The organism is Symbiopectobacterium sp. (assembly GCF_047692315.1).
Lineage (GTDB): Bacteria > Pseudomonadota > Gammaproteobacteria > Enterobacterales > Enterobacteriaceae > Symbiopectobacterium.
On record NZ_JBLLJS010000019.1, the window covers coordinates 1 to 57,671 of the forward strand.

General features: G+C 54.4%; 44 protein-coding genes and 11 pseudogenes (1 of these 55 running past the window's edge). 26 read left to right on the plus strand and 29 right to left on the minus strand.

Features of this window, described 5'->3' with window-relative positions:
- Positions 1-132 precede the first annotated feature (132 nt).
- A pseudogene (locus tag ACMZI0_RS08855) lies at positions 133-354 on the minus strand (fructuronate reductase); the annotation flags it as partial.
- Between the two features lie 396 nt (positions 355-750).
- On the opposite strand from ACMZI0_RS08855, the gene uxuA reads away from it, so the two are divergent.
- Positions 751-1,932: a mannonate dehydratase gene (uxuA, locus tag ACMZI0_RS08860; RefSeq protein WP_415672672.1), complete on the plus strand. Its 1,182-nt coding sequence runs from the start codon at positions 751-753 to the stop codon at positions 1,930-1,932.
- Positions 1,933-1,969: 37 nt separating this feature from the next.
- Here the strand turns inward: uxuA and ACMZI0_RS08865 are convergent.
- The 7 genes and pseudogenes from ACMZI0_RS08865 to ACMZI0_RS08895 all read right to left on the minus strand — a co-directional run bounded on the left by ACMZI0_RS08865 (position 1,970) and on the right by ACMZI0_RS08895 (position 13,176).
- Positions 1,970-3,127: pseudogene (locus tag ACMZI0_RS08865) on the minus strand (HlyD family efflux transporter periplasmic adaptor subunit).
- An 11-nt stretch (positions 3,128-3,138) separates the two neighbouring features.
- The gene (locus tag ACMZI0_RS08870; protein ID WP_415672673.1) at positions 3,139-5,277 is read right to left on the minus strand and encodes a type I secretion system permease/ATPase; all 2,139 of its coding nucleotides are present in this window, start codon (positions 5,275-5,277) and stop codon (positions 3,139-3,141) included.
- A gap of 62 nt (positions 5,278-5,339) precedes the next feature.
- Positions 5,340-6,659, minus strand: a pseudogene (locus ACMZI0_RS08875) (TolC family outer membrane protein).
- A gap of 212 nt (positions 6,660-6,871) precedes the next feature.
- Positions 6,872-8,830: an Ig-like domain-containing protein gene (locus tag ACMZI0_RS08880; RefSeq protein WP_415672674.1), complete on the minus strand. Its 1,959-nt coding sequence runs from the start codon at positions 8,828-8,830 to the stop codon at positions 6,872-6,874.
- On the minus strand, positions 8,815-11,178 hold the full coding sequence (locus ACMZI0_RS08885; protein ID WP_415672675.1) for an Ig-like domain-containing protein: 2,364 nt from the start codon (positions 11,176-11,178) through the stop codon (positions 8,815-8,817). Before ACMZI0_RS08885 ends, ACMZI0_RS08880 begins: the two co-directional genes overlap by 16 nt.
- A gap of 70 nt (positions 11,179-11,248) precedes the next feature.
- Positions 11,249-12,211, minus strand: a complete 963-nt coding sequence (locus tag ACMZI0_RS08890) for an Ig-like domain-containing protein (RefSeq protein ID WP_415672676.1) — start codon at positions 12,209-12,211, stop codon at positions 11,249-11,251.
- Between the two features lie 20 nt (positions 12,212-12,231).
- Positions 12,232-13,176 (minus strand): Ig-like domain-containing protein, encoded by a 945-nt coding sequence (locus ACMZI0_RS08895; RefSeq protein ID WP_415672677.1) that lies wholly within the window; start codon positions 13,174-13,176, stop codon positions 12,232-12,234.
- 7 nt (positions 13,177-13,183) lie between these two features.
- On the opposite strand from ACMZI0_RS08895, the pseudogene ACMZI0_RS08900 reads away from it, so the two are divergent.
- The 4 genes and pseudogenes from ACMZI0_RS08900 to ACMZI0_RS08915 form a co-directional block, all read left to right on the plus strand.
- Positions 13,184-13,432, plus strand: a pseudogene (locus ACMZI0_RS08900) (L-asparaginase); the annotation flags it as partial.
- A 296-nt stretch (positions 13,433-13,728) separates the two neighbouring features.
- On the plus strand, positions 13,729-14,253 hold the full coding sequence (gene aroL / locus ACMZI0_RS08905) for a shikimate kinase AroL (RefSeq protein WP_415672678.1): 525 nt from the start codon (positions 13,729-13,731) through the stop codon (positions 14,251-14,253).
- 55 nt (positions 14,254-14,308) lie between these two features.
- Positions 14,309-14,593: pseudogene (gene ppnP / locus ACMZI0_RS08910) on the plus strand (pyrimidine/purine nucleoside phosphorylase).
- Positions 14,594-15,054: 461 nt separating this feature from the next.
- Positions 15,055-16,827 (plus strand): annotated as a pseudogene (locus ACMZI0_RS08915) (methyl-accepting chemotaxis protein).
- 46 nt (positions 16,828-16,873) lie between these two features.
- Here the strand turns inward: ACMZI0_RS08915 and mdtI are convergent.
- The 4 genes from mdtI to rdgC form a co-directional block, all read right to left on the minus strand.
- A complete protein-coding gene (gene mdtI, locus ACMZI0_RS08920; RefSeq protein ID WP_415672679.1) occupies positions 16,874-17,203 on the minus strand; it encodes a multidrug/spermidine efflux SMR transporter subunit MdtI in 330 nt (109 codons plus the stop codon).
- Entirely contained in the window at positions 17,190-17,558 is a 369-nt protein-coding gene (mdtJ, locus tag ACMZI0_RS08925) for a multidrug/spermidine efflux SMR transporter subunit MdtJ (RefSeq protein WP_415672680.1), read from the minus strand. The genes mdtI and mdtJ overlap by 14 nt, the downstream gene beginning before the upstream one ends.
- Positions 17,559-18,024: 466 nt before the next feature.
- The gene (locus ACMZI0_RS08930; protein ID WP_415672681.1) at positions 18,025-18,498 is read right to left on the minus strand and encodes an NUDIX hydrolase; all 474 of its coding nucleotides are present in this window, start codon (positions 18,496-18,498) and stop codon (positions 18,025-18,027) included.
- Positions 18,499-18,532: 34 nt separating this feature from the next.
- Positions 18,533-19,444, minus strand: a complete 912-nt coding sequence (rdgC, locus tag ACMZI0_RS08935; RefSeq protein ID WP_415672682.1) for a recombination-associated protein RdgC — start codon at positions 19,442-19,444, stop codon at positions 18,533-18,535.
- 190 nt (positions 19,445-19,634) lie between these two features.
- On the opposite strand from rdgC, the pseudogene mak reads away from it, so the two are divergent.
- Positions 19,635-20,555, plus strand: a pseudogene (mak, locus tag ACMZI0_RS08940) (fructokinase).
- A 30-nt stretch (positions 20,556-20,585) separates the two neighbouring features.
- Here the strand turns inward: mak and ACMZI0_RS08945 are convergent.
- Both ACMZI0_RS08945 and sbcD read right to left on the minus strand, forming a co-directional pair.
- Entirely contained in the window at positions 20,586-24,275 is a 3,690-nt protein-coding gene (locus ACMZI0_RS08945) for an AAA family ATPase (RefSeq protein WP_415672683.1), read from the minus strand.
- Positions 24,272-25,495: an exonuclease subunit SbcD gene (gene sbcD / locus ACMZI0_RS08950; RefSeq protein WP_415672684.1), complete on the minus strand. Its 1,224-nt coding sequence runs from the start codon at positions 25,493-25,495 to the stop codon at positions 24,272-24,274. Before sbcD ends, ACMZI0_RS08945 begins: the two co-directional genes overlap by 4 nt.
- Before the next feature lie 275 nt (positions 25,496-25,770).
- Between sbcD and phoB the strand changes: the two genes are divergently transcribed.
- From phoB to proY, 7 genes and pseudogenes are all read left to right on the plus strand, one after another.
- Positions 25,771-26,460, plus strand: coding sequence for a phosphate response regulator transcription factor PhoB (phoB, locus tag ACMZI0_RS08955; protein WP_415672685.1), 690 nt, complete (start codon positions 25,771-25,773; stop codon positions 26,458-26,460).
- Between the two features lie 66 nt (positions 26,461-26,526).
- Complete coding sequence (gene phoR, locus ACMZI0_RS08960; RefSeq protein WP_415672686.1) at positions 26,527-27,849, plus strand: phosphate regulon sensor histidine kinase PhoR; 1,323 nt, start codon at positions 26,527-26,529, stop codon at positions 27,847-27,849.
- A 14-nt stretch (positions 27,850-27,863) separates the two neighbouring features.
- Positions 27,864-28,699, plus strand: a pseudogene (locus ACMZI0_RS08965) (PstS family phosphate ABC transporter substrate-binding protein); the annotation flags it as partial.
- Positions 28,700-28,703: 4 nt separating this feature from the next.
- Positions 28,704-29,207 (plus strand): annotated as a pseudogene (locus ACMZI0_RS08970) (5-methyltetrahydropteroyltriglutamate--homocysteine S-methyltransferase); the annotation flags it as partial.
- 80 nt (positions 29,208-29,287) lie between these two features.
- Positions 29,288-29,446, plus strand: coding sequence for a hypothetical protein (locus ACMZI0_RS08975; protein WP_415672687.1), 159 nt, complete (start codon positions 29,288-29,290; stop codon positions 29,444-29,446).
- Positions 29,447-29,671: 225 nt separating this feature from the next.
- Complete coding sequence (brnQ, locus tag ACMZI0_RS08980; protein ID WP_415672688.1) at positions 29,672-30,991, plus strand: branched-chain amino acid transport system II carrier protein; 1,320 nt, start codon at positions 29,672-29,674, stop codon at positions 30,989-30,991.
- Positions 30,992-31,065: 74 nt separating this feature from the next.
- Positions 31,066-32,425 (plus strand): annotated as a pseudogene (gene proY / locus ACMZI0_RS08985) (proline-specific permease ProY).
- A gap of 119 nt (positions 32,426-32,544) precedes the next feature.
- On the opposite strand, the gene ACMZI0_RS08990 reads toward proY, so the two are convergent.
- Positions 32,545-33,147, minus strand: coding sequence for a peroxiredoxin C (locus ACMZI0_RS08990; RefSeq protein ID WP_415672689.1), 603 nt, complete (start codon positions 33,145-33,147; stop codon positions 32,545-32,547).
- A 155-nt stretch (positions 33,148-33,302) separates the two neighbouring features.
- Positions 33,303-33,884, minus strand: coding sequence for an ACP phosphodiesterase (locus ACMZI0_RS08995; RefSeq protein WP_415672690.1), 582 nt, complete (start codon positions 33,882-33,884; stop codon positions 33,303-33,305).
- A gap of 156 nt (positions 33,885-34,040) precedes the next feature.
- Between ACMZI0_RS08995 and queA the strand changes: the two genes are divergently transcribed.
- From queA to secF, 5 genes are all read left to right on the plus strand, one after another.
- Entirely contained in the window at positions 34,041-35,129 is a 1,089-nt protein-coding gene (gene queA / locus ACMZI0_RS09000) for a tRNA preQ1(34) S-adenosylmethionine ribosyltransferase-isomerase QueA (protein ID WP_415672691.1), read from the plus strand.
- A gap of 107 nt (positions 35,130-35,236) precedes the next feature.
- The gene (gene tgt, locus ACMZI0_RS09005) at positions 35,237-36,382 is read left to right on the plus strand and encodes a tRNA guanosine(34) transglycosylase Tgt (RefSeq protein ID WP_415672692.1); all 1,146 of its coding nucleotides are present in this window, start codon (positions 35,237-35,239) and stop codon (positions 36,380-36,382) included.
- Between the two features lie 144 nt (positions 36,383-36,526).
- Positions 36,527-36,859 carry a preprotein translocase subunit YajC gene (gene yajC, locus ACMZI0_RS09010; protein WP_415672693.1) on the plus strand — a complete coding sequence of 111 codons (333 nt, stop codon included), beginning with the start codon at positions 36,527-36,529 and terminating at the stop codon, positions 36,857-36,859.
- 27 nt (positions 36,860-36,886) lie between these two features.
- Positions 36,887-38,737 carry a protein translocase subunit SecD gene (gene secD / locus ACMZI0_RS09015; RefSeq protein WP_415672694.1) on the plus strand — a complete coding sequence of 617 codons (1,851 nt, stop codon included), beginning with the start codon at positions 36,887-36,889 and terminating at the stop codon, positions 38,735-38,737.
- A 10-nt stretch (positions 38,738-38,747) separates the two neighbouring features.
- Positions 38,748-39,716 carry a protein translocase subunit SecF gene (gene secF / locus ACMZI0_RS09020; RefSeq protein WP_415672695.1) on the plus strand — a complete coding sequence of 323 codons (969 nt, stop codon included), beginning with the start codon at positions 38,748-38,750 and terminating at the stop codon, positions 39,714-39,716.
- A gap of 4 nt (positions 39,717-39,720) precedes the next feature.
- Here the strand turns inward: secF and ACMZI0_RS09025 are convergent, their stop codons facing one another.
- On the minus strand, positions 39,721-40,305 hold the full coding sequence (locus ACMZI0_RS09025; protein WP_415672696.1) for a DUF3251 domain-containing protein: 585 nt from the start codon (positions 40,303-40,305) through the stop codon (positions 39,721-39,723).
- A 206-nt stretch (positions 40,306-40,511) separates the two neighbouring features.
- Here ACMZI0_RS09025 and nrdR point away from each other — a divergent pair, with 206 nt between their 5' ends.
- From nrdR to pgpA, 6 genes are all read left to right on the plus strand, one after another.
- Positions 40,512-40,961: a transcriptional regulator NrdR gene (nrdR, locus tag ACMZI0_RS09030; RefSeq protein WP_415672697.1), complete on the plus strand. Its 450-nt coding sequence runs from the start codon at positions 40,512-40,514 to the stop codon at positions 40,959-40,961.
- A 4-nt stretch (positions 40,962-40,965) separates the two neighbouring features.
- Entirely contained in the window at positions 40,966-42,081 is a 1,116-nt protein-coding gene (gene ribD, locus ACMZI0_RS09035; RefSeq protein ID WP_415672698.1) for a bifunctional diaminohydroxyphosphoribosylaminopyrimidine deaminase/5-amino-6-(5-phosphoribosylamino)uracil reductase RibD, read from the plus strand.
- A gap of 143 nt (positions 42,082-42,224) precedes the next feature.
- Positions 42,225-42,689: a 6,7-dimethyl-8-ribityllumazine synthase gene (ribE, locus tag ACMZI0_RS09040; RefSeq protein ID WP_415672699.1), complete on the plus strand. Its 465-nt coding sequence runs from the start codon at positions 42,225-42,227 to the stop codon at positions 42,687-42,689.
- Positions 42,690-42,713: 24 nt separating this feature from the next.
- Entirely contained in the window at positions 42,714-43,133 is a 420-nt protein-coding gene (gene nusB / locus ACMZI0_RS09045; RefSeq protein WP_195315259.1) for a transcription antitermination factor NusB, read from the plus strand.
- A gap of 54 nt (positions 43,134-43,187) precedes the next feature.
- Complete coding sequence (locus ACMZI0_RS09050; protein WP_415672700.1) at positions 43,188-43,928, plus strand: thiamine-monophosphate kinase; 741 nt, start codon at positions 43,188-43,190, stop codon at positions 43,926-43,928.
- On the plus strand, positions 43,909-44,430 hold the full coding sequence (gene pgpA, locus ACMZI0_RS09055; protein ID WP_415672701.1) for a phosphatidylglycerophosphatase A: 522 nt from the start codon (positions 43,909-43,911) through the stop codon (positions 44,428-44,430). Before ACMZI0_RS09050 ends, pgpA begins: the two co-directional genes overlap by 20 nt.
- 70 nt (positions 44,431-44,500) lie before the next feature.
- On the opposite strand, the gene dxs is transcribed toward pgpA, so the two are convergent.
- From dxs to xseB, 3 genes are all read right to left on the minus strand, one after another.
- Positions 44,501-46,363 carry a 1-deoxy-D-xylulose-5-phosphate synthase gene (dxs, locus tag ACMZI0_RS09060; RefSeq protein ID WP_415672702.1) on the minus strand — a complete coding sequence of 621 codons (1,863 nt, stop codon included), beginning with the start codon at positions 46,361-46,363 and terminating at the stop codon, positions 44,501-44,503.
- Positions 46,364-46,475: 112 nt separating this feature from the next.
- Positions 46,476-47,387, minus strand: coding sequence for a (2E,6E)-farnesyl diphosphate synthase (ispA, locus tag ACMZI0_RS09065; protein WP_415672703.1), 912 nt, complete (start codon positions 47,385-47,387; stop codon positions 46,476-46,478).
- Positions 47,384-47,647 (minus strand): exodeoxyribonuclease VII small subunit, encoded by a 264-nt coding sequence (xseB, locus tag ACMZI0_RS09070; RefSeq protein WP_415672704.1) that lies wholly within the window; start codon positions 47,645-47,647, stop codon positions 47,384-47,386. The genes ispA and xseB overlap by 4 nt, the downstream gene beginning before the upstream one ends.
- Positions 47,648-47,934: 287 nt before the next feature.
- On the opposite strand from xseB, the pseudogene thiI reads away from it, so the two are divergent.
- A pseudogene (thiI, locus tag ACMZI0_RS09075) lies at positions 47,935-49,377 on the plus strand (tRNA uracil 4-sulfurtransferase ThiI).
- Positions 49,378-49,432: 55 nt separating this feature from the next.
- Here the strand turns inward: thiI and ACMZI0_RS09080 are convergent.
- From ACMZI0_RS09080 to panE, 4 genes are all read right to left on the minus strand, one after another.
- Complete coding sequence (locus tag ACMZI0_RS09080) at positions 49,433-49,717, minus strand: type II toxin-antitoxin system RelE family toxin (protein ID WP_415672705.1); 285 nt, start codon at positions 49,715-49,717, stop codon at positions 49,433-49,435.
- A 45-nt stretch (positions 49,718-49,762) separates the two neighbouring features.
- The gene (locus ACMZI0_RS09085; RefSeq protein ID WP_415672706.1) at positions 49,763-50,002 is read right to left on the minus strand and encodes a type II toxin-antitoxin system RelB/DinJ family antitoxin; all 240 of its coding nucleotides are present in this window, start codon (positions 50,000-50,002) and stop codon (positions 49,763-49,765) included.
- Positions 50,003-50,116: 114 nt separating this feature from the next.
- Positions 50,117-50,707, minus strand: coding sequence for a protein deglycase YajL (yajL, locus tag ACMZI0_RS09090; RefSeq protein ID WP_415672707.1), 591 nt, complete (start codon positions 50,705-50,707; stop codon positions 50,117-50,119).
- Complete coding sequence (panE, locus tag ACMZI0_RS09095) at positions 50,670-51,605, minus strand: 2-dehydropantoate 2-reductase (protein WP_415672708.1); 936 nt, start codon at positions 51,603-51,605, stop codon at positions 50,670-50,672. Before panE ends, yajL begins: the two co-directional genes overlap by 38 nt.
- Before the next feature lie 211 nt (positions 51,606-51,816).
- Here panE and ACMZI0_RS09100 point away from each other — a divergent pair, with 211 nt between their 5' ends.
- A complete protein-coding gene (locus ACMZI0_RS09100) occupies positions 51,817-52,308 on the plus strand; it encodes a YajQ family cyclic di-GMP-binding protein (protein WP_415672709.1) in 492 nt (163 codons plus the stop codon).
- 64 nt (positions 52,309-52,372) lie between these two features.
- Here ACMZI0_RS09100 and ACMZI0_RS09105 read toward each other — a convergent pair whose 3' ends face one another.
- From ACMZI0_RS09105 to cyoB, 5 genes are all read right to left on the minus strand, one after another.
- Positions 52,373-53,722 (minus strand): MFS transporter, encoded by a 1,350-nt coding sequence (locus ACMZI0_RS09105; protein WP_415672710.1) that lies wholly within the window; start codon positions 53,720-53,722, stop codon positions 52,373-52,375.
- Positions 53,723-53,909: 187 nt separating this feature from the next.
- Complete coding sequence (gene cyoE / locus ACMZI0_RS09110) at positions 53,910-54,800, minus strand: heme o synthase (RefSeq protein ID WP_415672736.1); 891 nt, start codon at positions 54,798-54,800, stop codon at positions 53,910-53,912.
- A gap of 14 nt (positions 54,801-54,814) precedes the next feature.
- A complete protein-coding gene (locus tag ACMZI0_RS09115; RefSeq protein WP_415672711.1) occupies positions 54,815-55,144 on the minus strand; it encodes a cytochrome o ubiquinol oxidase subunit IV in 330 nt (109 codons plus the stop codon).
- On the minus strand, positions 55,144-55,767 hold the full coding sequence (locus tag ACMZI0_RS09120; RefSeq protein WP_415672712.1) for a cytochrome o ubiquinol oxidase subunit III: 624 nt from the start codon (positions 55,765-55,767) through the stop codon (positions 55,144-55,146). The genes ACMZI0_RS09115 and ACMZI0_RS09120 overlap by 1 nt, the downstream gene beginning before the upstream one ends.
- On the minus strand, positions 55,757-57,671 hold the 3' portion of the coding sequence (gene cyoB, locus ACMZI0_RS09125; protein WP_415672713.1) for a cytochrome o ubiquinol oxidase subunit I. Its footprint extends 77 nt past the window's final position; 1,915 of the gene's 1,992 nt are visible here — the last part of the coding sequence; its start codon lies beyond the right edge, outside the window — the gene reads right to left on this strand; the stop codon is at positions 55,757-55,759. The genes ACMZI0_RS09120 and cyoB overlap by 11 nt, the downstream gene beginning before the upstream one ends.

Genomic DNA, 57,671 nt, shown 5'->3' on the forward strand with positions numbered 1-57,671 from the left:
AACCTGTTCAAAGTTCAACCATACCCCAAACCAGAGTAAACAACGCGAATCATTTTGCACAATGCTAAATCCCAATTTAATAGCTTTTATTGGCGTGCAAAATGATTCGTTATTCTATGCGAAAAAATCCGCCGCGCTACACAGGATCACTTCACAGTAGCCCCAGTCACCGCCTTGTTGATTCAGAACGCGGTCGGTAAGCAGCGCCTGATGCGCACGGTGAAACGCCCCGAAGCCGATGTGCACCATACGGCTGGCAAGTACTGCGCGATCGTACTGCGGCTGCTGCACAGCGGCAGGCAGCGAGGTATTGGCGAGAGTGGCGTGATGCGTGACGGTGGTCGACGTTGTCATAACAATATCCCTGATTACGGCAGGCCATCGTGCGTTACCGCGTTCATGTGTCCCCGACGGAGCTGTATGTTGGGGAGTAATGTGAGAAGTGGCCTGACCAAATAATGAAAAAAGATGCTTGAGTATAAAATTTCAAACTGTACTTCTTTCCGCGTAAAAAGCCAATTTGTTTGTCCAAAAAACATTGTTTTGGTGATATTGGTCAACCTATTTTGTTTTCTTGTTGGCGCTTTTCGCGGGCTGGTGTAGTCTGTGCTCGGAATGCCGGGCAAAATTGGTCGGCCTGTTTACCGCTTTGGTTGATGAGATTGATGCACCTGCCGTCTGGCAGTGACTGCCGTGGACCGGAAACAGCGCAAGGCATAATTTACAAGTTATTGATTAATAGTAATAAAGATGGAAAAAACCTGGTGTTGGTATGGCCCGAACGATCCTGTCTCTCTGGACGATGTCCGTCAGGCGGGAACAACGGGCGTGGTGACCGCGTTGCACCTCATCGCGAATGGCGAAGTCTGGACGATCGAAAAGCGTAAAGCCGAATTGAAAGCCAAGGGGCTGGTGTGGTCGGTGGTTGAGAGTGTACCGATTCACGAAGATATCAAAACACAAACCGGTCGCTATCAGCACTATATTGCCAACTACCAGCAGTCTCTGCGCAATCTGGCACAGTGCGGTATCGACACCGTGTGCTACAACTTTATGCCAATTCTGGACTGGACGCGTACCGATCTGGAATACCAACTGCCGGATGGCTCCAAAGCGTTGCGCTTTGATCAAATTGCCTTCGCTGCGTTTGAACTGCACATTCTCAAACGTGACGGCGCAAAAAATGATTACACCGAGGAAGAGCAAGCGCAGGCTGCTGCTTATTTTGAGTCGATGACCGAAGCGGATATCGCGCGTCTGACGGCCAATATCATTGCGGGTCTGCCGGGGGCGGAAGAGGGCTATACGCTGGATCAGTTCCGCGCGCGTCTGGTTGAATATGACGGTATTGACCATGCCAAACTGCGTGAACATCTGGGCTATTTCCTGAAGCACATTGTGCCGGTTGCCGAAGAAGTGGGTATCCGTATGGCGATCCACCCGGACGATCCGCCGCGTCCGGTTCTGGGGTTGCCGCGCGTGGTTTCTACCATTGAAGATATGCAGTGGATGAAAGAGACCGTGGATAATATCCACAACGGTTTCACCATGTGCACCGGTTCTTACGGCGTGCGTGTGGATAACGATCTGGTTAAGATGATTGAAACCTTCGGCGATCGTATCCACTTCACCCACCTGCGTGCGACTTGTCGCGAACAAAATCCGAAAACCTTCCACGAAGCGGCGCATTTGGGCGGCGACGTGAACATGGTGGCGGTGGTGAAAGCGATCCTGACGGAAGAATCACGCCGTAAAGCGGCAGGCGATCTGCGTCCGATTCCGATGCGTCCTGACCACGGTCACCAGATGCTCGACGATCTGAAGAAGAAAACCAACCCTGGTTATTCTGCGATTGGTCGCTTGAAAGGGCTGGCGGAAGTGCGCGGCGTTGAGCTGGCGCTGAAACAGGTTTTCTTCCCTGAATTGTTGTAATACCGCGGCGTTACCATTGGGATAACATCAAGAGGCGCTAGTGTTCACGCAGCACCTCGTTGACTTTATTCAGTGGTTTAATCAAGTAATCAAGCACGCTTTTTTGCCCCGTTTTAATCTACACATTCGCCATCATGCCGGGCACAATGGCAAACTGGTCGCCGTTTTTATTGGTCAATCCGCTTTCCAGCGTGCGCACATAGACCCGGTAATAATATTGGTCGCGCCGTACCTCATCTTGCAAGGTGTCCGGTGAAACGCTTTCCACTTCGCCTTCCAGATCGCCATAACTGGATGAGTCATAAGCGGTAATTTTCACGATGGCGGGCAATCCAGGGCGGATGTAGGCGATATCACGCGGGTTAACGCGGGTTTCAATCAACAACTTGTTTTCAAGCGGCACGATTTCCATTAACTTACCACCGGGTTGCAGCACTCCGCCGACGGTCGTGACCTGAATGTCTTTGATGATACCGCGCACCGGCGAGGTGAGGGTGGCGCGCCGTAGTTGGTCGGCCTTACCGTTGACGACTTCCAATTGTGCTTCCAAATCGGCATTATTCTTTACCTGCTCTTCGCGTGCCCTGACAGCATACAGATTGCGTGCTTCATCGATCTTGCCACGGATTTCGCTGATTTGTCGCCGCAAACGGATCACTTCTACCGCGCTGGCTGCACCACGGGCGACCAGCGGTTCGGTCATTTTCAATTCCTGCTCTACCAGTCGCATAGACTGTTGCAGGTTCAGCACGGTTTCATCGCGGTTACGCAGGCGGGATTCATACAGTTGGCGCTCACGCGCCGCCAGATTGGGATCTTTCAGCGTCTCCTCGCTAAAGCGCAGTGGCTCTCCGCTCAGTTCTGCACGTAAGCGTTCTGCCGAGGCGCGCAGGGTGGTGACACGCGAAAAGGCTTCACCATACACCGACTGGGCACGGTTGATATCCAATTGTGCCAAGTTCTGGCCTTTTTCCACGATATTTCCTTGCTGAACGAACAGGTTATCGATCACGCCTCCATCGAGGCTTTCAATGACCTGTGCCCGTGATGAGGGGGTGACTTTCCCACTGCCGACGGTGACTTCATCCAGGATGGCGATTTTCGCCCAGAAGAAAAACACCACTAGCCCCAGCAACGTCAGCCAAATCACTCTGGAGGAGGCTTTCCCTTTTGCGCTGAACAGCGTCTTGTTCATGGTTTTCCCCCTCAGGCGACCTGCTGTGCGTTATCGAACGGCTTGCTAACCGCTTTGAGTATCTGCTCTTTCGGACCATCGGCAATGATGCGTCCGTTGTCCATCACGATCAGCCTGTCAACCAGCTTGAGCAGTGCCGGGCGGTGCGTCACCAATACCAGCGTGCGTCCTTCCAGCCAGCTTTTCATCTGGCGAATAACCTGTTCTTCCAGTTGTTCATCCATGGATGCTGTGGGCTCATCCATCAGCACGATTTGTAGATTGCGCAGGATAAGACGGCTTAACAGCACCATCTGGCGTTGCCCGCCGGAGAGGCCGCGCCCGCCTTCCTGAATGATACGCTCAAGGCTGGATGCATCCTGCTGCACCATGCTGAGCGCACCGCTGATACGCAGTGCTGCCAGCAGCTCCTGCTCGCTGGCGTGCGGGTTGCCCAGCATCAGGTTCTGCCTGAGGCTACCGAAAAACAGCCGTGAATCCTGAGAGAGAAAACCTATCTGGCGGCGCATGTCTGCCGGGTCAATGTATGCCATGTCGACACTGTCCAGCGTTGTTTTGCCGCGCGTGGCTGTCGCTTGCCCGGCGAGCAGTTTGAGCAGGGTGGATTTGCCGGTACCAACCTTGCCCAATATCGCGACGCGTTCGGTGGGCTTGATGTCCAGCGTATTGATAAACAGGGCGTTATTTCCCTTTTCCGGATCGTAGCTGTACTGCGCCTGTGTCACCTGATAGTGCCCTTGCAGCACCGGACAGTGGGCGATTTCTTGCGCATCCGGCGTATCGAGTGGTTTTTGCAGCAGTTCATCAAGGCCGGTCAGGACGTTTTTGGCGTGCTGCCAGCGTGAGAACACCATAGTGAGTTGCATCAATGGGGCGATGGTGCGTGATGACAATAGGCTACATGCTACCAACGTCCCGGTGGTGATGTCCCCGGCCAACACCAGATAGCTGCCGAATACCAACATGCTGGCATAGGTTAACTGCTGTACTGTTGATGCCCAACCGGTCAGGAGTGCGCCCCACAGGCGCTGCTTCATGCCGACGGCGGCGCTCACCTCGTGGGTTTGCTCCCACTGCCGCTGGAAATAGGGCTCAGCCTGGAGCGCTTTGATGTCTTCCACCCCTTCAATGGATTCCACCAGCACCGCGTTGCGCAACGAGCTCTCACGCATGCCCTCTTTAGCCAGTTTTGCCATCGGCCATTGCAGCAAGATTCCGGGGATGACAATCAGCGGGATCGCCAGCATGGGAATAAGCACTAGCGGACCACCAATAAACGACATCAGCGCAAGAAACAGCAGCACAAAAGGCATATCTGCCGCCGCGCCGACCGTGGTAGAGGTCAGCAATTCACGTACCTGATCGATTTCCCGCAACTGAGAAATAAAGGAGCCGGTAGATTTGGGGCGCGCTTCGTTCTTGATGGTTAACGCGCGGGCGAACAGCATGCCGGAAACGCTCAGGTCGATCTGTTTGCCCATCAAATCGGAGATCACGGTACGGGATAAGCGGATAGCGTATTCAATAGCGGCCGCCAGCAGCACGCCGCCAAACAGCACCCAAAGGGTAGGCATGGACTGCGAGGGAATAACGCGATCGTAGACCTGCATGGAAAAGAGGATGCCTGCCAGTGCCAGCACGTTGCCAATGATAGAGGCCAGCGCCACTTCGCCAATCGACCGTTTGGCGTGAGCAAAGTGCTGCCAGAACCAATGCTTACGGTAGGGTTTGACGAAATCATCGATACGGGCATCGCGGCCGCGTTCCGCAATGCCGGTGAGCACCAGCGTGTCCTGAATCTGCGATTGCAGCGTCTCCTTGTCAATTTTGCGTTGCAGATCGCCGCCGTCACTGCGCCAATACACCAGATTATTTTCGTCATCAATGGCTTCGATCACCAGCACGCTGCCGTCATGGGATGCGGCCAGTACCGGAAGAATGCCGGGGCTCCAGCGTAAGCGCTCCCAACGACACAGGCTGGTGTGCAAACTCATCAGGCGGGCTATCTGTTCCAGCTTGCGCGGCAGCGGCAGATGTTCATGCCAGCGCATCTGTTGTGCGACCTTACGCACATCGACAACATACCCATAATGAGCGGCTGTTCTTGCCAGTGCGGCGATCCATATTTCTGTGGTGGCAGACGCAGTCATGCAATCTCCTGTGAGTAATACTTGGGTTAACAGCCACTTTTCACATCATTACACACACGTCATTACAATGACGGCAGCCGATCGCCACTGGGCGCGTTCTCGTTCTATGCCAAGCATATCCAGCAGATTATCGACGGCAGCAGCGTAGTTGACCGTTGCATCCCAACCATCAAACTGCGCCGTTGCACGTGCGTTTTCGGCCTGAAGCACGTCTTGCTCCACGCTGAGCAAATCGTTCAGACTGCGCTTGCTCAAGCGATATTCGTCGCGATACACATCGCGGGTATAGTTGGAGCTGGTGAGCTGGCGACCTGACGCTGCTGCGCGCCGATCATGCCGGCATAAGCGGTGGCTGCGCGCTGGTTGATATCGAGCTTGGCGGCTTCCACTTCAGCCTGTGCGGCCTCGCGCGCATTCTGGGCTGCATCGATCTGTGCGCTGACGGCACCGCCTTGATAGATGGGCGCTTCTATCAGCAGCCGTACCTGATCGTCCCAGTAGGCGCGGTTGCGGGTATCGTTGCGCGCGCGTGTCGCCTGCACGGAGACACTGGGCCAATGTTTGGCTTCTGCCTGACGAATACGTTGCCGGGCGGCTTCCTGACGTGACTGTGCGCTACGTACCAGCGCGCTTTGCTCGTAGGGCAGCGCCTGTAAGGTGATCGCCTGTTGTAGCAGTGCCTGCGGCAAATCCGGCAGGCGCGCGGGCACCACGCCGGTTAATACAGTTAGTTGCGCCAGCGCCGAGCGCTGCTGCGCACGGTATTGCTCAAGTGTGGCGACCGTGCCTGCGATACGCGTTTCCGCCTGCAATACGTCGGATTGCGAATTGAGCCCGGCTTGTGCTCGCATTTCAGCGATGGCTTTTACTGCTTCAAGCGAGGTGATATGCCGTTCTGCCGACGCCGACAGCGTTTGATAGCGCTTGATCTGTAAATAGGCGAGCAGAGTTTGTTGACCGACACCGGTCATGATGTTGTAGAGCTGGTAGCGATAGGCATCCGAGAGGTGATGCTGTTCATCGATGCTGCCGCTGGTTTTGCCGAAATCGTAGATTAACTGTGTCAGCGAAACGCCCGCCGAGGTGGTGCGACCGCGCGTGCCGGGGGTATCACTTTGATTTTGCCTGCCAACGCCACCGTTCAGCGCGATCTGTGTCATCCAGGCGCTTTCGGCCAGCTTCAATTCGCTGGCACCAATACGGATTTGTGCTGCTGCCTGCGCGATTTGTGGATTTCGGTCAAAGGCGTACAGAATGGCCTGCTCAAGGCTCAGGCTATCAATCTGCTGTTCACTGGGGGCTGCCTGCCAGGTAACACCCAGTGGCTGCGCGGATACTGGCGCGCCCCCTGACGTGGCGATGAGCGCGATAAGCACGCTCATGCCGCATAAGGTGGCACGAAAATAGGGCTGGCGAACGTCATTCCTAGCAAAAAAAGACCGTTTTATTATCAACACCCTGACCGTCGTGTGCGCCACAGGCACGCGCATACCTGTGGCGGCTTCTTCCGTTTTGTTATCACGCCATTTCGTTATCACACCATGTTGACGTGCGGCCCTTGCTGCACCAGCACATCTCCCAGTGTGTTGCCGCTCTACAGCGACGAGTTGTGGTACACATCGAACACGATGCCATCCAACGCCCGTTGCCCGGCCAAGGCCCAGATGCCGCTTGGATCGGGGATCAAATTGACCGCGTTGCCCGCCGCGCCAAGGATGCGCAAATCGTCTTCGGGTTTATCGGTGACCGACAGCGCTCGCGCCAAATCGAGCGTGATGCTGTTGGTGCCAGAAGCCCCGAGATCGAAGATTTCGATGTTGTCGATGCTCAATCCCAGCGCGGTGAGATCCAGCGCGAGATGTTCGCCATTCAGCAACAGCGTATCGGTTCCTGCACCCCCGTCGATATGCCGTGCATCAAGCGCGGAGACCTGAAGCTGGTCGTCTCCGTAGCTACCGGTCAGTGTGCCGTTTTTATTTGACACGATAGCGACGCCGCCGATGCTGTAGCTGATATCACTCGGTATGGTGACCGTGGTGTTTGCACCGCTACTTTGCTCCGCGTTCAGGCTGGCGAGCGTCAAGGTGCTGTCGTCATGCGCTGTGCTCGTTTCGTGAGTGACGGATGCGGTGTGGCTGGTTTCCAACGAAACGCTACTCTCCTCAAGCGTCAGGCTGTGGCTCTCGATGCTGGCGAGCGTGAGAGGGAGCGAAATCCCGGTGGTCAGCCCGGCAGACACGCCGATGCTGTTACCTACGACATCCGTGACAGATGTCGCCACCAGCGTGCCGGTCAACACAGAGAGGATGTTGAGCACGGTAAGCCCCAGCGACGTGAGCAGCGAGCTTTCCAGCCGGGCGGTCCAACTGCCATCGGCTTGTACCGTGCCGGTCAAAGTGAGGCCGTTAAGCACCGAGTTGGTTTTGAGCAGAGAAACGGACACCTGCGCGCCAGCCTGCACGTTGCGGCTTTCGCCGTGGATGGTCAGGCCGTTGGTGATAATACTCAGCGCGCTCAGCAGCGTAGTCGGATCGATGCCCAATTGCGGCAGCGCATGGGTTTTGACGATGGCTGTGCTGCTGGCGCTATTGCTGTTGCCATAGCGGTCGGTCACGGTTACGCCCACGTTCAGGTTGCCGTCGACAATGTTCAACAGGTTGGCCGTCGGCACGGTCACGCTCCAACTGCCATTGGCGGCAACGGTGGTGGTCAGCACCAATCCGCCGACATTGACGCGGATATTGCCGCCGACGGCGTTACTGGCGGTCCCACTGATGGTTTGATTGACCTGTGCTTCGGTCAGGTTGAGGTAGCCATCACCGAACAGGGCACTCAGTGACAGCGACGGCAGATTATGGATGCCGATGCCCACGCTGGCGCTGGCATTTTTACCTGCGGGGTTGGTGAGCGCGACGCCCAGCGTCAGATTGCCGTCGGTGAGTGCATTGAGATCGGTGGCGGACAAACTGACCGACCAGGTACCATCGCTTTGTACTACGGTCGTCAGGGTTCTGCTTCCCAGCGTGACGCGCAACGTTGAACCCACGGCGTTGGTCGTGGTGCCGCTGATAATCGGACTGGTCGCAGCTTCCACGGCGTTCAACAGTCCATCACCGCCAAACAACGGGTTGAGCGTGATGGTCGGTGTGGCATTGATGGCAACCGTCGCCAGACTGTTTTGGCTGACGCTGTTGCCTGCGGCGTTGGTTAATTGTGCATTCACCGTCAGAGATCCGTCCGCCAGCGCTTGCAGATCCAGCGTGGGCAGGCTCAATGACCAACTGCCGCCCGCATTGATGGTGGTGGTGTAGGTTTTTCCTCCGAGCGTTAAGGTGAGCGTGGTGCCTGCCGCTGCCTGCGTGGAGGTGCCGCTCAGGATTTGTGTGCTGAGCAGGTCGTTCAAATCCAGAATGCCGTTGCCGAACTGTGGGTTGAAGCTAATGGTCGGCGGTGTGAGTGCGACCGTCAGGCCCGCACTGGCACTGTTACTGTTGCCCGCCGCGTCGGTGACCGTTGCGTTGACTGTCAGGTTGCCGTTCAGTAATGATTGCAACTGCGTTGAGGTAACCGGAATGCTCCACAGACGCCCCCGGCACCCACGGTGGTGTTCAGCGTAAGCCCACCTAGCGTGACAGCGATGGTTGATCCTACGGCTGCCTGCGTCGTGGTGCCGCTCAACGTCTGGCCCAGCGCGGCCTCCGCCACGTTGAGATAGCCATCACCGCCAAACAGTGGATTAAGGCTGATGGTCGGCAAGTTTTTGGTGATAGCCGTAATGGTTCGGTTGATTGAGCCAGTGTTGCCGCTGCTGTTGGTCACCTCTACGTTAACTAACACGCTGCCATCAACCAGTGCAGCAAGATCGGCAGGTTGCAGGATCAGGCTGAAGGCCCCGCCAGCGCCTACCGTGGTTTGGAAGGTTTTACTGCCCAGCGTCACGGAAACCTGAGATCCAACCGCTGCATTGGTTACCAACCCACTCAATGTTTGAGCTACCAATGCTTCTGCGGCGTTGAGGAAACCGTCGCCACCAAAAATAGGGTTAAGTGTAACCACGGGCTGGGAGAAGCCTAACGTTAATCCACCGCCGAGTGAGACGGTGTTGCCGACGCTGTCGCTGGCGCTCACCGTGACCGTGACATTGCTGTTGCCCAGATTTTGTAGCAGTGCCAATACGTCTGGGGCAACGTTCACACTCCACTTGCCGTTGGCACCGACCGTTGTGGTCAGGGTTGTTACGCCAGCCACATCGATGGATAGCTGGGTACCGGATACCAGATTTATCGCCGTACTGCTTACAGTCTGATTAACCAGCAGATCGGCCAGATTGAGCAGACCGTCACCGAATATCGGATCGAGTGTCAGGCTGGGTAGATTATTGATGATCGTCGGTACGTTGATGGTTTTGCTGGCCACGTTACCGCCGTAATCGGTGACGGCCACGCCAAGTGCCAGTGTGCCGTCCCGCAAGGCTTTTAAATCCAACGTTGGGATAAAGAGACTCCACGCGCCACCTGCACCCACGGTGGTGGTGTAGGTTTTGGTGCCCAGCGTGACGGCGACGTTAAAGGCACCTTTGGTGAGATCGATGTTGCCGACCACGCCGCTGATGATTTGATTGGCGGCAGCTTCAAGCGCATTCAGGCCATTATTGCCAAAGGCGAGGACGGAATCGATGGTGGGCACAGAACGTAATACATCGATATCGATCAGTTCATTCTTGCTATTGCCATTGACATCCACAATGTCGACGTTCACCCGCAACAGTCCGTCGGAGAGGCCGGAGAGCAGCGACGGTGGGAATGACACGCTCCAGGCACCGCCCGCGCCTACGGTGGCTTCCAGCGTGGTTCCTGCGATGGTGACACTGACTTTGGCACCGAGGGAACTGCCCGTAGCGTGACCGCTGATCACTTGCGCGATCAGCGATTCGGTATAGTTGAGGATGCCGTTGTTACCGAAAATATCGTCAATGCCTGCTCCCAGCGTTTTGTTAAGCGCCACGTTCAACGTAACTGAGGTGCTACTGCTGTTGTCCGCGGCGTCGGTAATGGTCAGGCCGATCACCTGCGGGCCGTCGGTGAGTTTAGTGAGATTGAGGTCCAGGAAGGGAATCTGCCAGTTGCCATTAACATCGACCAGCGTGCTACCGGTGAGCGGGCCTGCTGTCAGCGTTACCGTGGCACCTTTCTCACCTTTACCGCTCAGCACTTGCCCCAGCAACGCTTCTGCCATCGCCAGTATGTTATTGCCTGCAAAAGCATCTATGGTGAGCAGCGGGATTTCCGTATCAACTGTGATAATGAGTGGCGTTGCGTTAGTGGAATTGCCTGCCGCATCTTTCAGCGTGGCGGTGATGGTGTGTTGCCCCTGAGCAAGGTTGTTCAGATCGGCGGTGGGAATGCTAACGGACCAGATGCCGCCCGTGCCACTGCCATTATCGAGTACCTGTGCCTGATAGGTCTTCCCGCCCAGCGTGACAGAGACAAAGCGCCCGACTTCCGCAAAGGAGGCTGTGCCATTGATGGTTTGCGCCGTTGCCAGTTCACTGTTATCCAGCGTGTTATCTCCGGCGAAGGTGAGGATGGCGACAGATGGCGGGGTAACATCAACCTGAACCGTGGTGCTGGTGTTAATGGTGTCACTGCCCACCACGGTTGATGCTGTAATGTTCACCGTGCCATTAGACGTAAAAGTGGCGTAGGCTGCATCAGAGACGAGAATATTCACACTCCAGATACCGTTACTGTCAGTGATGACACTACCCGTAGGTTGAATGTCATTGATGAGCAACGTTATTGCCTGTGAACTGACTCCGTGATGCAGTACCCCAGAAATGGTGATCGTAGCCTGTGATTCATCGGCGTTGATAATGTTGTCATCGGCAATGGCATTAATCACCAGCGTTGGAACTGGCGGCAGGGTGAAATCAACTGGAACGGTTAGCGTCTGGTTAGCCGCATTGCCCGCTTTATCCTATGCCTCTATCGCGATCGTCGTTGTCGGAACGGTGAACTGCTGCAACTCCGACGCCAATATTGGTGTCATAGCCATGACTATTCACAGTGACGGTCACTTTTTGCCCGACTTCCAGCCCGGTTGACGTGCCGCTCAGAGTTTGTGCGGCGCGGCTTTCGACATAGTCCAGCCCATCGCCGCCGACAAACGGGGTATCCAGCGTGACGGCGGGCGCATGAAAATCGTTTTCGAAGGTGACCGTGTCGCTGGATGAGTTACCCGCCTGATCGGTGGCGGTCACCACCAGTTTGTGATCGTTACTTTCAGCGAGCGAACTTAGTGCGTTGGCTGGCAGGGTGACTCTCCAGGCGCTGCCCGTGACCACGGCCTGATAAATCACGCCGTTAAGGTCAATGTTTTGTGCACTGCCGGTGCTATTGGTGGTGCCACTGATGATAATCGGGCCGCTGGCTTCCGCGATGTTGAGTATGTTATCACTGCCAAATAATGGTTCCGTGATGTCAGGTGCGAGCAGTGTCAATGCCGCAGTGACATTGGTAGAGGTGCTGCTGTTGCCTGCCCGATCGGCTACAGTGACCGTGATGGTATGCCCCCCTTCGGTAAAGGCATCCAACTGAGTGGAGGAAAGCGGCAGCGACCAGCCGCCCAGACTATCCACCAGTACGCCGGTGAACACCACCTGATTGGGCGTGCCGGCATCCAGGGTTACTGTCACCGTTTGTCCGCTACCGCTGATCCCGGTATTACCGCGCAATGTTTGAGCGGTGTTTGACTCCTCCAGATTGAGGTAGCCATCACCGAAGGGCAGTACCAGTGTGGCGCTCGGCAGCTTGTGGAACAGCGCTTCTGCGCTGCCATTGGCGGTGCTGCTGTTACCCGCGCTATCCGTGACGGTAACGATGACGCTAACTGGGCCATCGGGGATTGATGACAGGTCGGCGCTGGCGAGCGGCAATGACCAACTGCCGTTGGCGTTTACGGTGGCGTGGTGTCCACGGTGATGGTGTGGCTGTTGCTGGCTGGGTTGTGTGCGATATCACTCACGTTGGCGGTAATGGATTGCTGGCCCTGCGGCAGTGCCTGCACATCATTAGCGGGCACCGTGGTGCTCCATGAGCCCTCGCTACCGACTGTCGCCTGATACGTTTTGTTATTCAGTGTCAGGGTAACGGTGCGCCCCGGTGTGACATGGGTGATTGAACCACTGATGGTCATCGGGCTGCCTGCATCCCGGGCGTTGATCACATCATCACCGGAGACGGTAGCGATCGCGATGGTAGGCAGATCCGCAGGTTGCGCGATCACATTCAGCGTATGGCTGTTGCTGGCGGAGTTACCGCCCGTATCGCTAACACTGGCGCTGACGGTGAGCTTGCCATCCGGCAGCGCGCTCACGTCTATGGCGGGAACCTGCACACTCCAACTGCCATTACTGTTTGTGGTGGTGTAAACATGGCCATTGAAGTTGATGGTCACGGTTTGACCCGCCGCCACATTCGCCGTGGTGCCAGAGAACATCAATGGCTGCGTGGCCTCAACCGCATTCAGACAGCCGTCGCCGGAAAGTGTTTTGATGTTAATGGCTTCCGCTGTGCTGTCTACGGTGATGGTTTGTGCGGGGAGCGTGGTGATATTGCCCGCTTTATCGGTGATAGAGGCCACCAGGGGATAGGTGCCGTTAGCGAGCGCTTGTAAATCCGCACCGGGCAGAGAAATTTGCCAGGAACCGTCGCTATTGACGGTGCCGCTGTAGGTTTTGCCGTTTAAGGTTACGGTGATAGTCTGTCCGGCCTCGCTGGGCGACGTTGTGCCAGACAAGGTTTGCGCGGTTTGCGCGCTTTTCACCTCATCGGTGGTGAGCAGATCGTCGCCGGTAAGTTTTTGCACCGTGAGGGTTGGCGGTGTGGTATCAACAATCAATTCGCGGGTCTACGCCGGGATGGGGGCAGGCAGCGTCTCTAAACGCAGCGACGCGGTCATTCGTAAAGCGCTTAATAAGGGGATCGTTGTGGTGCGCTCCACGCGTACCGGCAGTGGTGTTGTCCCTCCCGATGCCAGCCAGCCCGGCCTGGTTTCCGATTCGCTCAACCCGGCAAAAGCGCTCATCCTGCTGATGCTGGCATTGAGCAAAACCCAGAATCCAGATGTGATTCAGGCGTATTTCCATACCTACTAGTGCTTGTGTGGCACGCGTAAAAATACCTCTTTGTCACACGTGAAAAACGCAAAGCAGGCTGCCACCTTTGAGGGTGGCAGCCTTTCCTGCTTCTTACTCAGCTATCTATTTCATGAAATCGTGTATTTAACGCGAAATAACAAACAACGTGGAAGTGATGCCGCGTAAATCAGGATAGATGTGCGGATTAGCGCCCAGAGGCTTTCTTGTTGTCATGCTTTATCGGTATGATGCCCGCTGATATCGATTAATGCGTCCCGGGGATTGCCGGGAAAGTGAGAAGGGTAGGTCATTACATGTCACAGCCCATTTTTATGGTTGGGGCCAGAGGGTGTGGTAAAACCACGGTTGGCAACGCGCTGGCGCGTGCGTTGGGTTATCAGTTTGCCGACACCGATCTGTTTATGCGGCAAACCAGCAAAATGAGCGTGGCGGATGTGGTTGCGAATGAAGGATGGCAAGGCTTTCGCCAGCGTGAAAGCTTTGCTCTGCAACAGGTGACGCAGCCGCGCTGTGTGATCGCCACCGGCGGCGGTATGGTGCTTTCTCCGCAGAACCGTCAGTTTATGCGCGCGCAAGGGATTGTTGTCTATCTGTTTGCCTCTGCAACGCTGCTGGGTGAGCGCCTGGAGGCTTGCCCCGAGGCGCATCAACGCCCCACGTTGACCGGACGTCCAATTGTCGACGAAATGGCCGATGTGCTGGCAGCGCGGGAAACGTTGTACCGCGATGTGGCACATCACGTGGTCATTGCCTCTGCGGCTCCGGATGCCATCGTGGCAGAGATTCTGCAAATGTTGCGTGTTTCAGCCGCCTCATAAGCGGCTTTTCGTTGGTTATTTCTTTCTTCTCGTTTCTGATCACAGGCGCTATACTATATTGAATATTAATGAATATTTTTCTAGAAAAGTGAAATCTATCGGTTTTGACAGTGACTCCATTGGCCGCGCCAGTGTGGGCGTGATGGAAGCGGGAGAGTACACTTTTGGTACCGGGCAACCGGAAGAGATGGCCGTTGTCAGCGGTGCGCTCACGGTAAAGTTGCCAGGCAGCAATGAATAGCAAGTTTTTGGGCCCGGAGCTGTATTCTCTGTGCCGGGCAGCAGCGAGTTCTATTTACAAGTGGCTGAGCCGACCTCTTATCTCTGCAAATACCTCTGATCTTTTGCCCCTGCATGCAGGGGCAAACCCGCCTTGCCAACCAGATATAAAGCATTTTCGCCGTGTGAAAATGCGTATAACCAAGATTATATTTGGTTGCTGTTTCGCCGGTAATATCTTCGCGGCGTTGGTCGATTGTCACCAACGAAAATAATCACCGTTTAGATCAGGCCGCTTATTCAGCGGTTAAACCGCGAATAATTCGCTTGTTGTTCATATCTTTTTCTTATATCTGTTAATAAGCACACTATCCCGATTATATCATTTTATTTGATGAAATAAACTGATTTTTTATGCCAATCTGGTAATGAACCGTGAAGCTGACGCTTAAATGAGTGAAAAATATCATACTAAGTTCTATTTTCCTGTTATACATCTTCTTTAGCGCCACAATCCGCGCTCAAGTTTGATTTTATTCTGTCGTTATAGAATATATAGCTATCTTCTACTAAGAGTGATTTATGCTGAAAACAACGCGAGCGCGCATATTGGCGGTGTGTGCGTCTATTGTGGTTTTTTCCCTCGCTGTAAATACCTACCTGAATTACACCATTGCCAATAATGCAAATGAGTCATCCATCGAAGACACTCTGGATTCGGTGACCAGTAGCCACGGTCTGGCAATCAGTGATTGGGTGGCCTCAAAAATTCAGATGATTCCTCCATAAATGATTGGGTTCTGACCCATGAGGATCCGATTCCGCTGTTCAAACAGATGGTGACGGCGGGGAAACTCCTGAACGTCTATTGGGGTATGTCGATGGCACGGCAAAATTTGCCGATCCGGGCGGTATTCTGGCGGATTACAACCCGACAGTGCGCCCTTGGTATAAGCAGGCGGTGCAGGTTGGGAAACCGGTTGCCACTACTCCGTATATTGATATGGTGACCAACAAGCTGGTGGTGTCATTCGTTTCACCGGTGGTTTCAGGCTCCAGTGTCAAAGGCGTGCTGGGCAGTGACGTGACGATGGAGAATGTCATCGCCAATGTGCGCTCCATCAACCCGACTCCGGCCAGTTTTGGCGTGCTGATCGACAAAGCTGGTGTGATTATTGCGCATCCGGATGAAAATCTGACGCTGAAAAATATCACGGATATTGCCCCGGGCATTGTGCTCGGCGAATTACTGACTGCTCAGCATCCGGTGACCGTCGAGATGGGCGGCCCAGAGCGCATGGTGCGGGCACCGACTGGTATATTCTGGTGGCGCTCGACAGGGCAGAAGCCAAGGCTGGCATGCGTTCGCTGCTGACCACGTCGGTGATAACGCTGGTCATTATCTCATTGCTCGGCTCGCTGATCGTTGGCGTCATCATTACAAAAACGCTTAAACGTCTGCTGCAAGTGCGCGATGCGATGGATGACATCAGTAACGGTAACAATGACTTGAGCCAGCGCTTGCCCGATGAAGGCCACGACGAAGTGGCGCAGATTGCCCGTTCGTTCAACGTCTTTATCGACAAGCTCAGCATGGTGATGATTCAGATTCGTGATATCAGCGCCTCGGTGAAAGTCGCGGTGGATGAAATCTCGTTAGGCAATAATGATCTTTCTGCGCGTACTGAGTCTGCGGCCGCGAGTATTCAACAAACTGCCGCCTCGCTGGAGCAAATCTCGGCGGCGGTCACCGAATCGGCCAGCTCTGCACAGCATGTGAATAGCCAGGCGCGCATCTTGTCTGAAGACGCCAGCACCGGCGGTAAAGTGGTTTCAGATGTGATTGTGACAATGGAAGATATCGTCGCCGCTTCCGGCAAGATTGGCGATATTATCGGTGTTATTGACGGCATTGCCTTCCAGACCAATATTCTGGCGCTAAATGTGGCGGTGGAAGCGGCAAGAGCAGGTGAGCAAGGCCGTGGTTTTGCGGTGGTTGCCTCCGAAGTTAGCGCCCTGGCGCAACGTAGCGCACAGGCAGCAAAAGAGATCAAAACCTTGATCGAAGCGATCGTGGTCAGCGTCACCTCCGGTTCCACGCAAGTGCGTCAGGCCAGCAGTACCATGCAGGAGATTGTCGGCGGCGTTTCCACCGTGACCACGGTGATGTCGGAGATCACCCACGCGGCGGATGAGCAAATGCGCGGCATTCAGGAGATCAACAAGGCGATGGCGCAGTTGGATTCCATGGTGCAGCAAAACGCGGCACTGGTGCAGGAGTCTACAGCGGCAACCGAAGCGCTGTTGGCGCAAACGGAAGAACTGCACTCCACGGTGGAACACTTCAAGGTGTAAAACTTCTGACGTAAAAAATGATGAGCGCCGTAAGGCGCTCTTTTTATTACGCCAGTTTAATCAGCACCATTCCCAGCAGTAGCAGCCCCAAGCCTACCCAGCCGTTTTTGTTCAGGCGTTGGCCGAACAATATCCAGCCTGCTGCTACCGTGGCGGCGATGCCGAATCCGCCCCACAGCGCGTAGGCGACGGTGAGTTCGATGCCTTTTACCGCTTGCGCCAGTGCGCTGAACGCGGCCAGTACGCTTATCAGCGACAATATTCCAAGCCACACATTGCGAAAGCCATTCGACAGTTTAAGGAATATGTTGGCGGCAATCTCTAACACGATCGCCAAAGCCAGGAATGCAGCATGGTGCCATTCAAACGGTAGCATGATGGTTACCCCGCGTTGAACGAGTCGCTGGCGCTTTGCGCACGCCTGATTTCACCAACAGGATACCCACTAACAATATTGCCAGCCCGACGGCTTTCAACACAGAAAGGGATTCATCAAACAGCATAACGCTGAACAGCGTAATAATCAGAATGCCAATGCCCTCCCAAAGGGCATAAGCCACGCCCAACGCAACGCGCTTTATCGAGATTGACAGCAAAAGGTAAGAGAGTGCAATCATGCCATACATCACCAGATGGCCTAGCGGACTGCCGCTGACGCTGGCGTATTTCATGCTAAGGGTGCCAATAATTTCTGCTGCAATGGCGCACGCTAAAAAGATCCAGTAAATCATTATTTTCTCCCTGATCGGGTCATTCGTAGCATGTGGGTGATGCCCCCGTGAAAACAAGGTGCAGTGATGCCGGGGATGTCAGCTCCCATATGCGATAATAGGGGTAAGGCATGAGCAGACAAATGCTTAAGGATGCGCTGCTGCCGCCAAATTCAGAGAGAGCTAAAGTTCGCTACACCAGTGATGCTCACTGGCAAGGAGCGCTGAAAGGAAAAGCATATAGATGGAAGTAATGACGGTTTTACTCTGTATTTTCTTCATGATGATTCTGTATTACCCGCCGCAGATAATGCGATTTGTCCACATTCCTCTGAATTAAAATAATATTATAATACTTTAACTGTAGCATTCCTCATGAGGGAAAGCAAACCGGCGCTCGGTTTGAGGGCGTCTCATTGCCTGTTCGTTTAGCTGGCGGTGCAGAAAGACGCTGCGCCGCGCTGATTGACGTTACGTCTTAGGTCACTTACGCCCTCAACGGCATTCTTAACATGGGATGTGGCTGCTGTTTGGCAAAGTAACGCTGAATATGGTGCAGAACTTCGCGCTGGCCGGGGAAGGGTAACATCCGCTCTGCTTGCTCAAAGGTTGCCCAATGAAACTCGCTGTGTTCAGCATTGAGCACAATGTCCACGTCAGCGGCGACGTAGGCAACAAACACCGGCACCAGAGTGATGCCGTTGTTATCAGCTTCGTAAAACTGCTCGCAACGCTCGGCTGAATAGAGGTCGGTCAATTGCAGGCCGGTCTCTTCTTTGGCTTCACGCTGTGCCGTTTGCCAGGCGTCTTCCCCGGCTTCAATACCACCGGCTATCTGGCACCACTGCCCAGGTTGGGTATGGCCGTTGCGGCGCAGCAGTAATACCTGATAACCCGTCCGCGATGGGCGCAATACATACAGCGCGATAGAAAAACAGTGCACCGGGATCTCATGGCGCATAACGCAATCCTTGTTCCGTTTGCCTGATTAAGGTTTAGCGCTGCGCTTCACCACCCAGTGCTTCCACCAGATTGGTGGTCAATGCGGAAAGCTCGCTGGTCATCAGAATGAAATTGGCATCAAAGCGCTGAGCAACATCTTCTCTGTCGATGTCGTCATTCTGCTCGCGCAGCGTGTCGGCGAATTTCAGCCGTTTCAGCGTGCCATCTTCCGCCAACACCAGTTGGATCCGCTCCTGCCAGTCGAGGGCAAGTTTGGTGACCACTTTGCCTTTTTCGATATGCACGGCGATTTCATCACTCACCAGATCTTGCTTCTTGCAGCGGATCACACCGCCATCTTCCAGAATGGCTTTTAATTCAGCCTCATCTTGCAGGGTGAAGCCGGCAGGTACATCCCCAGATCGGACCCATTCGGTCAGCGTCAACTCAATAGGATTTTCCAGCGCCAGCGGTACTACAGGCAGCGAGCCCAGGGTTTTACGCAACAATGCCAGCGTATCTTCGGCTTTTTTAGCGCTGGCAGCATCGACCATAATCAATTGATTGACGGTGTCGATCCATAACCAGACCTGGCTGAAACGGCTGAAGGCGCGCGGCAGCAGCGTATGCAGCACTTCATCCTTCAGGGTGTCTTTTTCCGTTTTTTTCAGTTTACGGTGCTGTTCGGCTTCAAGCTTGTCAATTTTGGCCTGAAGCGCCTGCTTGATCACCGGCGAGGGCAGCATCTTCTCTTCTTTGCGTGCGCAGAGAAGCAGCTGGCCATTGACTCTGTGGATCAGTGCATCGCTGTGAGAACCCATGGGGGATACCCAGCCGGTGCGGGAAAGATCCTGGCTGCCGCATGGGGTAAAGGCGAACTCACTTAATTGTTTTTCCAACGCATCGGTGGAAAGGGCGATATCGCGGTTCAAGCGATAAATAATAACATTTTTAAACCACAGCATGGTGTTATCCCTGGCGGTGCGTGCGTGGCACGCGGATGAAAGGGGGAGGGACGCATGATAGCGGATTTGACGCGCAAGTGCAGCGCGTAATGGTGGATTCGGTATACACTAGAATGAAGCAGTTTTGTGCCAGGTGCGTGAAAACTGAGATATTTGTTCATCCCTGACGGGAATTTTCTAAGGAGGCAGTGTGCGTATTGGCGTTGATTTGGGCGGCACCAAAACGGAAGTCATTGCGCTGGGGGATAACGGCGAAACGCTATTCCGGCATCGTCTGCCGACACCCCGTGATGACTATCAGGGAACGTTGCAAACCATTGCTGCGTTGGTCAATGAAGCCGAAAAGGCAACCGGCATGACGGGGAGCGTTGGCGTGGGGATTCCTGGCACCTTATCCCACCCCCCTGTCGCACAACGTAAAAAACGCCAATTCCGTGTGGCTGAACGACAGGCCGTTGGATAACGATCTCTCAGCCCTGTTGCAGCGTCCGGTGCGCCTTGCCAATGATGCCAACTGTCTGGCCGTATCAGAAGCGGTGGATGGTGCCGGTGCCGGGCTTGGCGTGGTGTTTGCCATTATTATCAGCACGGGATGCGGTGCGGGCATTGCGCTCAACGGGCGCGCCCATGCCGGGCGCAACGGTATTGCCGGTGAATGGGGGCATAACCCGCTGCCCCGGCAGAATGAGGAAGAGCGCCGACATTCGCAGGCCGTGCCTTGCTATTGTGGTCAAACCGGGTGTATCGAAACCTTTATTTCCGGATTTCCGGCACCGGTTTTGCCGCCGATTATCGCCATGTCACGGGGCACGCCTGCAACGGAGAAACGATCGTTTCACTGGCGCGTCAAGGTGATAGCGCCGCAGAGCAGGTGCTGCAACGCTATGAGCAGCGCCTGGCGAAATCCATTGCACACGTGATCAACTTAGTGGATCCGGACGTGGTGCTGCTGGGGGGCGGGATGAGCAACGTCCCGCGTTTTTATCAAACGCTGCCCGCGCTGATTACCCCGTGGATATTTGGTCAGGAGTGCACCACACCTATTCGTCAGGCAACGCACGGTGATTCCAGCGGTGTGCGCGGTGCCGCCTGGCTGTGGCCGGCAGCATAACGCGTCTGCACCCATCATACACGCAGAGCGCTACAGGGCGTAGCGCTCATCAAGCTGGCTTACTCCCAACCCATTGACCTTTTTGACCTTGATTTGCGTGGAGATACGTGCTTTTATCGCTTCCACGTGGCTGATGACGCCAATGGTTTTGCCGGTCGCATTAAGGTTATCCAGCGCATCCAACGCACTATCCAGAGTATCCGCGTCCAGCGTGCCGAACCCTTCATCAAGAAACAGCGAGTCGATACGGGTTTTGTTGCTTACTAAATCGGAGAGTGCCAGCGCTAACGCCAGACTGACCAAAAAGCTCTCGCCGCCCGACAGGGTGCGAGTGTCGCGCCCCGCGTCAGCTTGCCAGGTGTCGAGTACATGCAGGCCGAGTTCATCGTCGGTTTTACGCTGAAGCTGATATCGGCCGTGCAGGCGGGTAAGGCGCAAGTTGGCCAGATACACCAGATGATCGAGCGTTAGCCCCTGGGCGAATTTACGGAATTTATCGCCGCTTTGCGAACCGATAAGATCGTTGAGGCAACTCCAATCGGCATAGTGTTGGCTTTGTTGCTCGATCTCCTGTAGCAGCGTCTGTTGTTTATCCCGTTGGATCTCATCGTTGCGCAGCCGCTGCTGCTGCCCGCCTTGTTGGTAGAGATTGGTTTTTAGTGCGGCATCGAGCATGTCCAGTTGTTGTTCTGGCGTTGCGGCTTCCTCGCCCTCAGGCTCGGTTGCCGGACGCTGCGCCAGATGTGCGTTCAACGCGGCAATGGCCTGCTCTAGCAGCGCTTTGGTCTCCGTTACCGCCTGGCGCACCGCATCGATTTTTGCCCGCAGCGTCTGACACGTGTCATCATCCAGCAGCGCTTGCTGAAAAGCAGTTTCGTCAATGAACGGACTGCGCGCCAGCGCAGCAGCAAACTGTGCGGCGGCTTGTTGCTCATTGTCTACACACTGTTGACAGTGTACGCGTTGTCCGGCCATCTCACCCGCCAGTCTGGCAAGCTGTGCCGCCGCATCTTGTGTCGCGGCGGCTAATTGGTCGACGGTCTGCTGGTGTTGTTCGCTTTGTTGCCGCCACGCGTGTCGCACCTGTTGCGTATCGCGATCGCCAAACAAGGCATGACGCTGTTGACGCAAGGCTGCCAGCTGTTTTTCCCCGTCCTGCCATTGTGCCTGTTGTTGTGTGACGTGGGCTTGGAGTGCCTGTAGGCTTTTTTCCCGTTCTTGCACAGTCGCGTGCAGCGAAGCCAGCGTTTTTTCATGTTGCTGTAGCTGCTGCTCGGTGTTTTGCCAACGTTCAGCCTCAGCGGTGCGTTCAACCAGCCACTGCTGTTGTTCAGCAAGGGGCGGCAATGCCAGCGTGTAGGGCGCTAGCGCCTTGACGAGCGTTTCTTGCTGTTGCGTAAGCTGTGCCGCGAGCTGCTGCTGTTTGTGTACGTTTTCTGCAACCCCTTCCTGATGTGTATGAATACGCTGTTGCAGCAACGCGAACTGTTGTTCCGTTTCCTGATGTTGGCGCTGTGCCGCTGCCAGTGAATCCTTACTTTCTTGCCAACGTCGTTGCAGTTGTTCTTGTGCTTCTATCTGGCTAAACAACGTATCTGCTTCGCGATCGCAGGTTGTCAGCCACTCGACAATCTCTTGTTCCTGCTCCGGTGCGAAGGTGACGTGTAAATGCTCACTCACTTGCTGCCAGGCGCTGTATTGCGTTTGGTACAGGTTTATTTGCTCAGCCCGTTCGGCCTCAAGTTCATCACGCTGTTTGGCGAGCGCGGCGAGTGCGCCCTCCTGTTGCGCCAACGCACTGCGCGCCTGCTGGCACTGCGCGCGCAGTTCTGCCATGCGTACTTGCGCATCGGAAGCGGTTAGTGTCAGAGCCTGATAGTCTTCAATCGCCGGATGGTGCGTGGAACCACACAGCGGGCAAGGTTTGCCCGCTTGCAACTGCGCACGCTCGGCTTCCAGTTTGACGATACGCTTTTCTAGCTCGACGTGTTGTTCAACATCGTTGAATTGTTGCTCCAGACGCTGACAGTCGGCGAGCTGCGTTTTACCGTGTTGTTCATCGGTTTGATAACGTGCGTTCAGTTCGCGCCATTTGCTTGCGCTTTTTTGCTGCTGTTGGCGCAGGTTGCTGAGCGATTGTGTTAATTCTCCGAATCGCCGCCTGTCATGACGAGCACGCTGGTGTGCCGCGTAGCGCTCACGCAAGCGGGCAATAGGATTTTCCGCTTCAGCCTGCTGCCACAACCTTTGCTGCTGCTGACATTGCTGTTGCAAGGTGAGAGCGTGTTGTTGTTGCGCCGCACGTTGGTCGTTCAGCGCTAACTGCATGTGCGTCATCTCTTGCTCATCGTTTGTCAGACGCTGCCGCTGCGTTGCCAAATCGTCCAGTTCCCCAGACAGACGCTGCTGCTCCTGAAATGCCGCGCGCCAACTGCCCAGTTGTTCGCGCCAGTGACGGTGGTAGGGATGTTGCTGTTGGTAGGCGAGTAAGGCTTCATGCTGGGTTTGCGCGGTGTCGCGCTGACGCAACAGATCGGTCAGTTGCTGCTGCTCGTTATCACGCTGCGTTTGGGTTTGGGTCAACGCCTGGCGCAACTGTGCACTGCGTTCACCCTGTGCGGTAATTTGCTGATCGAGCGGCATCACCTGCTGTTCGATCAACGTCTCTTCCTGCTGGCGTGCGGCACTGTGCTGCTTTTGTGCTTGTTGCGCTTGCTCAGATAAGAGCCGCTGTTGCTCATGTGCTGCCTTGCACGTGGCGTGCTGTTGCACCAATTCGGTTTCCCGCGCTTGTGCGGCGGTCCGCGCTAACCGAGCACGTTCGCGCTCTTGCTGCAATGGGCGCAATTTCTCTGCGGGCTCATCGCGCTCCAGCCGCAAGCGGTCGGGCTCGGCGTCACTCTGTGCTTGCTCCGCCACTGCTGCCTGTTGCTGCCTTTGTCGTATATCCTGTTGTAACTGCCGTTCTTGAGCCAGCCATTGCTGGTGTGTCAGTGCTCGCTCACGTTTTTTGCGCAGTTGCTGCTCTTCCTGTTGTAGCTGCGTTAACGCAGTTTGTACCGCGTCGCGCTCGCCGTCATCCAACAACGCAATGGCCGACGCACGCGCCTTTAGCGTATCCAGCGCCAGCTTAACGTCTTTATGACGCTCATAGATTCGGCTGGAGATCTTACCGTAGATCACCGTGCCAGTTAGCTCCTCCAACAGTGCTGCGCGATCTTTGGTATCGGCATTGAGAAAGGCAGCGAATTGGCCCTGTGAGAGCATCATCGAACGGGTAAAACGCTCAAAATCCAGTCCGGTAATACGGGTGGTGAGAGCAAGCTTTTCGGACAGCTTTTGCGTCAGGATCTTACCGTCTTCGATCAGCGCCAGTTCGGCTTTTGGAGCTTGAAGGTTACCGTCTGCGGCATTTTTTGCCCGACGTTGGCTCCAGAAAGCACGATAGCCTACACCTTTGACTTCAAATTCCACTTCGGCCAGACAGTCGGCAGAGTTGCGCGTCATCAGCTCGTTCTGAGTAGCAGAGAGCGTATCCAGTCGTGGCGTTTTGTGATAAAGCGCCAGACAAATAGCGTCCAGCAGTGTGGTTTTACCCGCACCGGTCGGGCCGGTGATGGCAAACAGGCCGTTACTGGAGAACGGCTCCTGCGTGAAGTCAATCTTCCATTCGCCTTTGAGCGAGTTGAGGTTTTTTAACCGTAAGCTAAGGATTTTCATGCTTGCGGCGCTCCTTCAGTGACGTCTCGGACCATTTCATCGAACAGTGGGCGTAGCCGCTCTTGCTGCTCAGGCTCCATATTGGTCAGTGCCAGTTTGCGTTCGAAAACGTCGCGTGGCGATAATTCGTCCAGCGTCTCTTTCTTCTCGCGCGCCATGGCCTGCAAGCGCTGTTCACGGCTGCGCCGTAACAGCAACACATCCACCGGCAATTCTTGCGTTAATTGCTGGATGCGCTGCTGCATATCGCTGAGGTAAGTGTCGGTAGCGATTTCAATATCCAGCCAGATGCGCTGCCCCGCTTCTGGCGTCGGAAGGCCTTGCAACTGCTGCGCTATCTCCGCCAGATTGCCTTTGATGAGGCGCATCGGTTGTGTCACGGGAACGGGCAGCAGGGTGATCTCCGTAAGCGCGCCTTGCTGGAAATCGAGCAAGGCGACGGATTTTTCACTGCTAAGCTCATCAAAACTCAGGGCAATGGGGGAACCGCTGTAGCGGATATGCTCGCTGTGTCCCACGCGCTGCGGGCGGTGAATGTGCCCGAGGGCGATATAGTCGGCAGGCGGAAACGCCTGCACCGGGTAGGCATCCAGCGACCCGATGTAGATATCGCGCACGGCTTCCGAAGCGGTAACGCCCACGGTGGTCAGGTGTCCGGTAGCTATAATGGGTAAAGGCAACCCCAGCGTTGCGCGTAAGTCGCAGGCGTGCTGGTAGCATTGTGCATAGTGTTCGCTAATGGCGTCTTGCAAAGCGAGTTTTTTTTCCGCGCCGGATTGGCCTGCCTGACTGCGCAGGATGTCTCGCGGGCGCAGAAAAGGAATGGCGCACAGAACAGCGCCGGGTGTTCTCTGATGGGTATTGAGCGTAAACACCTGCTGCGCCGGATTCTCGGCGGCGTTGGCGATAAGGCGTGTATTCAGGCACGCCAGCAGATCCCGCGATTCATTTAGCGTGGCTACCGCGTCATGGTTACCAGCCAGCAGCACCAACTGGCATCCGGTGCTGCGCAATGCGACAACAAACCGGTTCAGCATTTCGCGCGCATAGCTGGGCGGAGAACCGTTATCGAAGATATCACCCGCCACGATCAGCGCATCGACCTGATGTAAGGTAATCTGTGCAATCAGCCAGTCGAGAAACGCTTGATGTTCCGGCGTGCGACTTTTGGTATAAAAATATTGGCCCAGATGCCAGTCTGCGGTGTGAATGATTCGCATGGCGTTTCCTGTGAGGCGTACTATCAAATGTAGGGCGATTATAAGCAGTGACGGCGGCGGCTGTCGTTATTGCGACGGAAATTTTGGAAACAACGCCTAAACAGGCTGTTACCCGCAGGTTGCGTTTTCATAAATCTGTCATAAAACTGACGCATACTGCTTTCGCCCGCAGAAGATTAGCCATTCAGGCTCATATTTTTTACGTAAAGCGGGCTATCGTAAGATTTCGTTATTGGTTGACGCGTTTCACACGCTGATTAACGGCAGGATCAACAATGGCAAGACGCATACTGGTCGTAGAAGATGAAGCGCCGATTCGTGAAATGGTGTGCTTCGTGTTAGAGCAAAACGGCTATCAGTCCGTTGAAGCGGAAGATTATGACAGCGCAGTGACGCGTTTGTCTGAACCCTATCCGGATCTGGTGCTGCTGGACTGGATGCTGCCAGGTGGCTCAGGGTTGCAGTTTATCAAGCACATGAAGCGCGAAGCGCTGACGCGGGATATTCCTGTCATGATGTTGACGGCACGCGGAGAAGAGGAAGATCGCGTGCGCGGGCTTGAGGTTGGCGCGGATGATTACATCACCAAGCCTTTTTCCCCCAAAGAGCTGGTCGCGCGCATCAAGGCGGTGATGCGCCGCATTTCACCGATGGCGGTGGAAGAGGTGATCGAAATGCGTGGCTTGAGCCTGGACCCGACCTCTCACCGCGTTACCACAGAACAGCACGCGCTGGAGATGGGGCCGACCGAATTCAAGCTGCTGCATTTTTTTATGACTCACGCGGAGCGCGTTTACAGCCGCGAGCAGTTGCTCAATAACGTTTGGGGAACTAACGTTTATGTTGAGGATCGTACTGTGGACGTGCATATTCGTCGCTTGCGCAAGGCGCTGGAAACCAGCGGATACGATAAAATGGTGCAAACGGTCCGGGGAACGGGGTATCTTTTTTCTACGCGTTATTGATGTGCGTGTGAGTGATAGCGTGCGCGACATCGTGGCTGAATACCGCCAGAGCGGAGAATTTTCAACGTGTTAGAACGTCTTTCGTGGAAAAAGCTGGCATCGGAGCTGGCTTTTTTTGGCTTGCCGGCCCTGTTGCTTGGCCTGATTTTCGGCTATCTGCCCTGGTTTATGCTGGTGGCAGTGGTGGTGGTGCTTGGCTGGAATTATTACAACCAGCTTAAACTCTCCTACTGGCTGTGGGTCGATCGCAGCATGACGCCACCGCCCGGGCGTTGGAGTTGGGAGCCGTTGTTTTACGGTCTGTATCAGATGCAACTGCGTAATCGGCGGCGGCGGCGTGAGTTGGCCCTGCTGATCAAACGTTTTCGCAGCGGTGCCGAGTCGCTGCCGGACGGCGTCGTGATTACCACCGAAGAGGGCACCATCATCTGGTGCAACGGACTGTCGCAGCATTTGCTCAGTCTGCGCTGGCCGGAGGATAACGGTCAGAATATCCTCAACTTGCTGCGCTATCCCGAGTTCACCCAATACATGCGTCAGCAGGATTTTAGCCGAGCACTGACCCTGCAACTGATCAATTCTCACCATGTCGAATTCCGCGTTATGCCTTATTCGGAAGGGCAATTATTGATGGTGGTGCGCGATATTACGCAGATGCATCAACTGGAAGGCGCACGGCGTAGTTTCTTCGCCAATGTCAGCCATGAATTACGCACCCCGCTCACCGTGCTGCAAGGCTATCTGGAGATGATGCAGGACGATTCGTTGGACGGTGCCTTACGCAGCAAGGCACTTTCTACCATGCAGGAACAGACGCGGCGCATGGATGGGTTAGTGAAACAGTTGCTCACGTTATCAAAAATTGAAGCGGCGGCACCGATTAATCTGGCGGAAAAGGTCGATGTGCCACGCATGCTGCGCATACTGCAACGTGAAGCGCAGACGCTGAGTCAGGATCGCCACGAAATCGTGTTCCGCATTAACGATGGGTTACGCGTTTATGGCAATGAAGAACAGTTGCACAGCGCCTTTTCCAATTTGGTGTACAACGCGGTTAATCACACACCGGAAGGCACGCGTATTGAAGTGTGCTGGCAAAAAATCACGCAGGGAGCGCAGTTTCAGGTCAGCGATAATGGCCCTGGTATTGCCGCAGAGCACATCCCACGCCTGACAGAGCGTTTTTATCGCGTTGATAAAGCACGTTCGCGCCAAACGGGCGGCAGCGGGTTGGGGCTGGCGATTGTTAAACATGCACTCAGCCACCATGACTCGCGGCTTGAGATTCTCAGTGAACCGGGTGCCGGCGCGCGCTTTATGTTTACTCTGCTGAACCGGTTGATTGTCCCTGCCCCTCTGTCGGAAAATAGCACCACCCCTTCGGCCTGATGGATATCTGACCTATGACGCCAGCCCCGCGTTCTTCGGGTTTATTGCTCTGTACTGTGCTGCTGTTGCTCAGTGGCTGGAGCCATATTGCACGCAGTGAGCAAATGCTGGCAGGTAATCTGTCCAGTGCAGGGTCCGATACCCTGGCGACCTTAATGGCATTTTGGGCCGCAGATTTCAACCAGCATTATCTCAGCGTCAATGTGCAGATGCAGGCGGCGGGATCGTCATCAGCGCCGACAGCGCTGGCCTCTGGTGCGGCGCAACTCGGCCCCATGAGCCGTGCCATGAAGACGAGTGAGATTGAGGCGTTTGTGCAACGCTACGGTTATCCTCCGCTGGCCGTTCCGGTGGCGGTGGATGCGCTGGTGGTGCTGGTCAATCAGGATAACCCGTTGCCGGGCTTGAACCTGCAACAGCTTGATGCGCTTTTTCAATTACCCACCGCTGTGGGGCGATGCAAACCGTCACCCATTGGCGCGATCTCGGGCTGACGGGGGAGTGGGGGCCGCGTCGCGTGCTGCGCTATGGGCGCAATTCGGCGTCAGGCACTTATGGGTTTTTTAAGCAGCAGGCGCTGTGCGGCGGTGATTTTTTACCTCAGGTGAACGAGTTACCTGGCTCTGCCTCAGTGGTGCAGGCGGTGGCAACGTCTAATCAGGCGATTGGTTATGCCAGTATCGGTTTTCGCGCCAGCGGTGTGAAAATGCTGCCACTGGCGGCACAAGGCGAGGCGTATGTTGCACCGACGGTAGATAACATTCGCAGCGGGCGTTATCCTTATGCGCGTTACCTCTATATTTATGTAAACAAAGCACCGGAACGTGCGCTGGATAGCCTGACGGCTGCCTTAACGCCAGATTCGCGAACGTGGTGAAGATCCTGAGCAACTGGCGCGTACCTATGCCGATGTGCTGAATAAAGCGCTGGTGGGTAAACCCGCCGATTTGGTGATTGGTTTGCACGTATGTCGCGGTAACTTCCGGTCTACCTGGATTTCAGAAGGCGGGTATGAGCCGGTGGCACCGATCCTGTTTGGCGAAGTCAACGTGGATGAGTTTTTCCTCGAGTACGATAATGATCGCTCAGGCGGGTTCGAGCCGCTGCGTTTCATCAAACCGGGACACCAGCAGGTAGTGCTGGGTCTGGTGACCACCAAAAATGGCGAGTTGGAAGATCCGGCATTGCTGAAGGCACGCATCGCGGAAGCGGCGAAATATGTCGATATCAAACAACTCTGCCTCAGCCCGCAGTGTGGCTTTGCCTCCACGGAAGAGGGCAACAGCCTGACAGAAGCACAGCAGTGGGCCAAGCTGCGTCTGGTCGTCGATACCGCTGCCGACGTTTGGGGCAAGTAACGCACCATTGCGCAACATCGGGGAAGGTTAATCTGCTATCCCCGCTTTACGCTAGACGCCCCGTGGTGGGGCGTCAAAATATGAAAGCTGTGCTCACACCACTTACCGCGCAATCACCTGCTTCTTTCCCCTTCTCCCAGCAAAAAGCGCTTCTTATGCTGCTACGCTGCCTCTTTTATGTTCGTTTTGCGCGTATCGCGCGTTTTTATACTGGTTTTATTGCAAAGGAAAGGCGTTAAATGCACAAATCATGTGCGGGTGGTTGTGCGAGTAGTGATATTATTATCTGACTATTGTTGTTAGATTGGCGCAATACTCCGCATTTTGGATCACTACTTGTCTTTTATTACTATAAACGTTTTACTTAACGCCCTATAACGTCTGCGCGATAAGAATAATTTATACCACGCCGCAATTCGCTTCCTAATTTTGTCGCATTTTTATACAGGCAACACAACGTAACTATGAGTCATCGTTTAACATCCAAAGATATTGTGGCGCTGGGGTTTATGACCTTTGCGCTGTTTGTTGGGGCGGGAAACATCATTTTTCCGCCGATTGTTGGCTTGCAAGCCGGTGAACACGTCTGGACGGCAGCGCTTGGCTTCCTGCTTACCGCCGTGGGCCTACCGGTGTTGACCGTGGTGGCGCTGGCACGCGTGGGCGGCGGCGTGGATGCCCTAAGTTCCCCCATAGGCCAGAAAGCAGGCGTTCTGCTGGCGACTGTGTGTTATCTGGCAGTTGGGCCGCTGTTCGCCACACCGCGTACTGCTACCGTATCGTTCGAAGTGGGATTGGCTCCGCTGTTTGGCGATGCCGCCACGCCGTTGCTGATCTATAGGGTGGTCTATTTTGCGCTGGTGATCGGCATTTCTCTCTATCCGGGGCGCCTGCTCGATACGGTGGGCCATGTGCTGGCACCGTTAAAAATTCTGGCGCTGGCGGTGTTAGGGTTTGCTGCATTGTTGTGGCCTGCGGGTTCGCCGATCCCGGCGACCGATGCCTACCAAACCGTGCCGTTTTCTAATGGCTTTTTGAACGGTTACCTGACCATGGACACCCTGGGTGCGATGGTGTTCGGGATCGTCATCGTCAATGCCGCCCGTTCGCGTGGTGTAAAAGATGCTACGCTGCTGACCCGCTACACCATTTGGGCTGGGCTGATTGCCGGTGTAGGGCTGACGCTGGTCTACCTGAGCCTGTTCAAACTGGGCTCAGTGAGCGGTGAGCTGATTCCTAATGCGCAAAACGGGGCGGAAATCCTGCATGCCTATGTACAGCACACCTTTGGCAGCATGGGTAGCGGCTTCCTGGCTCTGCTGATTTTTATTGCCTGTATGGTGACTGCGGTTGGCCTGACCTGTGCCTGTGCTGAATTTTTCTCCCAATATCTGCCGTTTTCCTATCGCACGCTGGTGTTTGTACTGGGTGGTTTTTCGGCGCTGGTGGCAAATCTGGGATTAAGTCACTTGATTCAGCTTTCCATTCCGGTGCTGACAGCCATCTATCCACCCTGTATCATTCTGGTTTTGCTGAGTTTTACTCTGCGCTGGTGGAATCAGGCTTCCCGTATTGTGGCCCCGGTCATGTTAATCAGCCTGTTATTCGGCCTGATTGATGGGGTAAAATCATCGACCTTTGCGTCATGGCTGCCAGCCTGGAGCCTGAACTTGCCTTTAGGTGAACAGGGATTGGCCTGGTTGCCGCCCTCGCTGGTGGTGATGTTGGCTTCGGTTATTTATGACCGGCTGAGCGGGCGTCAGGAAGTGACTGCGCACCAATAACGCATTAACGCTGCATTTTTCACCACAGGCTAGCGCCTGTGGTTTTTCTTTTGTGAGACAGGGCTGCTTAATTTATGGAACAACAATCCGCTAAGCTAAAGCGTGGGTTAAGCACGCGGCATATCCGCTTCATTGCGCTCGGGTCGGCTATTGGTACTGGCCTGTTCTATGGCTCGGCCAGCGCCATTCAGATAGCAGGGTCGAGCGTGCTGTTGGCATATATTATTGGCGGCGTCATCGCCTATATCATTATGCGGGCGCTGGGAGAGATGTCTGTTAACAACTCGCAGGCCAGCTCCTTTTCCCGCTATGCGCAGGATTATCTGGGGCCGATGGCGGGCTACATCACCGGGTGGACGTACTGCTTCGAGATCCTCATCGTCTCCATTGCTGACGTGACTGCGTTTGGCATCTATATGAGCGTCTGGTTCCCTGACGTGCCGCACTGGATCTGGGTGCTGAGCGTGGTGCTGATTATTGGTGCCATCAACCTGATGAGCGTGAAGGTGTTCGGTGAGCTGGAGTTTTGGCTCTCTTTCTTCAAGGTCGCAACCATCATCATCATGATCGTAGCGGGTATCGGGATTATCGTTTGGGGTATCGGTAATGGCGGTCAGCCAACCGGGATCAGCAATCTGTGGAACCACGGTGGTTTCTTCAGTAACGGCGTGATGGGCATGGTCCTGTCGCTACAACTGGTGATGTTCGCCTACGGCGGTATTGAAATTATCGGTATCACCGCAGGCGAAGCCAAAGATCCGCATAAATCCATTCCGCGCGTGATTAACTCGGTGCCGTGGCGTATTCTGGTGTTCTATGTCGGTACGCTGTTTGTCATCATGTCTATTTATCCCTGGAATCAGGTGGGCACCAACGGTAGCCCGTTTGTGCTGACGTTCCAGCATCTTGGTATCACGGCGGCTGCGGGCATTCTGAATTTTGTGGTGATTACCGCTTCAGCGACGTGTTTGGCGTGGGCCGCATGATGCACGGCATGGCAGAGCAGGGCAATGCGCCCAAGGTATTTGCCAAGGTGTCGCAGCGCGGTATTCCGTGGGTCACGGTCGTCGTGATGATGGCGGCGCTGCTGGTGGAGGTTTACCTCAACTATATTATGCCGGGCAAAGTGTTCCTGTGATCGCATCACTGGCGACGTTCGCAACAGTGTGGGTGTGGATTATGATTCTTTGCTCGCAAATTGTGTTCCGCCGTCGTTTGAGCGAAAACGAGGTGAAGGCGCTGGCTTTCCCGCTGCCGGGTGGCGTGGCTGCTTCGGTGGTGGGTATCGTGTTCCTGGTGTTCATTATCGGACTGATTGGCTACTTTGAGGAAATGCGCATTTCCCTTTATGTGGGCGTGCTGTGGATTGCCTTGCTGCTGATAGGCTATGCCTTTAAACAGAAACGGCAGAAGCTGGCGAATGACAACGCGTAAGCGCGGTTGAGCTGCAATGATATAACGGGGCGGAAAGGCCCCGTTTTTTATTGCCAGCGTTCAGCTAATAAAAAAGCCGACTGCATGCAGTCGGCTTTTTGTTGCGGAGCAGAGGGCGATTACAGCTTGTCTGCGTTTTCCGCCAGGTATTTGGCGACTCCATCCGGGGAAGCGCCCATGCCGGATTTGCCTTTTTCCCACTGTGCCGGGCACACTTCGCCGCGCTCTTCGTGGAATTGCAGTGCATCGACCATACGCAGCATTTCATCAATGTTGCGGCCCAGCGGCAGATCATTCACGACCTGATGGCGAACTACGCCTTCTTTGTCGATCAGGAAAGAGCCGCGCAGTGCAACGCCTGCGTCCGGGTGCTCAATGCCGTAGGCTTTCTGAATTTCACGTTTTACGTCGGCGACCATGGCGTATTGCACCGGGCCGATACCGCCGCTTTTCACCGGCATGTTGCGCCAGGCGTTGTGTACGAATTCGGAGTCAAAAGAGACGCCAATCACTTCCACGCCACGATCTTGAAACTCTTTGTAGCGATGGTCGAAGGCGATCAGCTCTGAGGGGCAAACGAAGGTAAAGTCCATCGGCCAGAAGAAAATTACTGCCGCTTTACCGCTGATGTGTTTTTTCAGGTTGAAGTTTTCAACGATTTCGCCGTTGCCCAATACGGCAGCAGCGGTGAAGTCAGGGGCTTGACGCGTTACCAGGACCATAATAACTCCTGTAAAAGTGATTAAAGGGGAAGAGGATCCAAAAACAACAAGCAGTATAGGGTTTCTTTGCTTGTGAATACAGACCAACAGACCGATTGATGAGATAGGTTTTGTCTATTGAATTGATTGGTGATACCCAACAGAAATCGACAGCTTTATAGCTGTTGCAAGCGAGCCTGCTCCATCATGTGCGGGTAGAAGCACCAGAAATAGTCTTCAAAAGCCGCATAATGCCGCTCGATATCCTCAAATGAGCCTGCTAATGCCGCTAACCGGGGGCGCCTTAGCGCCATACGCCGCAGCACATCGGCAATAAAGGACAGTTCCGCGTAGCGCTTTAGCCAGCGTTCACGCCATAAATAGTGGTTCAGATTCTGAAACCGCTCCGGGGTGTGCGCCAGGTGAGGTTCTATCTGGGCGCGGGCGGTGTCGACAAATGCCTCCAGCGACTGCTGCGGATGCACGCGCGACCAGTGACGGGCAAGAAAATGGTCCCACAGCACGTCCAGCGTGATAGGGGCCACGCGGCGGTAATCTGCGCTGAAATGGGCGGCGGCGGCTTTCACTTCGGTCTGGCTGTCCGTCAGCACATCAATGCGGCGGTGCAGACGAATGCCGGACACCACGTCATCGCTAAAGCCCTGCTGCGGGTTGCCGCGCACAAAGTCTGCCATCAGGTTGCCGAGAAGAGAGCTATCGGCTAGCGTGGCCAGGTGAAGATGAGCAAGAAAATTCATTCTGCCAGTTTACATCAATTTCGTGCACTGTTCGCTTATTTGTTGCAGCCGCGCGCGCGCGGCTCTAGACTAGACCGCTGTTTTTTTACCTGTTCCGTTTTTTACCCGTTATTGGTCAGGAACGATTTTTCAAATAGCACAACCAAGTGAATAGCCATGCGAGTCTCTGATTTTTCGTTTGAACTTCCCGAAGCGCTCATTGCGCACTATCCGCAAGCGCAGCGTAGCGGTTGCCGATTGCTGTCGCTGGACGGTCCGACGGGAACCCTGACCCATGGTGTTTTCACCAATCTGCTGGATAAGCTGGCTCCTGGCGATCTGCTGGTGTTTAACAATACGCGCGTCATCCCTGCACGCCTGTTCGGCCAAAAGGCCAGCGGTGGCAAGATTGAAGTGCTAGTTGAGCGCATACTGGATACGCAGCTCGTGCTGGCCCATGTCAAAGCCTCCAAGGCTCCGAAGCCGGGAACTGAACTGTTGCTGGGAGAAGACGGCAGCGTGAAGGCCGTTATGGAGCAGCGCCACGATGCGCTGTTTGAGCTGCACTTTGATGATACGCGTGATGTGCTGACGATATTAAACGACATCGGCCATATGCCGCTGCCGCCTTATATTGACCGACCGGATGAAGACGCCGATCGCGAACTGTACCAGACGGTGTATAGCCAACGCCCTGGCGCGGTGGCTGCGCCGACGGCAGGCCTGCACTTTGATGACCCGCTGCTGGCGGCGCTGCGCGAGAAGGGCATCGAGATGGCATTTGTGACTTTGCACGTCGGCGCTGGCACCTTCCAGCCTGTGCGAGTCGATACCATCGAAGATCACATCATGCATGCAGAGTATGCTGAAGTGCCGCAGGATGTGGTGGATGCAGTGCTGGCGTGTAAAGCGCGTGGTAATCGCGTGATTGCCGTTGGCACCACGTCGGTGCGCTCGTTAGAGAGTGCGGCACAGGCCGCGCCAGACACGCTGATCGCACCTTTCTTCGGTGATACCCGCATTTTTATCTATCCCGGCTATCATTATCGCGTGATCGACGCACTGGTGACGAACTTCCATTTGCCGGAGTCAACGCTGATCATGCTGGTGTCCGCTTTCGCGGGCTACCAGTACACCATGGCGGCTTACCGAGCGGCGGTAACCGAGCAGTATCGCTTTTTCAGCTACGGTGACGCCATGTTTATTACGCGCAATCCTGCTGCCGAGACGGAAACGGTCGACAGTGCGGCGGACAACTGCGCTTAAGTACCTTAAAAGCAAAAGCATAACCGCGCCGCAGAGTGCAATCTGTTGGCGCGTTGACTGACTTACCATCAACAACATCGGACTGTTTTTCCGGTGCTGGAGGCAAAGTGAAATACGAGTTGTTGCAAACCGATGGCCGCGCTCGCCGTGGTCGTCTTGTTTTTGACCGTGGCGTAGTGGAAACCCCCGCGTTTATGCCGGTTGGCACCTATGGCACGGTAAAGGGCATGACGCCCGAGGAAGTGAAAGAAACCGGCGCGCAAATCCTGTTGGGTAACACCTTCCACCTGTGGCTGCGCCCAGGGCAGGAGATCATGAAGCTGCACGGCGATCTGCATGATTTCACGCAGTGGCATGGCCCGATCCTGACAGATTCCGGCGGTTTTCAGGTGTTTAGCCTGGGCGACATCCGCAAGATCACTGAAGAGTGGGTGCACTTCCGTAACCCGATCAATGGCGATGCGATTTTCCTCAGCCCGGAAAAATCGATGGAAATCCAGTACGACCTTGGCTCCGATATCGTGATGATTTTCGATGAGTGCACGCCTTACCCTGCCGATTGGGATTATGCCAAACGCTCGATGGAAATGTCATTGCGCTGGGCAAAACGCAGTCGCGATCGTTTTGATGAACTCAATAACAACAATGCGTTATTTGGTATCATTCAGGGAAGTGTTTACGAAGATTTACGCGATGTCTCGGTAAAAGGGCTGGTAGAGATTGGCTTTGATGGGTACGCTGTGGGCGGCTTGGCAGTGGGTGAGCCGAAAGCGGACATGCACCGTATTCTGGAGCATGTTTGCCCGCAGATCCCGGCGGATAAACCCCGTTATCTAATGGGCGTCGGCAAGCCGGAGGATTTGGTGGAAGGCGTGCGGCGCGGCATCGACATGTTTGACTGTGTGATACCAACGCGAAATGCGCGAAACGGCCACTTGTTTGTCACAGACGGCGTGGTAAAAATCCGCAATGCGGTACACAAGGATGATACTCGTCCACTGGATGAGCACTGTGATTGCTACACATGTCGCAATTATAGCCGCGCTTACTTGCATCATCTTGACCGTTGCAACGAAATACTCGGCGCGCGCCTCAATACCATTCACAATTTGCGGTATTATCAACGGTTGATGGCAGGTTTACGTCAGGCCATCGAAGAGGGTAAATTAGAGCACTTTGTGGCGGATTTTTACCAACGGATTGGCAAGCCGGCTCCGTCCCTTGCTGAAACGGCGGCAGGTCAACAAGACTGACGGGCAGATTTGGCCGCGCCGCGTCGCGAGTGATAGGTGCGGCGCGTGCGATGTGAAGGTTTGATGTAACGCTTTTTAAGCGCACCGTTTTCTTACGTTTGTTTTTTTGAACACGTTTGGTTTGATAACAAAGAGGATATTTCAATGAGTCTTTTCATTTCCGATGCTGTAGCAGCAACCGGCGCTTCGGCACAGGGAAGTCCGTACTCTCTGGTGATTATGCTGGCTGTTTTTGGTCTGATTTTTTACTTCATGATTCTGCGTCCTCAGCAAAAGCGCGCAAAAGATCACAAGAAACTGATGGACTCCATCTCCAAAGGGGATGAAGTGCTGACGACGGGCGGTCTGGTGGGCCGTGTGACGAAAGTATCTGATACCGGGTACATCGCCATTGCGCTGAACGACACCAATGAAGTGGTTATCAAACGTGATTTCGTGGCTGCTGTGTTGCCGAAGGGTACCATCAAAGCCCTGTAATTTTTGATTTTCCCGAAGGGAACTGCCGTGTTAAACCGTTATCCTTTGTGGAAGTACCTGATGCTTGCCGTGGCGTTGCTCATCGGTCTGCTTTATGCGCTTCCTAACCTGTATGGTGAGGATCCGGCGGTACAAATCACTGGCGCGCGAGGCATCGCCGCCAGTGAGTCAACGCTGATCCAAGTCCAGAATGTATTACAAGAACAAAATATCACCAGCAAATCGCTCGCGTTAGAAAGTGGTGCGATCCTTGCCCGTTTCTCCACCCCGGATATTCAGCTGCGTGCCCGTGAAGCGCTGGTGAATGCGTTGGGTGAGAAGTATGTCGTGGCCTTGAACCTGGCCCCCGCTACGCCAAACTGGCTGCGCATGCTGCGTGCGGAACCCATGAAACTGGGTCTGGACCTGCGTGGCGGCGTACACTTCCTGATGGAAGTGGATATGGAAACGGCGTTAGGTAAACTGCAAGAGCAGACCATGGGTTCTCCGCGCAGCGATCTGCGTGAAAAGGGCATCCCCTACGCCACTGTGCGTAAAGCCGATGACAATACCGTGGAGATCCGTTTCCGCGATGCGGCAACGCGTAACGACGCCATTTCGTATCTCACTTCTCGCCATCGCGATCTGGTGTTCAATGCCAGCGGCGATAATCTGATGCGTGCGATGATGAGTGGTGAGCGCCTGCGTGAAGCGCGCGAGTATGCCGTACAGCAAAACATCAATATCCTGCGTAACCGTGTTAACCAACTGGGTGTGGCTGAGCCGCTGGTACAACGCCAGGGGGCAGATCGTATCGTGGTTGAACTGCCTGGTATTCAGGACACCGCGCGCGCCAAAGAGATTCTTGGTGCCACCGCAACGCTGGAATTCCGTCTGGTGAACAGTTCTGCGGACGTTACGGCGGCAGCGAATGGCCGTGTTCCGGTTGATTCCGAAGTGAAAAACATGCGTGATGGCACCCCGGTGGTGCTGTACAAGCGTGTGATCCTCACCGGTGACCACATTACCGACTCCACCTCCGGTGCAGACGAATACGGTCGTCCGCAGGTGAATATCTCTCTGGACAGCGCGGGCGGTAACGCCATGTCCAATTTCACCAAGGACAGCATCGGCAAACCGATGGCGACTTTGTTTGTGGAATACAAGGACAGCGGTAAGAAAGATGCCACGTCGGGTCGTGCAATCCTGGAAAAACACGAAGAGGTGATTAACGTCGCGACCATTCAGTCGCGTTTGGGTAACAGCTTCCGTATTACCGGTATCGACAACCCGAACGAAGCGCGTCAGCTTTCTCTGCTGCTGCGTGCTGGCGCGTTGATTGCGCCGATCCAGATTGTCGAAGAGCGTACTATCGGCCCTACGCTGGGTATGCAAAACATCACTCAGGGGCTCGAAGCCTGCTTGTGGGGGCTGGTGGCATCCATCCTGTTTATGGTGGTGTTCTACAAAGGGTTTGGTGTTATAGCCACCACGGCGCTGATTGCTAACCTGGTTCTTATCGTCGGGGTTATGTCACTGTTGCCGCGGGCGACGCTTACCATGCCGGGGATTGCCGGTATTGTGTTGACGCTGGCGGTCGCGGTAGATGCCAACGTACTTATTAACGAACGTATCAAAGAAGAATTCAGGAATGGGCGAACGGTTCAGCAAGCCATTCATGAAGGGTACAAAGGTGCGTTCTCCAGTATCGTTGACGCCAACCTGACAACGATGATCACGGCAGTGATTCTGTACGCTGTGGGGACCGGTTCAATCAAAGGCTTTGCCATTACAACGGCGATTGGGGTCGCGACCTCGATGTTTACCGCTATTGTCGGCACCCGCGCGATTGTGAACCTGGTTTACGGCGGCAAACGCGTTAATAAGCTGTCTATTTGAGGAGTGCGTCGTGGCACAGGAATATACTGTTGAACAGCTCAACTATGGTCGTAAAGTCTATGACTTTATGCGTTGGGATAACGTCGCGTTCGTCATTTCGGGCACTTTGTTAATCCTGTCACTGGTTGTTATAGGTGTGCGCGGGTTTAACTGGGGGTTGGATTTCACCGGTGGTACGGTGATTGAAATTAACCTGGAAAAACCGGCCGATCTGGATTTAATTCGTGGCTCGCTGGAAAAAGCCGGTTTTGCCGATCCGTTGATTCAAAACTTCGGCAGCAGCCGTGATGTGATGGCGCGCATGCCGCTGAGCGTGGGCACTTCAGGTCAGGAACTGGGCAACAAAGTGGTCACCGTGATTAACCAGGGCACAGAACAGAGTGCAACGGTGAAGCGTATCGAGTTTGTTGGGCCGAGCATGGGTAATGATTTGGCGCAAGACGGTGCGATGGCGCTGCTGGCCGCATTGATCTGTATCTTGATCTACGTGGGTTTCCGCTTCGAATGGCGTTTGGCGCTGGGGACGGTACTGGCATTGGCGCACGATGTGATCATCACCATGGGGGTGTTCTCGCTGTTTCAAATCGAAATCGATTTGACCATCGTGGCATCGCTGATGTCGGTTATCGGCTACTCGCTGAACGACAGCATCGTGGTATCAGATCGTATTCGTGAAAACTTCCGCAAAATTCGCCGTGGTACGCCTTACGAAATCATGAACGTGTCGCTGACTCAGACGTTGAGCCGTACGTTGATGACCTCCGGCACCACGCTGGGTGTAGTGCTGATGCTCTACATTTTCGGCGGCGCTATGCTGGAAGGTTTCTCGTTGGCGATGCTGATCGGGGTGTCTATCGGTACCATCTCCTCCATCTACGTGGCCTCGGCGCTGGCGCTGAAACTCGGGATGAAGCGCGAGTACCTGCTGGTGCAGAAAGTCGAGAAGGAAGGGGCGGATCAGCCTTCCCTCCCGCTTTAAGTATTTACGATAACCTTGATGAAAATCCCTGCTGCGGCAGGGATTTTTTTTTGCATTGAGGCGCAGTGGTCTCAACCTGATGCAGGCGCACAAAACCTAATTGTTCCGGTGTAACGCCGCTCAGGCGTACGCCGAATACGGCTTCGGTTTTGGGCAAGAGTGCGGCATCCAGAGTGAGCTGCTGTGTTTGTGTTTCGCTCGGCAATGGCTTATTGCTGACCGGGTCGATCTGACCCCAGTCGAGCTGTGCGTGAAATGAAGGCAATGCGGCGCCTTCAAGAAGTCGAACGTGCAATAGTGCCTGAGTGCCGTTGGCTTCGGGTTCAATGTGGCTCAGTGAAATACTCAGTTTTCCAATGTTGCTTTGCAAAATAGCGCTGGTTTTCGCATCGGGTAACAGGTAAACGCCGTGGGTAGAGTGGCTGTTTAACGTATTTTGCTGCTCCAGAGCTAACGCTTGCGCCGTCAGCGTTTGTAATTGCCGGTTCAGTTGCCCGACTTCTCGTTGCAGCGTAGGGGTCTGCGGCGGCGCGGCACAGCCCGCTAGTGCCAGCATCAGGAGGCCAGATGCACGATAACATTTAATCATTCAGGTTTTTCCCTCATTGCATTATGCATTTTCTCGTATCGTCTTTGAGTGGCAAGTGTATAAGTGTAGTGGCGAATGGGAGCTAAATCATGTCGCGTTTGTGCCAGCGGGTGTGCAAATATTGGCTTGTAAGCGCTGGATATTTGGGTTAGTCAGCCAATTCAGGGTAAACTAGGCGCAAGAGAAGCTAATCATCGGGATACGTTATGCACTGCCCATTCTGCTCCGCTGTTGATACCAAAGTTATTGATTCCCGTCTGGTCGGCGAAGGCACGCAGGTGCGCCGCCGCCGTCAATGTCTGGTGTGCAATGAGCGCTTTACCACGTTCGAAGTGGCGGAGCTGGTGATGCCCCGGGTGATAAAAAGTAATGACGTTCGCGAGCCCTTTAATGAAGACAAATTACGGAAAGGGATGCTGAAAGCGTTAGAAAAACGCCCCGTGAGTGCGGATGATGTCGAAAACGCCATCAACCATATCAAATCGCAGCTGCGCGCAACAGGTGAGCGTGAAGTCACCGCCAAGATGATTGGCAATCTGGTGATGGATGCCCTGAAACATTTGGATAAAGTCGCTTATATTCGTTTTGCCTCCGTGTACCGCAGCTTTGAGGATATCCGGGAGTTTGGCGAAGAGATCGCTCGGTTACAGGATTAGTAATATGGAACGGCAAGATGAATTCTGGATGGCGCGCGCACTTGAATTAGCGCGCCGTGGGCGCTTTACTACTTCGCCAAACCCTAACGTTGGCTGTGTGATTGTGCGTGACGGTGAGATGGTCGGTGAAGGTTATCATCTACGCGCCGGCGAGCCCCATGCGGAAGTGCATGCATTACGTATGGCGGGCGAACGAGCACGGGGCGCGACCGCCTATGTGACGTTGGAGCCGTGTAGCCATCACGGACGCACGCCGCCCTGCGCCGATGCGCTGATTGCGGCGGGCGTGGCGCGCGTTGTGGCGGCTATGCAGGATCCGAACCCGCAGGTGGCCGGGCGTGGTCTGCACCGTTTGCAGCAGGAGGGGATCGCCGTCAGCCACGGCCTGATGATGCAGGATGCCGAACAGGTGAATCTGGGGTTTCTTAAACGGATGCGCACGGGTGTTCCGTATGTGCGCCTTAAGATCGCCGCCTCGCTGGATGGTCGCACTGCAATGGCTTCGGGAGAAAGCAAGTGGATTACCTCTGCTGAGGCTCGTCAGGATGTGCAGCGTTTTCGCGCACAAAGCGCCGCTATCCTCAGCAGCAGTGCCACCGTGCTGGCCGACGATCCATTACTCACGGTTCGTTGGGATGCGTTAGATTCAGATACGAAACAACAGCTTCCTGAGACAGCGCTTGCGCAGCCCGTACGTGTGATTGTCGATAGCCATGGCCGGGTGACGCCTCAACATCAATTGGTCCATCAACCGGGCCAAACCTGGTTGGCGAGCACCCAGCCGAACAATCACACTGCGTGGCCTGAAGGTGTTGAGCACCTTACACTGCCCGCTCACGGTGGCGGTGTCGATTTGGTCGCGTTAATGATGACACTGGGTAAGAGCCAGATTAATTCAGTTTGGGTTGAGGCCGGCGCTACGCTAGCGGGTGCGTTATTAAATGCGGACGTGGTTGATGAATTGATCGTCTATATGGCCCCGAAACTGTTGGGACAAGATGCCCGGGCGCTGTGTGTGCTGCCGGGATTAACGCAGTTGGCGAAAGCGCCTTCATTTACGCTGATAGAGGTCCGCCAGATTGGTCCCGATCTCCGTCTGCGCTTGATACCGCAATCCTGACGCCGATATCGTGCGGCTTTGGTCTGCTCTGGCTTCAATAGGGTGTGGTAGACAAAACCGGATACGCCGTCGCAAGAATGTGATAGAATCCACACATCCCCCCCGCGGGGTATTAGCATGCGATTATGATTATAAGGAACGCTATGAACGTCATTGAAGGTGTTGTTGCCACCCCTGATGCCCGCATCGCGATTGCGATTGCCCGCTTCAACCATTTCATCAACGATAGCCTGCTGGAAGGTGCTATCGATGCGTTGAAACGTATTGGTCAGGTCAAAGATGAAAACATTACCGTAGTGTGGGTGCCGGGTGCCTATGAGCTGCCGATGACGGCGCGTGCGCTGGCGAAAAGTGGTTATGACGCGGTTGTGGCACTGGGCACAGTGATCCGTGGCGGCACAGCGCACTTCGAATATGTTGCGGGTGAATGCAGCTCCGGGTTGGCCCATGTTGCCATGAACAGCGATATTCCGGTGACGTTTGGCGTATTGACGACGGAAAGCATCGAGCAGGCCATTGAACGTGCTGGCACCAAAGCGGGTAATAAAGGCGCGGAAGCCGCGCTGACTGCGCTGGAAATGATTAACGTATTGAAAGATATCAAATAAATTTGATTAAGAAAGGGGTATTCCGTGAAACCTGCTGCTCGTCGCCGCGCTCGTGAATGTGCGGTTCAAGCGCTGTATTCCTGGCAGTTGTCAAAGAATGACATTGCTGATATTGAACTGCAATTCCTGAGTGAGCAGGATGTCAAAGATGTCGACATCAACTACTTTCGCGAGTTGCTGGCGGGCGTCGCCATGCAGGCAGAAAAACTGGATGCATTGATGGCACCCTACCTGTCACGTCAGCTCGAAGAGTTGGGGCAGGTGGAGAGAGCCGTGTTGCGTATTGCGTTGTTCGAATTGAGCAAGCGCGACGACGTTCCTTACAAGGTTGCCATCAACGAAGCCATTGAGTTGGCGAAAGTGTTCGGTGCGGAAGATAGCCACAAGTTTGTCAACGGCGTATTGGATAAAGTAGCACCGACGGTGCGCCAAACGAAGAAGTAACGCTCAGGGCCGGAATACCGGCCCTGTTCGCGATTGCCCTTGACGGAAACGGTTATGGTTTACGGTGAGTTTGATCTGATTGTCCGTTATTTCAATCGCGCAAACGCGTACAAGGCCGGAAATCCGCGTCGCGATGTGGAATTGGGGACTGGCGACGATTGCGCGTTGCTCTCGGTGGCTGAAAAGCAGCTTTTAGCCGTCAGTACCGATGCCCTAGTTTCCTGGGTACATTTCCTGCCTACTATCGATCCGGCTGATTTGGGTTACAAATCGCTAGCGGTGAACCTGAGCGATCTGGCGGCCATGGGGGCCGATCCTGCCTGGCTCTCTTTGGCCATTACCTTACCAGAAATCAACAGCGCATGGCTGGCGGCCTATAGTGATAGTCTGTTCACGCTGCTGGATTACTACGGAATGCAACTGATCGGCGGCGATACCACGCGTGGCCCTCTGAGCCTGACATTGACCATCCATGGGTTGGTGCCTGCCGGTCGCGCGCTGACTCGTGCCGGTGCGCGCATTCAACTTGACGCTATCCCATACTCATCGGCAATGATGCAGCACGTTGAACCCGATCAGGCGCTGCGTTGGGCACTGTCTGGTGGCGAAGACTATGAACTGTGCTTTACCGTGCCAGAAATTAATCGCGGGGCAATTGATATGGCGCTGGGTCAGCTCGGCGTTGGCTACACGTGCATTGGCCAAATTGCACCGTCTTCCGAGGGGTTACGCTTTTTCCGTGGTGACAACGCGGTGGAACTGAACTGGAAAGGCTATGACCACTTTAGCCAATGACCGTGAAGCGAAGCGTGCCGCGAAGCAGCGCTTGCGCCTGAGCAACCCTTGGCATTTGCTGGCAACCGGATTTGGCAGCGGTCTCTCTCCTTGGATGCCGGGGACTGCGGGTTCGCTGGCGGCGATCCCGGTGTGGTATTTGCTTTCTTTCCTGCCCTGGCAGCTTTATTCGCTGACCATCATGCTCAGCATTTGCATTGGCGTCTACCTGTGTCACCAAACGGCCAAAGACATGGGCGTGCACGATCACGGCAGTATTGTCTGGGATGAGTTTGTCGGGATGTGGATTACGCTGATGGCAATTCCCGATGAACAGTGGCAGTGGGTGCTGGCCGGTTTTGTGGTGTTTCGTATTCTGGATATTTTCAAACCCTGGCCAATACGCTGGTTTGATCGCAACGTGCATAGCGGTATGGGCATCATGATTGACGATATTGTGGCAGGCATCATCTCAGCAGGCATTATCTACTGGATAGGGCATCACTGGCCACTGTTCTCCTGAGCCCTACCGTTTTCTTAATTAATTGTTTTATTGACCTGATAGACCGGGGCGGCGGCCCCGGTCTATCAGATTATTGCAGCCACTCATCAATGCGGCGCTCAATGCCCGCCACATCCAATCCCAAATCGTGGCGAACTTCTTCCTGTGTTCCTTGCGGAATAAAGCTGTCCGGCAGTCCCAGATTCAGCACGGGAATGCCCAGCCGTTGTGCCATAACCACTTCGTTTACACCGCTACCTGCACCGCCCATCAGCGCATTCTCTTCCAGCGTAACCAGCAGATCGTGGCTTTGCGCCAGTTCAGCGATCAGCGCTTCATCCAGCGGTTTGACGAAACGCATGTCGACTAACGTGGCATCGCGTTTTTCAGCAACCTGCTGTGCTTCTGGCAGCAGCGTCCCGAAGTTAAGGATGGCAACCTTCTCGCCTTTGCGTCGTACCACACCCTTGCCGATAGGCAATTCCTGCAACGGCTCAAGCGTGGCACCTGTCCCGGTACCTCGCGGGTAGCGCACGGCACAAGGGCCATCCTGATAACGGTAGCCGGTAAACAGCATTTGGCGGCATTCGTTCTCATCGCTCGGCGCCATGATAATCAAATCGGGAATGCAGCGCAGGAAGGACAAATCAAAAGCCCCCTGGTGCGTTTGGCCGTCTGCGCCCACAATGCCACCGCGATCGATGGCGAACAGCACCGGCAGATTCTGAATCGCGACGTCGTGAATCACCTGATCGTAAGCGCGCTGCAAAAACGTCGAGTAGATAGCAACCACGGGTTTGTATCCGCCCAGTGCCAAACCGGCGGCAAAGGTGACGGCGTGCTGCTCGGCAATGGCAACATCGAAATATTGTTGCGGATAGTCGCGCGAGAAGCGCACCATGCCGGAGCCTTCACGCATCGCTGGCGTCACCGCCATCAGTTTGCTGTCTTTAGCGGCGATTTCACACAGCCAATCACCAAAAATGGCGGAGTAGGTGGGGAGACCCGCTTTGCTTTTTGGCAAGGTGCCGCTGGCCGGATCAAACTTCGGCACGGCATGCCAGCTAATAGGATCCTGCTCAGCCGGAGCATAACCACGGCCTTTTTTGGTCATGATATGCAGTAACTGCGGGCCTTTCAGGCTACGCATGTTTTTCAGGGTTTGAGCCAATCCGACTACATCGTGACCGTCGACCGGGCCGATGTAGTTAAAACCGAGCTCTTCAAACAGCGTTCCCGGCACGACCATACCTTTCAGGTGTTCCTCGGTGCGTTTGATCAGCTCTTTGATCGGCGGGATGCCAGACAGGACTTTTTTCCCGCCTTCACGCAGGGTGGAGTAGAGTTTGCCTGATAACAGCTGCGCAAGGTGATTGTTGAGCGCCCCGACGTTCTCGGAAATGGACATCTCGTTGTCGTTCAATACCACCAGTAGATCGGAGCGAATGTCGCCTGCGTGGTTCATCGCTTCAAACGCCATACCTGCCGTCAGCGCACCGTCGCCGATAACGCACACAGTGCGGCGTCCTTTGCCTTCGCGTTCGGCGGCAACCGCCATTCCCAGCCCGGCGCTGATCGAGGTGGAGGAGTGGCCGACGCTCAGCACGTCATATTCACTCTCGCCACGCCAGGGGAATGGGTGCAGGCCGCCTTTTTGACGGATGGTGGCAATACGATCGCGGCGCCCGGTAATGATTTTGTGCGGATAGGCCTGATGGCCGACATCCCACACCAGATGGTCAAACGGCGTATTGTAGACGTAGTGCAACGCCACGGTGAGTTCAACGGTGCCGAGCCCTGACGCAAAGTGGCCACTGGAGCGGCTGACGCTGTCCAGCAGATATTGACGAAGTTCATCGCACAGTTTTGGCAGGCTGTCACGTGGCAGTATGCGCAGTTCGTCAGGTGTTTCCACTAAAGCCAGTGTAGGGTACTTTGCAATATCAAAACTCATTTGCGACTCATTCTGAGGTGTTATTCCCGTTCTCTTTCAAGCGGCGAATGGAGCGTCCATCTGGGTGTTATCGCCGTGCGACACGCTTGAAATCCACTGGGTGATGTTGAAATTATTTATCTCGTTCGACGATATAATTCGCCAATGCCTGCAGCGCCGAGGTATCAAGCGGTGTTGTACTGGCCGCTTGCAGCTCATCCAGTGCTGCCAGTGATTCCTGATAAAGATCTCGCGCTTTTGCTCGCGCACTGTCAAGCTCAAGCAGGCCGGGATAAGTGCTTTTACCCAGTTGCTGATCGGCCCCTTGTCGTTTGCCGGTTGTGGCACTGTCTCCGACCACATCAAGAATGTCATCCTGCACCTGAAAGGCCAGGCCGATAGCATTGGCATAGCGATCGAGGTAGGGCAGGGCCGCTCGGCCGGAGGCGCCAGCGCTCAGCGCGCCGAGCCTGACCGCCGCGCGAATCAATGCACCGGTTTTATGGCGATGAATTTGCTCCAGTGCAGACAGACTGACCTGCTTACCTTCCGCAGCCAGATCCAGCGCTTGTCCGCCACACATGCCTGCCACGCCGCTGGCCTGCGCCAGTTCCGCGACCATTGACAGGCGATCTCGCTCGCCAACTTCCGGCATCGATGCCTCTGCCAAAATGGAAAACGCCAGCGTTTGAAGTGCATCTCCGGCCAGAACCGCAGTGGCTTCACCAAATTTAATGTGGCAGGTCGGTTGACCACGGCGCAAGTCATCGTCATCCATGGCGGGTAAATCGTCATGAATCAGCGAATAGGCGTGGATACATTCCACTGACGCTGCGGGGGCATCCAGACTGGTCAGCGGAATGCCGAAAAGTTGCCCGGTGGTATAAACCAAAAAAGGCCGAAGGCGTTTGCCTCCCAGCAATGCGCCGTATGCCATGGCGTCAACCAACGGACTGCCCTGAAACGGCAAGCTTGAGATAAACCGGTTTAATGCCTGGTTAACGCGATCGGCATGGGCGCTTAATTGCGCGGCGAATTCCGTCATAGTGACTTACTGTTCTGGTTTGTGGCGCCCTGCGTAAAGGGGGACAGCGCGGCATCCGGCTCATCGCTAAGCAGAATCTGCACGCGTTGTTCCGCCTGTTGCAACTGCAACTGTCCCTGTCGCGTCAACTGTATACCGTTTTCAAAGGCGCTTAGCGCCTCTTCCAGCGGCAAGTCTCCCGACTCAAGGCGGGTGACAATCTGTTCCAACTGTTGCAGTGCGTGCTCAAAACTCAGCGCTGAATCAGCATCGTTTGGCATTTCGCGGTTTGCCTCTGCGTGAGGCGGTGTTTTTTTTGCAGGCATGACCTATTTTACATCCTGATCGCTAAGTGACGCTGTTCTTTTATTGTCGTTAATCGTTCTGCCCGGCATGGCCCATCGCACAGATATGCGCATCCTTCCTGCGCGCAGCGTGCGAGAAGATGATATACTCCGCGCCCTGGATGCTATTGGTAAAATCATCCCATTGAACGAGTTTACCGATAACGTGAATGTAGCACTCGGGTTAACACTTACGCCCATTTGACCAAGTAACGACGGCCATCATGAAGTTTATCATTAAATTGTTCCCGGAAATCACCATCAAGAGTCAATCTGTGCGGTTGCGCTTTATTAAGATACTTACCGGTAACATTCGTAACGTGCTCAAGCACTATGACGACCAACTGGCCGTCGTCCGTCATTGGGATCATATCGAAGTCCGTGCCAAAGAGGAAAGCCAACGCGAAGAGATTCGCGATGCGTTAACCCGTATTCCTGGCATTCATCATATTTTGGATGTTGAAGACCACGCTTACACGGACGTGCACGACATTTTTGAACAAACGCTGGCGCTTTATCGTCCTCAGCTCGAAGGAAAAAGCTTTTGTATGCGTGTGAAACGCCGTGGCAAGCACGAATTCTCTTCATAGGATGTTGAACGTTACGTCGGCGGTGGGCTTAATCAACACATCGAAAGTGCGCGCGTTAACCTCACCACGCCGTAGGTAACGGTTCATCTGGAAATCGAACAAGACCGTCTGCTGTTGATCAAAGGCTGTTATGAAGGCATTGGCGGCTTCCCGATCGGTACGCAGGAAGATGTGCTGTCGCTGATTTCCGGCGGTTTCGATTCGGGCGTATCCAGCTATATGTTGATTCGTCGCGGCTGCCGTGTGCATTACTGTTTCTTTAATCTGGGCGGTGCGGCGCATGAAATTGGCGTCAAATAGGTTGCCTATTATTTGTGGAAGCGTTTTGGCTGCTCACACCGCGTGCGCTTTGTAGCCATTGATTTTGAACCCGTGGTGGGTGAGATCCTGGAAAAAGTGGATGATGGTCAGATGGGCGTGGTGCTCAAACGCATGATAGTGCGTGCCGCTTCCCGCATTGCTGAGCGTTACGGCGTTCAGGCGTTGGTCACGGGCGAAGCGTTAGGACAGGTTTCCAGCCAAACGCTGACCAACCTGCGTCTGATTGATAATGCATCGGATACGCTGATCCTGCGCCCGCTGATTTCGCACGATAAAGAGCACATCATCAAACTGGCGCGTCAGTTAGGCACGGAAGACTTTGCCAAGACCATGCCTGAGTATTGCGGCGTGATTTCCAAGAGCCCGACGGTGAAGGCGAAGATCGAAGAAGAAGAGGGCAAGTTTGACTTTGAGATCCTCGACTGGGTGGTATCGGAAGCGCGCAATATCGATATCCGAGATATCGCAACCCAGACCTCGCAAGAAGTAACGGAAGTTGAAACCGTTGCGTCGCTTTCTGCCGACGATATTCTGCTGGATATTCGCTCTGTAGATGAGCAAGACGATCGACCGCTTGCGCTGCCAGCAGGTGTCGAAATCAAATCGCCGCCGTTCTACAAACTCAGCACGCAGTTCGGTGATCTTGATCAGGGTAAAACCTATCTGCTGTACTGCGAACGTGGCGTCATGAGTCGCTTGCAGGCGCTGTATCTGCGTGAGCAAGGGTTCAGCAACGTGAAGGTATATCGGCCTTAAATCCCTCTCGGGTCATCCTCCGCGTGTGCGGAGGGTGACGGAATCGGAGGCTTAATTACAGCCGCTTTGCTGCATCCTGATAGGCGGCAGAACGCTCTCGTTTTTCGATCGCGACCACATACACAGTGACAATATCTTCCTTAACCTGATAAATCATTCTGTAACCCGAACTGCGTAGTTTGATTTTATAACAGTTGGGCAATTCTCTTAATCTGTTTGACTCGACATGTGGATTCTGAAGAATTTCAGCCAGTTTCTTTTTGAATTGCTCTCTGATGGTTGAACCTAACTTTCGCCATTCTTTGAGCGCATTAGCATCAAAATCCAAAAAGTAAGTCATTAAAATTCCTTTTTAAATGACGTCATCTATCAATCCATTTCCTGCTTACAGGTCATCAAGCGTCACTCTGACGGGCTGAGGATTTTTCAGCCGTTGGCGAGCAACTTCGATCAATACCGCGTCCTCATCGCTTAACAGCATTTGGCGAAAGGGCAGTCGCTCATTGGTGGCAACGTATTCCAGTGTTTGATGCAGTAGCTCGGAAGGCGTCATCCCCAGTTTCTCCAAGACACTAAAAGAGCGCGCTTTAAGCTCGTCATCGATGCGAATGTTCAAGTGTCCCATGATGTTCCCCATTTAGTATGATAGCTTGCAATGACAAATGTAATTACTTTTATAATGGCATTATGGCAAACTATCATCAGGCTATCAACGCTGTTAGCCACAGAGATGTAGGCATCAATCCCGATAATCATAAATTCCCGGTGGCAGCACCAACTGCGCTGCGACTTCTGCTGCCTCGGCACGCCCCAACAGTAAATCGATAAGTTTCAAGGCGAAATCCATGCTGGTTCCGGGCCCCTGGCTGGTAAGCAGGTTGACACGGGGATCGAACACCACTCGCTTATCCATCCATTTTTCTGGCGCAATCTTTTCTTTCAGCGTGGGGTATCCGGTCATGTTGCCAACCGGGAACAACTGATGATGTTCCAGTACTAGCGCAGGCACGGCGCAAATGGCGGCAACGATTTTACCTTCCTGATGCTTCTGGCGAATACATTCCACTAGCAACGGGCTATCGCGAAAGCATTCCGCGCCCTTGACGCCACCGGGTAACACGGTGGCGTCAAACGGGTTATCCGCGACGGAGACTAGCGGTGCATCTGCCACCAACCTTGCGCCACGTGAGCAGGTGACTGTCGTCGAACCGTCGCTGGCAACACTGGCCACGGTAACGTTAATGCCAGCTCTCACCAACAGGTCGAAGGTAGTGACAGCCTCGGTTTCTTCGCTACCAGGTGCCAGACAGAGGAGTACCGATGCGGTCATATTCGCTTTCCTTAAGCTTAATCATTTCAAATAAACGGCTGTTCTCTGGCAGCGCTAGTCCGTGGGCGCGGGCGCGTTGCAGCAGATAGCCTGTAATGTAGTCAATTTCAGTATGACGCTGCGCCCGAATATCCTGCAACATCGAGGAGGTGTTCTCGGCAGTGTTCTGAATCAATTGCTCTACGTACAGTTTTACCTGTTCCTGTGAATCGGGATGGCCTTCACGCTCCATCACGCGTGCAATCTCCTGACACAGCAAGTCTATCTGCTGTGGATAGGCGCTTAACGCGCCGTTTTTGCAGTCATAAAGCACCGTCAAGGGGTTGATGACGCAGTTTGCGGCCAGTTTACGCCAGCACGTCACGATAATGTTGTTGTGCCAGGCGACATCCGGCAGCGCCTGATGCAGCAACTCTGCCAGTGCGGTGTGTGTTTCGCTGTGGGGGACGATTCCGCGGTTATTGCCGCGGGTAATGGCACCGATGTGCGTGGTGCCTCCGGCAACGTGCACCACCAGCGTCGCATCGCGTCGGGCTGCATGGGTGGTAACACCTTGCAGCAATGGCTGAGTCAAGTCAGGTAGCTCTTCCCGAGTCCCCATGCCGTTATGTAACAACAGAATAGTGCAGTTGGGCGCAATATTCGGTAACAGCGCATTGACCGCATCGGAAACCTGCCAGGCTTTTAGCGTTACCAGCAACAGTTCGCTCTGTATCAGATGTTCGGGATCGTTTGTCGGCAGCATCAGATTACACAGCGTTCCGTTCAGCATTTGCACATTGACGGCGCAGAGCGGGGCGGGAAAACGCATCCATCCCTGAACGTCGTGGCCTTGCTGATGTAATGCGGCAAGCCAAAGCTGCCCAAGTGCGCCGCAACCCAGCACGGTAATTTTCATCTGAGGTTTCCTTTATGAATGCGCGTAGCGCGCAGTGTGACGGCGGCTGTTTTCTTTTGGTTGATTCTTTCTGCCCAGTTAATTAAGTATTATGGCGCGCGAAAAATGGACTGCAAGCACCAAGGCCGGCGGATGTTGTTTCTCTCTGGAGAACAGGTATCATGCATGCCACATAACCCTATTCCAACGCATAAGTCAGGGAGAATTGATTATGCCATCTTTCGATATTGTATCGGAAATCGATATGCAGGAAATCCGCAACGCGGTTGAGAACGCTTCGCGCGAACTGACCAATCGCTGGGATTTCCGTAACGTACCGGCAAGTTTTGAGCTGAATGAAAAAAATGAGCAGATCAAAGTAGCCAGCGAGTCCGATTTTCAGGTGCAACAGCTGGTTGATATCCTGAGCGAAAAACTGGTGAAACGGGGTATAGAAGCGGGCGCATTGGACATTCCTGAAGAGATGGAACACAGCGGCAAGACCTACAGCGTCAACGCCAAGCTGAAACAGGGCATTGAGCCGGAGCAGGCGAAAAAAATCGTCAAGCTGATCAAAGACAGCAAGCTGAAAGTGCAGACGCAGATTCAGGGCGATCAGCTGCGCGTCACCGGCAAAGCGCGTGATGATCTGCAAGGCGTGATTGCGTTGATTCGCGGTGCGAATTTGGGGCAACCTTTCCAGTTCACTAATTTCCGCGATTAATTGCATGGGGCCAGCGATGCTGGCCCGTTTGGGCTCAGGCTTGTCCGATCAGCGCTTCGAGCTGCTAGCGACTGGTTTTCTGACGATCGATTTTAACATAGGCACTGCGCTCTTCCGGCACAACGATGGCTTCAGCCACACCCGGGTGTATGCGTATTTTTTGCGCTAACGCTGAGTCGTCCAGCGCCTCGTCGGGCAGGGCAATACGCAGGCTGCTGAGATACGGTGGCTCCTTCATACTGACGCCCACGATAAGCCACAGTGCACAGAGCAGCGTTCCTGCTGCAAACACCCAAGCCGCGCCGTGGAATTGAAACAGCGCGCCGCCCATGCTGCCACCGATGGCAACACCGATAAACTGGGTGGTGGAATAAACGCCCATTGCAGTGCCCTTATAGCCCGCCGGAGCCTCTTTGCTGATAAGCGACGGCAGCAGTGCTTCCATAATATTAAACGCCAGAAAAAACAGCTGAACGCCTGCTACGATAGGCCAGAATTGGCTGCCCGCCATCCATAAAATCCCTTCTGCGGCCAGCAGCACGATGATACAACCGACAAATACCCGCTTCATCTGCCGTTTTACTTCGGCATAGATGATAAACGGCAGTACACCAATAAATGAAATCAGCATGGTGTATAGATAAACTTTCCAGTGTGCTTCAGCGGGCAGACCGGCCTGCTCCAGCACGCGCGGCAGGGCGACAAAACTCGACATCAGCAGGATATGCAGGCACATGATGCCGATATTGAGTTTCACCAGCCGGCTGTTACTGAGTACCTGGCGAATGCTGCCGCGTACAATGGCGGATTCCCGATTAAGCGCGTGGTTCGCCGCGTTGGGGATCAGTGTCAGGGTGATCACAATACCGAGTGATGCGAGCAGGGCCATGCACCAGAACAGCGATTGTAATCCCCAGGCGTGCGCGACGATCGGGCCAAGCACCATGGCAATGGCAAAGGTCACGCCGAAACTGATGCCGATAAAAGCCATCGCTTTGGTGCGATTTTGTTCGCGTGTCAAATCTGATAGCAACGCCATAACCGCCGCCGATATCGCTCCCGCGCCCTGTAATGCGCGACCGAGGATAATGCCCCAGATATTAGTACTGAGGGCGGCAATTACGCTGCCGAGCACAAACATGAGCAAGCCGATAACAATGAGCGGTTTACGCCCGACACGATCGGAAAGCAGGCCAAAGGGCACCTGGAACAGCGCCTGCATCAAGCCATAGATACCGATAGCGAGACCAATCAAGGATTCGCTGGCACCCTGCAATGTCATGCCGTAAGTCGTAAGCACTGGCAACACCATAAACATGCCGAGCATACGCAGGGAAAAGACGGCACCTAAACCCCAGGTTGCGCGCCGTTCGCGCGGCGTCATGATGTTGTCTGTGAGGGATGTGTCGTTCATGAAAACCTCAAATTCGCGTTGGCGCTATTGTAGTGCCTTACTCATCGGGCCGTAAAATGGTGGCTTTGTTACTTGATTTGGCGCGCTGTCATAAAATGACATATTAAATGCAGCAAAACACGAGGGTGTGCGCAAAAAAACAGACGATGGAGGTCGTCTGTTTTTAACGTCAAAAATCATGTTTGCATTAGCGCAGCGCGGTGATCAGCACATCCTGCATGGGCGCCATTGAGTCGACGGACATCATCACGCTCAGTGAAGTGATGGCAACGATCGAGAACACAAAGAGTTTGCGTGCCCACACTTTGTCATCATTGGGTTTCTTGTAGCCTGACAACGCCATGCCCAACCACCAGATGCTCACGGATGCAGCAACAACCAGATATTTATACCCGGCATAACCACCCAGCGACAGCATTAGCGTTGCCACCATAAACGCCAGGATGTACAGCGTAATATGGTTTTTCGCAACGGAAATGCCTTTCACCACGGGTAATACCGGAATGTTGGCTGCCTGATAATCCTTGAAGCGGAAAATGGCGATAGCGTAGGAGTGCGGCATTTGCCACAGGCTGAAGATCAACAGCAGGATCAATGTGCCTGCATCAAACTGGTTGCTCACGGCGCAATAACCAATAACGGGCGGAGCGGCTCCGGACAGGCTGCCGATCAGCGTACCGTAGACCGAGTGGCGCTTCATATACAGACTGTAGACACCCACATATACCGCAAAGCCCATCACTGACAGCCACATAGCCAGCGGATTTGCCGCAATGTAAAGCAACGCAAAACCGGCAATACCTAACGCAGCCGCATAACCCAGCGAAACCTTGACCGAAATCAGCCCCTTCACCATGACTCTGTTTTTGGTTCTCTCCATCTTTTTGTCGATGTCGCGGTCGATGACGTTATTGAATACGCAACCGGACGCAACCACCAACGACACCCCAAACAGGGTAGCGATAAAGAGGGGATAATCGATACTGCCTTTGGACGCCAGCAGAAAACCCCCGACAACAGAAATCAGGTTGCCGAAAATGATTCCTGGTTTTGTGACTTGTAGGTATTGCTTAATCATCATGTCTGGCTCGATTACGAAATCATCATATTGTGGTGTGCGCTCATCATGATCCTGATGGACCCAACCACCACGATGGCGATAATCAGAATGGCGAACACCAGTGCTACCACGTTCCAGCACTGCCCGGAAGAGTTGTTCAGATGCAGGAAGTAGACCAGGTGAACCAGAATCTGTACCACGGCGCAACCAACCACGCCTTCCATGATCACTGCCGGTGAGGCGGAACCCGCCATCACCAGGCCGAGCGGGATCACGGTCAGAATGACCGACATAATAAAGCCGATGAGATAAGACTGAACGCTGCCGTGGCTAGCGCCGTGATCGGTCGTAGAATGACTCATTACATCGCCCCCATCAGATAAACTACGGTAAAGACACAGATCCATACCACGTCAAGGAAGTGCCAGAACAGGCTCAGACACATCAAACGGGTTTTCACGGTAGGGGTGATACCCCAACGTGAGACCTGGATCATCATCACGATAAGCCAGATTAGACCGGAGATGACGTGGATCCCGTGGGTACCTACCAGCGCAAAGAAGGCTGACAGGAACGCGCTGCGATCCGGGCCGTATCCTTCTGCAATCAGGTGATGGAATTCATAGATTTCCATCCCGATAAACACCAGACCGAACAGAAGGGTGATGGCCAGCCAGGTGTTGATGCGTGCCACGTTGCCTTTATACATGGCGATCATCGCCATGCCGAAGGTGATACTGCTCAGCAGCAGAGCGAAGGTTTCGACCAGTACAAATTTGAGGTCAAACAGCCCTTTTCCGGACGGGCCGCCCGCCGTGCCGTTCACCAGAACGGCAAAAGTGGCGAACAGCGAGCCGAAAATGATCAGATCGCTCATGAGGTAGACCCAGAACCCCAGCACCTTGGTGCCGCTGGCGTCGTGGTGCCCATGCTCGGCATGGGCGTCATGAGCAGCGTGATGATGCGTCAGAGTTTCAGTTGCCATGTTTCACACCTGTTTTGCTGATATTGTCGAAGTGCTGGTTTTCGATCTCTTCGATTTGTTTGACCGGAACGTAGTAATCCACATCGCGGTTAAAGCTGTGCACGATCCAGGTCGCTATCATGCCGACAAAGCCGACAATCACCATCCACCAGATATGCCAGATCATGGCGAAGCCAAATACCAGGCTGAACGCCGAGATAATCACGCCTGCACCGGTGTTCTTCGGCATATGAATTTCTTCATAGCTGGCCGGTTTTTTATACGCTTCACCGCGCTCTTTCTGTTCCCAAAAGGCATCGCGCTCCTGAATATGCGGCACGATAGCAAAGTTGTAGAACGGCGGCGGAGAAGAGGTCTCCCATTCCAGCGTACGGCCACCCCACGGGTCACCGGTCAAATCACGATTTTGGTCGCGATCGCGGATACTGACATAGAACTGAATGACTTGGCACAGCACGCCCAGACCAATCAGCACGGCGCCGACTGAAGCGACGACCAGCAGCGAGTGGAATTGTGGGTCAATCTGTTGGCTAAGACGACGGGTCATGCCCATGAAGCCCAGCACGTACAGCGGCATAAAGGCAGTGAAGAAGCCGATAATCCAGAACCAGAAAGCGCGTTTACCCCAGGTTTCGTTCAGCGTGAAGCCGAAAGCTTTCGGGAACCAGTAGGTGATACCGGCAAACACACCGAACACCACGCCGCCGATGATCACGTTATGGAAGTGCGCAATCAGGAACAGGCTGTTGTGCAACACAAAGTTGGCACCCGGCACCGCCAGCAGCACCCCGGTCATCCCACCGATGGTAAAGGTGATGATGAAGCCAGTGGTCCAGTACATGGCGGAGTTCGGTTGAATTCGGCCCTGATACATGGTGAACAGCCAGTTGAAAATTTTCACCCCGGTCGGGATGGAAATGATCATTGTCGCTATACCAAAGAAGGCGTTAACGTTCGCGCCAGACCCCATGGTGAAGAAGTGGTGCAGCCAAACAATAAACGACAGGACGGTAATCGCGATGGTTGCCCACACCAGTGAGGTGTAGCCAAACAGACGCTTCCTACAGAAAGTAGCAACCACTTCGGAGTAAACACCGAAGATTGGCAGCACCAGAATGTACACCTCAGGATGGCCCCAGGCCCAGATCAGGTTGATGTACATCATCATGTTGCCGCCCATATCGTTGGTAAAGAAACGGGTGCCCAGATAGCGATCCAGGGTCAGCAATGCAATGGTCACGGTCAGAATCGGGAACGCCGCGATGATCAGCACGTTGGTGCACAGTGCCGTCCAGGTAAAGACCGGCATTTTCATCAGCGTCATGCCCGGTGCGCGCATACGGATAATGGTGGCGAAGAAGTTCACCCCGGTCAGCGTAGTGCCCAGACCGGATATCTGTAGACTCCATATCCAGTAATCGACCCCTACGCCGGGGCTGTACTCCTTACCGGAAAGCGGCGGGTAGGCCACCCAACCTGTTTGTGCAAATTCCCCGATACCGAGCGACAGGTTAATCAGGATAACGCCTACCACGAACAGCCAGAAGCTGAGCGAGTTGAGGAAGGGGAAGGCCACGTCGCGCGCGCCGATTTGCAACGGCACAGCCAGGTTCATCAGACCGACCACAAACGGCGTTGCCACGAAGAAAATCATGATTACGCCGTGCGCGGTAAATATCTGATCGTAGTGGTGCGCGTTGAGGAAACCTGCCTCACTCGCCGAAGCCAGTACTTGTTGACCGCGCATCATGATGGCATCGGCAAAGCCACGCAACATCATGATAAACGCGACGATCATGTACATGATGCCGATACGTTTGTGATCTACCGAGGTGAACCACTCGGCCCACAGCCACTTCCATTTGCCGAAGTAGGTGATGGCCGCTAAAAGCGCCAGGCCGCCG

Excerpts from the sequence above, each read along its gene's own strand:
- uxuA (WP_415672672.1), top strand. The coding sequence starts at position 751 with ATGGAAAAAACCTGGTGTTGGTATGGCCCGAACGATCCTGTCTCTCTG.
- ACMZI0_RS08870 (WP_415672673.1), bottom strand. The coding sequence starts at position 5,277 with ATGACTGCGTCTGCCACCACAGAAATATGGATCGCCGCACTGGCAAGA.
- aroL (WP_415672678.1), top strand. The coding sequence starts at position 13,729 with ATGTCACAGCCCATTTTTATGGTTGGGGCCAGAGGGTGTGGTAAAACC.
- mdtI (WP_415672679.1), bottom strand. The coding sequence starts at position 17,203 with ATGCTACCGTTTGAATGGCACCATGCTGCATTCCTGGCTTTGGCGATC.
- mdtJ (WP_415672680.1), bottom strand. The coding sequence starts at position 17,558 with ATGATTTACTGGATCTTTTTAGCGTGCGCCATTGCAGCAGAAATTATT.
- ACMZI0_RS08930 (WP_415672681.1), bottom strand. The coding sequence starts at position 18,498 with ATGCGCCATGAGATCCCGGTGCACTGTTTTTCTATCGCGCTGTATGTA.
- rdgC (WP_415672682.1), bottom strand. The coding sequence starts at position 19,444 with ATGCTGTGGTTTAAAAATGTTATTATTTATCGCTTGAACCGCGATATC.
- ACMZI0_RS08945 (WP_415672683.1), bottom strand. The coding sequence starts at position 24,275 with ATGAAAATCCTTAGCTTACGGTTAAAAAACCTCAACTCGCTCAAAGGC.
- sbcD (WP_415672684.1), bottom strand. The coding sequence starts at position 25,495 with ATGCGAATCATTCACACCGCAGACTGGCATCTGGGCCAATATTTTTAT.
- phoB (WP_415672685.1), top strand. The coding sequence starts at position 25,771 with ATGGCAAGACGCATACTGGTCGTAGAAGATGAAGCGCCGATTCGTGAA.
- ACMZI0_RS08975 (WP_415672687.1), top strand. The coding sequence starts at position 29,288 with ATGAAAGCTGTGCTCACACCACTTACCGCGCAATCACCTGCTTCTTTC.
- brnQ (WP_415672688.1), top strand. The coding sequence starts at position 29,672 with ATGAGTCATCGTTTAACATCCAAAGATATTGTGGCGCTGGGGTTTATG.
- ACMZI0_RS08990 (WP_415672689.1), bottom strand. The coding sequence starts at position 33,147 with ATGGTCCTGGTAACGCGTCAAGCCCCTGACTTCACCGCTGCTGCCGTA.
- ACMZI0_RS08995 (WP_415672690.1), bottom strand. The coding sequence starts at position 33,884 with ATGAATTTTCTTGCTCATCTTCACCTGGCCACGCTAGCCGATAGCTCT.
- queA (WP_415672691.1), top strand. The coding sequence starts at position 34,041 with ATGCGAGTCTCTGATTTTTCGTTTGAACTTCCCGAAGCGCTCATTGCG.
- yajC (WP_415672693.1), top strand. The coding sequence starts at position 36,527 with ATGAGTCTTTTCATTTCCGATGCTGTAGCAGCAACCGGCGCTTCGGCA.
- ACMZI0_RS09025 (WP_415672696.1), bottom strand. The coding sequence starts at position 40,305 with ATGATTAAATGTTATCGTGCATCTGGCCTCCTGATGCTGGCACTAGCG.
- nrdR (WP_415672697.1), top strand. The coding sequence starts at position 40,512 with ATGCACTGCCCATTCTGCTCCGCTGTTGATACCAAAGTTATTGATTCC.
- ribD (WP_415672698.1), top strand. The coding sequence starts at position 40,966 with ATGGAACGGCAAGATGAATTCTGGATGGCGCGCGCACTTGAATTAGCG.
- ribE (WP_415672699.1), top strand. The coding sequence starts at position 42,225 with ATGAACGTCATTGAAGGTGTTGTTGCCACCCCTGATGCCCGCATCGCG.
- ACMZI0_RS09050 (WP_415672700.1), top strand. The coding sequence starts at position 43,188 with ATGGTTTACGGTGAGTTTGATCTGATTGTCCGTTATTTCAATCGCGCA.
- pgpA (WP_415672701.1), top strand. The coding sequence starts at position 43,909 with ATGACCACTTTAGCCAATGACCGTGAAGCGAAGCGTGCCGCGAAGCAG.
- dxs (WP_415672702.1), bottom strand. The coding sequence starts at position 46,363 with ATGAGTTTTGATATTGCAAAGTACCCTACACTGGCTTTAGTGGAAACA.
- ispA (WP_415672703.1), bottom strand. The coding sequence starts at position 47,387 with ATGACGGAATTCGCCGCGCAATTAAGCGCCCATGCCGATCGCGTTAAC.
- xseB (WP_415672704.1), bottom strand. The coding sequence starts at position 47,647 with ATGCCAAACGATGCTGATTCAGCGCTGAGTTTTGAGCACGCACTGCAA.
- ACMZI0_RS09080 (WP_415672705.1), bottom strand. The coding sequence starts at position 49,717 with ATGACTTACTTTTTGGATTTTGATGCTAATGCGCTCAAAGAATGGCGA.
- ACMZI0_RS09085 (WP_415672706.1), bottom strand. The coding sequence starts at position 50,002 with ATGGGACACTTGAACATTCGCATCGATGACGAGCTTAAAGCGCGCTCT.
- yajL (WP_415672707.1), bottom strand. The coding sequence starts at position 50,707 with ATGACCGCATCGGTACTCCTCTGTCTGGCACCTGGTAGCGAAGAAACC.
- panE (WP_415672708.1), bottom strand. The coding sequence starts at position 51,605 with ATGAAAATTACCGTGCTGGGTTGCGGCGCACTTGGGCAGCTTTGGCTT.
- ACMZI0_RS09100 (WP_415672709.1), top strand. The coding sequence starts at position 51,817 with ATGCCATCTTTCGATATTGTATCGGAAATCGATATGCAGGAAATCCGC.
- ACMZI0_RS09105 (WP_415672710.1), bottom strand. The coding sequence starts at position 53,722 with ATGAACGACACATCCCTCACAGACAACATCATGACGCCGCGCGAACGG.
- cyoE (WP_415672736.1), bottom strand. The coding sequence starts at position 54,800 with ATGATTAAGCAATACCTACAAGTCACAAAACCAGGAATCATTTTCGGC.
- ACMZI0_RS09115 (WP_415672711.1), bottom strand. The coding sequence starts at position 55,144 with ATGAGTCATTCTACGACCGATCACGGCGCTAGCCACGGCAGCGTTCAG.
- ACMZI0_RS09120 (WP_415672712.1), bottom strand. The coding sequence starts at position 55,767 with ATGGCAACTGAAACTCTGACGCATCATCACGCTGCTCATGACGCCCAT.